The organism is Nitrobacter sp. (genome assembly GCF_051535235.1).
In the GTDB taxonomy this organism is placed as follows: domain Bacteria; phylum Pseudomonadota; class Alphaproteobacteria; order Rhizobiales; family Xanthobacteraceae; genus Nitrobacter.
Genome location: NZ_JBPPLZ010000003.1, coordinates 343,423 through 386,924, shown reverse-complemented (window position 1 = coordinate 386,924; position 43,502 = coordinate 343,423). Strand labels below are relative to the sequence as shown.

At 62.6% G+C, this 43,502-nt stretch carries 26 protein-coding genes, 2 tRNA genes and 1 pseudogene (1 of these 29 running past the window's edge); 10 read left to right on the top strand and 19 right to left on the bottom strand.

Annotated features, from left to right (window positions below; all coding sequences use genetic code 11):
- The 3 genes and pseudogenes from ACS3WA_RS06390 to ACS3WA_RS06380 all read left to right on the top strand — a co-directional run.
- A pseudogene (locus ACS3WA_RS06390) lies at window positions 1-204 on the top strand (ABC transporter substrate-binding protein); the annotation flags it as partial.
- 4 nt (window positions 205-208) lie between these two features.
- Complete coding sequence (locus tag ACS3WA_RS06385) at window positions 209-1,717, top strand: AMP-binding protein (protein WP_438277700.1); 1,509 nt, start codon at window positions 209-211, stop codon at window positions 1,715-1,717.
- An 85-nt stretch (window positions 1,718-1,802) separates the two neighbouring features.
- Window positions 1,803-3,038 (top strand): GGDEF domain-containing protein, encoded by a 1,236-nt coding sequence (locus ACS3WA_RS06380; RefSeq protein WP_438277699.1) that lies wholly within the window; start codon window positions 1,803-1,805, stop codon window positions 3,036-3,038.
- Between the two features lie 5 nt (window positions 3,039-3,043).
- Here ACS3WA_RS06380 and mfd read toward each other — a convergent pair whose 3' ends face one another.
- Window positions 3,044-6,571, bottom strand: a complete 3,528-nt coding sequence (gene mfd / locus ACS3WA_RS06375; protein ID WP_438277698.1) for a transcription-repair coupling factor — start codon at window positions 6,569-6,571, stop codon at window positions 3,044-3,046.
- The gene (locus ACS3WA_RS06370; protein WP_438277697.1) at window positions 6,568-6,858 is read right to left on the bottom strand and encodes a succinate dehydrogenase assembly factor 2; all 291 of its coding nucleotides are present in this window, start codon (window positions 6,856-6,858) and stop codon (window positions 6,568-6,570) included. Before ACS3WA_RS06370 ends, mfd begins: the two co-directional genes overlap by 4 nt.
- Window positions 6,859-7,018: 160 nt before the next feature.
- Between ACS3WA_RS06370 and recG the strand changes: the two genes are divergently transcribed.
- On the top strand, window positions 7,019-9,118 hold the full coding sequence (gene recG, locus ACS3WA_RS06365; protein ID WP_438277696.1) for an ATP-dependent DNA helicase RecG: 2,100 nt from the start codon (window positions 7,019-7,021) through the stop codon (window positions 9,116-9,118).
- Window positions 9,119-9,121: 3 nt separating this feature from the next.
- Here recG and ACS3WA_RS06360 read toward each other — a convergent pair whose 3' ends face one another.
- Window positions 9,122-9,892, bottom strand: a complete 771-nt coding sequence (locus ACS3WA_RS06360) for a DUF502 domain-containing protein (protein ID WP_438277695.1) — start codon at window positions 9,890-9,892, stop codon at window positions 9,122-9,124.
- A 103-nt stretch (window positions 9,893-9,995) separates the two neighbouring features.
- Entirely contained in the window at window positions 9,996-11,822 is a 1,827-nt protein-coding gene (gene glmS / locus ACS3WA_RS06355; protein ID WP_438277694.1) for a glutamine--fructose-6-phosphate transaminase (isomerizing), read from the bottom strand.
- 410 nt (window positions 11,823-12,232) lie between these two features.
- Between glmS and ACS3WA_RS06350 the strand changes: the two genes are divergently transcribed.
- A complete protein-coding gene (locus ACS3WA_RS06350; protein ID WP_438277693.1) occupies window positions 12,233-12,427 on the top strand; it encodes a hypothetical protein in 195 nt (64 codons plus the stop codon).
- A gap of 83 nt (window positions 12,428-12,510) precedes the next feature.
- Here the strand turns inward: ACS3WA_RS06350 and ACS3WA_RS06345 are convergent.
- From ACS3WA_RS06345 to ACS3WA_RS06320, 6 genes are all read right to left on the bottom strand, one after another.
- Window positions 12,511-12,584, bottom strand: a tRNA-Cys gene (locus tag ACS3WA_RS06345).
- 104 nt (window positions 12,585-12,688) lie between these two features.
- Window positions 12,689-13,426, bottom strand: a complete 738-nt coding sequence (locus ACS3WA_RS06340) for a tRNA-uridine aminocarboxypropyltransferase (RefSeq protein ID WP_438277692.1) — start codon at window positions 13,424-13,426, stop codon at window positions 12,689-12,691.
- Between the two features lie 52 nt (window positions 13,427-13,478).
- Complete coding sequence (locus ACS3WA_RS06335; protein ID WP_438277691.1) at window positions 13,479-16,577, bottom strand: efflux RND transporter permease subunit; 3,099 nt, start codon at window positions 16,575-16,577, stop codon at window positions 13,479-13,481.
- Window positions 16,577-19,705 carry an efflux RND transporter permease subunit gene (locus tag ACS3WA_RS06330; protein WP_438277690.1) on the bottom strand — a complete coding sequence of 1,043 codons (3,129 nt, stop codon included), beginning with the start codon at window positions 19,703-19,705 and terminating at the stop codon, window positions 16,577-16,579. The genes ACS3WA_RS06335 and ACS3WA_RS06330 overlap by 1 nt, the downstream gene beginning before the upstream one ends.
- 63 nt (window positions 19,706-19,768) lie before the next feature.
- Window positions 19,769-21,142 carry an efflux RND transporter periplasmic adaptor subunit gene (locus ACS3WA_RS06325; RefSeq protein WP_438277689.1) on the bottom strand — a complete coding sequence of 458 codons (1,374 nt, stop codon included), beginning with the start codon at window positions 21,140-21,142 and terminating at the stop codon, window positions 19,769-19,771.
- Entirely contained in the window at window positions 21,132-22,547 is a 1,416-nt protein-coding gene (locus ACS3WA_RS06320; protein WP_438277710.1) for an efflux transporter outer membrane subunit, read from the bottom strand. The genes ACS3WA_RS06325 and ACS3WA_RS06320 overlap by 11 nt, the downstream gene beginning before the upstream one ends.
- A 631-nt stretch (window positions 22,548-23,178) precedes the next feature.
- Between ACS3WA_RS06320 and ACS3WA_RS06315 the strand changes: the two genes are divergently transcribed.
- Window positions 23,179-24,219, top strand: a complete 1,041-nt coding sequence (locus tag ACS3WA_RS06315) for a cysteine synthase A (RefSeq protein WP_438277688.1) — start codon at window positions 23,179-23,181, stop codon at window positions 24,217-24,219.
- Window positions 24,220-24,235: 16 nt separating this feature from the next.
- Here the strand turns inward: ACS3WA_RS06315 and ACS3WA_RS06310 are convergent, their stop codons facing one another.
- The 4 genes from ACS3WA_RS06310 to ACS3WA_RS06295 are packed head-to-tail and all read right to left on the bottom strand — an operon-like array spanning window position 24,236 to window position 28,771.
- Window positions 24,236-24,979 (bottom strand): amino acid ABC transporter ATP-binding protein, encoded by a 744-nt coding sequence (locus ACS3WA_RS06310; RefSeq protein ID WP_438277687.1) that lies wholly within the window; start codon window positions 24,977-24,979, stop codon window positions 24,236-24,238.
- Between the two features lie 14 nt (window positions 24,980-24,993).
- Window positions 24,994-26,514 carry an amino acid ABC transporter permease gene (locus ACS3WA_RS06305; protein ID WP_438277686.1) on the bottom strand — a complete coding sequence of 507 codons (1,521 nt, stop codon included), beginning with the start codon at window positions 26,512-26,514 and terminating at the stop codon, window positions 24,994-24,996.
- Window positions 26,511-27,716 (bottom strand): amino acid ABC transporter permease, encoded by a 1,206-nt coding sequence (locus ACS3WA_RS06300; protein ID WP_438277685.1) that lies wholly within the window; start codon window positions 27,714-27,716, stop codon window positions 26,511-26,513. The genes ACS3WA_RS06305 and ACS3WA_RS06300 overlap by 4 nt, the downstream gene beginning before the upstream one ends.
- A 20-nt stretch (window positions 27,717-27,736) precedes the next feature.
- Window positions 27,737-28,771: an amino acid ABC transporter substrate-binding protein gene (locus ACS3WA_RS06295; RefSeq protein WP_438277684.1), complete on the bottom strand. Its 1,035-nt coding sequence runs from the start codon at window positions 28,769-28,771 to the stop codon at window positions 27,737-27,739.
- 350 nt (window positions 28,772-29,121) lie between these two features.
- Here ACS3WA_RS06295 and metC point away from each other — a divergent pair, with 350 nt between their 5' ends.
- Together metC and ACS3WA_RS06285 are read left to right on the top strand one after the other, a co-directional pair.
- Window positions 29,122-30,318 (top strand): cystathionine beta-lyase, encoded by a 1,197-nt coding sequence (gene metC / locus ACS3WA_RS06290; protein ID WP_438277683.1) that lies wholly within the window; start codon window positions 29,122-29,124, stop codon window positions 30,316-30,318.
- A gap of 125 nt (window positions 30,319-30,443) precedes the next feature.
- Entirely contained in the window at window positions 30,444-32,135 is a 1,692-nt protein-coding gene (locus tag ACS3WA_RS06285) for a Na/Pi cotransporter family protein (protein WP_438277682.1), read from the top strand.
- 87 nt (window positions 32,136-32,222) lie between these two features.
- Here ACS3WA_RS06285 and ACS3WA_RS06280 read toward each other — a convergent pair whose 3' ends face one another.
- The 5 genes from ACS3WA_RS06280 to ACS3WA_RS06260 form a co-directional block, all read right to left on the bottom strand.
- Window positions 32,223-32,546 carry a lipid-A-disaccharide synthase N-terminal domain-containing protein gene (locus tag ACS3WA_RS06280; RefSeq protein WP_292610008.1) on the bottom strand — a complete coding sequence of 108 codons (324 nt, stop codon included), beginning with the start codon at window positions 32,544-32,546 and terminating at the stop codon, window positions 32,223-32,225.
- Window positions 32,539-33,288: a glycosyltransferase family 2 protein gene (locus ACS3WA_RS06275; protein WP_438277681.1), complete on the bottom strand. Its 750-nt coding sequence runs from the start codon at window positions 33,286-33,288 to the stop codon at window positions 32,539-32,541. The genes ACS3WA_RS06280 and ACS3WA_RS06275 overlap by 8 nt, the downstream gene beginning before the upstream one ends.
- 224 nt (window positions 33,289-33,512) lie before the next feature.
- The gene (locus tag ACS3WA_RS06270) at window positions 33,513-35,255 is read right to left on the bottom strand and encodes an ArnT family glycosyltransferase (protein WP_438277680.1); all 1,743 of its coding nucleotides are present in this window, start codon (window positions 35,253-35,255) and stop codon (window positions 33,513-33,515) included.
- A gap of 52 nt (window positions 35,256-35,307) precedes the next feature.
- Window positions 35,308-37,431: a penicillin-binding protein 1C gene (pbpC, locus tag ACS3WA_RS06265; RefSeq protein WP_438277679.1), complete on the bottom strand. Its 2,124-nt coding sequence runs from the start codon at window positions 37,429-37,431 to the stop codon at window positions 35,308-35,310.
- Window positions 37,428-42,647, bottom strand: a complete 5,220-nt coding sequence (locus ACS3WA_RS06260) for an alpha-2-macroglobulin family protein (RefSeq protein WP_438277678.1) — start codon at window positions 42,645-42,647, stop codon at window positions 37,428-37,430. Before ACS3WA_RS06260 ends, pbpC begins: the two co-directional genes overlap by 4 nt.
- Before the next feature lie 322 nt (window positions 42,648-42,969).
- Between ACS3WA_RS06260 and ACS3WA_RS06255 the strand changes: the two genes are divergently transcribed.
- Both ACS3WA_RS06255 and ACS3WA_RS06250 read left to right on the top strand, forming a co-directional pair.
- Window positions 42,970-43,046: transfer RNA gene (locus ACS3WA_RS06255), tRNA-Arg, on the top strand.
- 265 nt (window positions 43,047-43,311) lie between these two features.
- Window positions 43,312-43,502 carry the 5' portion of a helix-turn-helix domain-containing protein gene (locus tag ACS3WA_RS06250; RefSeq protein WP_438277677.1) on the top strand. It continues 124 nt past the right edge of the window, so only the first 191 of its 315 coding nucleotides appear in the window; the start codon lies at window positions 43,312-43,314; the stop codon falls past the right edge of the window.

Sequence of the window (43,502 nt, the reverse complement as noted above, 5' to 3'; positions counted from 1 at the left end):
GAGGCCCGGAGCCGGTCCGATTTCGTGGATGCGGTTCGCGCGCTCGACCGGGCCCTGATGTCCGGCTTCTACGTAATTCCGGTCTACAACGTCCAAGAGCAATGGATTGCACGCTGGAATCGGATAGAACGACCGGCAGCGACCGCGTTGACCGGATACCTCCCTGAAACATGGTGGCAAAGGCCGCCGAAGCCGAGCCAGTGACGCCGTGCTCCAGAACAACACATCGCCCACGCTGGATGAACTCTTCGGCCGCATCCTCGCTCGGCAGCCGGATCAACCGGCCCTGATCGATCCGCCCGACAAGTTGCGGGTGACCGGACAGCCGCCGCGGCGCCTGAGCTTTGCACAGGCCGACCGGGCCGTCTCGGCACTGGCGGGCCATTTTATCGAAGCTGGCCTGCCGCCCAATTCGGTGATCGCGGTTCAACTGCCCAACACCGTCGAACTGGCGTTGACCATGCTCGCCGCATTTCGCGCGGGGCTGATCGTCGCGTTGCTGCCCCAGCTTTGGCGGCAGGCTGAACTGACCGTCGCACTCAATCGAACCGGTGCGCGCGCGATCGTCGCCATGGGTCGCATCGACGGCGTCGATCATGCCGACCTCGCGATGAACGCCGCTGCGGAAGCCTTCTCCATTCGCCATGTCTGTGGCTTCGGCAGCGATCTGCCGGAAGGCATGATTCCGCTGGATAACGTCGTCAGCAGTTTGAGCGCCGACAGTTCGCGGCTCGCGATCCAGGATTCGCGCCGTCCCGCGCTGCTGACGTTCGAAGCCTCCGGCTCGGGCTTCCTCGCCGTGCCGCGGACCCACGTCAACCTGATCGCCGGCGGACTCGCGATATTTCTCGAAAGCGGATTGCCTCAGGGAGCAACCATTCTTTCGGCTCTCGCACCTTCGTCATTCGCCGGTCTGGCCTCCTCGTTCGTGATGTGGCTGCTCAGCGGCGGCACATTGGCGATGCATCATCCCTTCGACGAGACCATGATGATGCGGCAGATCGAGACCGAACGTTGCGACACGCTGGTTGCGCCGGCGTCGCTGGCGTTGCGGATGGCGGAAGCCGACGTCCTGTCATCGGCGCGGAGCCTGCGTCACGTCGTCGGTCTGTGGCGGACTCCGGAGCAGGTCGGCTCAAGTCCGCTCTGGCCTCAAAACGGGATCCGGATGACGGATGTCTACCTGTTCGGCGAAGCCGGCCTTTTCGGTGTCCGGCGCGCGGACGATGGGTCGCCTGCTCCGGTGATGCCCGGACCTTATCGGGCGCCGCCCGAGGTCCCTGTCTCATCCACGGCGGGTGAGGTCATTTTGACCCCAAAGGGAACGCTCGGGCTGCGGGGACCCATGGTGCCGGTCGCGGCTTACCCTGTCACGGACCGGCCGGTCGATCCGTTCGCCGCGCTGACGCCGCCGCCGGACTATGTCGACACCGGCTACGCCGCGCGGATCGATCGCGCCACGGGCGGTATAGCCATAACGGCCCCGCCCTCCGGCGTTCTCGCCGTCGGCGGCTACCGGTTTCTTGCGGATGACCTGCAGGAATGGGCGCGGCGGCTGGGGCAGAACGCTATGCTGACCGCGCTTCCCGACCGCCTGAGCGGCCATCGCCTCGCCGGACGCACCGACGACAATGCGCGCGCCCGCGAGGCATTGACAGAACTGGGGCTGAACCCCTTGATGGTAGAGGCCTTTCGCGATCGATCGGTTCCCGGCTGATCGAAATCAGTTCCATTCATTGACGCGGCATTAAGAGCGACAAACTAGGATCGCGGGCATCGGCGCGTATTCGAGCTTCGCAGGAATGTCCCACCAAGGCCCGCTCATCATCGTCTCTTCCGGGAGTCATCAGCCGTCCGCAGCGTTCTTTTCCGGCGTGAACATCCTTCCCGTTGTTGAAACCGATTGGTCCGAGGCGTCGAGCGCAGTTGCGCGGCTACATCCCGCGGCGGTCGTTATCACCACGACAGAAAACGCGGCTCCGGCCTTCGACCGCCTCGCGAACCAGGTGGGTGCGATGCAGCCCTACGTTCCGCTGATCGTCGTCGATCCCGTTGCGCCCTCCCCGGGCAACGCACTTCCGTACTCATGCGCGAGCGGCGATTTCGACCGGCTCGGCGCGCGTCTTACCGCCGCCATGCGGGTACGAACACTGCACGCGACCGTGCTCCGGCGGCTCGCGAGCAATCCGGCCGCACCGGTACGCCAACCAGCCGATGATCCCATCCATGACGCGACCGTTCTCTTGATCGGACGCGGCGCCACCTACCCCGCGCTTTCTGTTGTTTTTGGCGAACAAGTCGGCGTGGTCGGCGCGCTCAGCATCGAAGCGGCGGCGAAGCATCTCAATGCGCGCAGCATGGACGGCATCGTTATCGGAGAAGGATTCACCGGGCGTGTCGTCGAGGCGCTTCTCACCGTACTGGCGGAAGACACGCGCTTTCGTAATCTGCCGATCACCGTCACGTCCGGAAATCTCGCAGCCGCGTATGACCTTCCCAACCTCGAACTGATGTCCGGTGAGCCGGCTCATATTGCAAGCACATTCCTGCCGCTGGTTCGACAACATGCCCTCGAGGCGCGCCTCTGCCGCACGCTGAAATCGCTCGATGCGGGGGGCTTGCTGGATCCGCGAACCGGCCTTCTCACCGTCGATGCCTTTCACCGCGAACTCGACACGGCAATCGATCAGACCCGATCCGATGGAGGGCGGCTTTCGGTCGCGCGGTTCTCGCTCGACCGGACGCTGGAGCGCCAGCTTTTCGATGCAGCGCGTATCCTCAGCCGGCTGATGCGGCGGATGGATTTCGGCACGCTCGAAGACGACGGATCGATCATTGTGGCTTTCTCCGACGTCGATCCGCGTAACGCCCATACCATCGCGCGGCGGCTTTCCAGTGTGATGAAGCATACGGCGCACAGCAGCAAACGAGCCCTGCGGGTCGATCCCCATGTCGCCTTGACGGCGTCCCGGCCCCACGATTCCGCAAAATCGCTTCTCGCCCGATTGAACGATGCGGCGCATCGCGCGGCGTCGTAACGACGTTACGCCGCCTTGCGGTCTTCCGCGAGATTGGCGAGTTGGCGCATGATTTCGGTGGTGCCTGTCAGGCGTTCCTCCGGCGTTTCCCAGTTCTGGAAGAACACCACCTTCATATCGGGACGAACCCTCGCCGCCTGCCCGTGCTGGCGGATGAAATAGACCAGCCGATCGGGTTGCGCGAACTTGTTGTCGCGGAAGGAAATCACGGCGCCCTTCGGCCCGGTGTCCACCTTCTCGACATTGGCGCGACGGCAATAGGCCTTGATCGCCGCGACCTTGAACAGGTAACGGACTTCATCCGGCAGCGGACCGAACCGGTCACGCAACTCTGCGGCGAAATTGTCGATCTCGTCATCGGTGTCGAGGTCGGCCAGCCGGCGATACAGCGACAGCCTCACCGCAAGATCGGCGACGTAGTCTTCCGGGATCAGGACCGGCATGCCGATTGTGATCTGCGGCGACCACCGCTCGTCGTCGACAGACTCCGTCATGCCGGACTTCAGGTTCTGGATCGCCTCTTCCAGCATCGACTGGTAGAGCTCGAAGCCGACCTCCTTGATGTGGCCTGATTGCTCCTCGCCGAGCAGGTTTCCAGCCCCACGAATGTCGAGATCGTGCGATGCAAGCTGGAAGCCTGCTCCGAGCGTTTCAAGCGATTGCAGAACCTTGAGGCGGCGTTCGGCCTGCGCCGTGATCTTGTGCGTCGAAGGCAGCGTGAACAGCGCGTAGGCGCGCAGCTTCGATCGACCGACACGACCGCGCAACTGATAGAGCTGCGCCAGTCCGAACATGTCGGCGCGATGCACGATCAGGGTATTGGCGGACGGAATGTCGAGACCCGACTCCACGATGGTGGTGGAGAGCAGTACGTCATATTTGCCGTCGTAGAAGGCCGACATGATGTCCTCGATCACCGTCGGCGGCATCTGCCCGTGCGCGACCGCGACTTTCATCTCCGGCACGTGCTTGTCGAGAAACTCCTTGACCTCCGCCAGATCGTCGATGCGCGGCACCACGTAGAAGGCCTGACCGCCGCGATAGCGTTCGCGCAACAGCGCCTCGCGGATCATCAAGGGATCGTGCGGCGCCACGAAGGTGCGCACCGCGAGCCGATCGACCGGCGGCGAGGCAATGATCGAAAGGTCGCGCACGCCGGTCAGCGCCAGTTGCAGGGTGCGCGGAATCGGGGTCGCGCTCAGCGTCAGCACGTGAACCTGCGCGCGCAACTGCTTCAACCGCTCCTTGTGGCTGACGCCAAAGTGCTGTTCCTCGTCCACGACAAGAAGTCCGAGATCCCTGAACTTGATCGACTTGCCGAGCAGTGCGTGGGTGCCAACCACGATATCGACCGAGCCGTCGGCAATTCCTTTCTTGACCTGCGTCAGCTCCTTCGGCGACACCAGCCGTGATGCCTGCGCGACGTTGACTGGAAACCCGCGGAACCGCTCGGTAAATGTTTTGGCGTGCTGGCGCGCCAGCAACGTCGTCGGTACCACGACGGCGACCTGCTTGCCGTCCAGCGCGACGGCGAAGGCCGCCCGCAACGCCACCTCGGTCTTGCCAAAGCCGACGTCGCCGCACACCAGCCGATCCATCGGCCGGCCGCTCTCCAGATCTTTCAGCGACGCTTCGATCGCACTGAGTTGATCTTCGGTTTCCTCGTAAGGGAAGCGCGCGCAGAACTCGTCATAAAGACCGGATTGCACCGGCAGCTTCGGCGCTTCGTGCAATTGCCGAGCCGCTGCAACCTTGATCAATTCGCCGGCGATCTCGCGAATACGATTTTTCAGCTTGGCCTTGCGGGCCTGCCAGCCACCGCCTCCGAGGCGATCAAGTTCGACATTGGCCTGATCGGACCCGTAACGCGACAACAGTTCAATGTTCTCGACCGGAAGGAACAGCTTGGTCTCGTTGGCGTAGCGCAGTTCAAGACAATCGTGCGGCGCGCCGCTCACTTCAAGCGTCTGCAAGCCGACGAAACGCCCGATGCCGTGCTCGACGTGGACGACGAGATCGCCGGCCGCGAGACTGGTCGCTTCCGAGATGAAATTCTCAAGCTTGCGGCTCGCCTTGCGCGGCCGCACCAGACGATCGCCGAGAATGTCCTGTTCGCTGATGACGGCGACGGTCTCCGTCTCGAATCCCGATTCCATGCCGACGACAGCGAGCATCACCTCATTGCGGGGCGTGGCCTGAACCGTGCGCCACACATTGACGCTCGTCAGGTTGAGCAGCTTGTGGTCCCGCAGCATGCTCGCCATGCGATCGCGCGAACCCTCGCTCCACAACGCGACGACGACTTTCTTTCGCGCGGCCTGCAACGCCTGAATGTGGGATACGACGGATTCGAAAACGTTGACGGTGGCATCCGCTCGCTCGGGCGCGAAACTCCGCCCCTGCCGCGCGCCTGCATCGATGACATCGACGGCTTCGTCGGGCACCGCGAAAGGCGTCAGCTGCACCAGCGCGGTTTCGCTGATGCGCTCCGTCCACTCATCCGGCGTCAGATAAAGCCGGTCGGGCGGAAGCGGTTTGTAGACGGCACCGCCGCCGGAATGCTCAACGGCCTCGCGCCGCGCCTCGTAGTAGTCCGCGATCTGCTTGAAACGCTCGTTCGCCGCGTCCTCGCCCTGTGGCTCAACGGCGATGGTCGCGCCATCGAGATAATCGAACAGCGTGTCCATGCGTTCGTGAAACAGCGGCAGCCAATGCTCCATGCCGGGATACCGCCGCCCCTCGCTGACGGCCTCGTACAACAGGTCGTCCGGTCCGGGCGCCCCGAACGCGGCGACATATCCCATCCGGAAACGCCGGATGGTTTCTGTGACGAACTGGAATTCGGAAATCGGAACCAGATCGAGCGAACGCACGTCGAGCAGCGTGCGCTGGGTTTCCGCGTCGAACGAGCGGATCGATTCCAGGGCGTCGCCGAAGAAATCGAACCGGACGGGCTGGTCGAGACTGGAAGGAAACAGATCGAGGATGCCGCCGCGCACGGCATATTCGCCGGGCTCGCGAACCGTCGAGGAGCGGTTGTAGCCGTTGTGCTCAAGCCATGCGACGATTGAGTCCATCGGCACCACGTGGCCCGGCGCGACCGACAGGGCCTGGGACGCGACGATCTCGCGCGCGGGCACGCGTTGCACAATGGCGTTGACGGTCGTGAGCAGGATCAGAGGCGCTTCGCTGCCCGCCAGACGGGACAGCCGCGCCAGCGTCGTGAGCCGCTGCGCAAGGACGCCGCCGTGCGGCGAAACCCGATCGTAGGGCTGACAGTCCCATGCCGGAAACTGCATCACCGAAATATCGGGCGCGAAAAATTCCAGCGCGCGCGCCAGTTGCTGCATGCGCGGACCATCCCGGCAGATCACTGCGAGGCTGACGGCCGAAGCCTGCCGTCCTGCCTTGGCCTTGATGGCGCGCGCGAGGTCCGAAGCGACAAGGCCCTCCGCGCCTTCCGCGACGTTGGCGAGCGTCAGCGGGCGACCGGGCGACAGCGAGTCTGCGGGCGATCGTACGGTCGTCTTCATGCGTCCGGACCTGTCGGCGAAAACGACCTGATACGATCAAACAGAGCCGTGCGGTATTGGGGAGCCAGCGGAAGGCCGCCGCTCAACGCGGCATACAGGTCCGGGTCTGGGACCTCGATCAGGCTCTCGAGATCGATCAACTCCGCATCGGTGAGCGAACCGATTTCCGCATCGGCAAATCGACCCAGGATCAGGTCCATCTCGCGCATGCCGCGATGCCAGCAGCGGAACAAAAGCCGTTTGCGGCGGTCGTCAAGGCCGCCGCTCGATCGTGTCGATCCCGTCATCAATCCCATCCGAACGCCGAAAGCCCGGACGAGCCGGGCCGGCATCATATAGCGCCGGCGAATGGGGATGTCAGCACCCGTTCACGCATTGCATAATCCGAAAATTGCATTCAAGGCTTCCAGCGTACCGGTCCCACCTCGCCATTCGTCGAGTCGCGCGATGCGCCCTGCACTGCTCAATCCTCTCTTTGCACCGGTGACCAGCCTGACGGGCGTCGGCCCGAAGCAGGACAAGCTGTTTCGGTATCTGCTCGGGCGCGACCAGACCCCGCGCCTGATCGATCTGCTGTTTCACCTGCCTGCAAGCGTCATCGACCGCAGGGCGCGACCCAAGATCCGCGATGCCGTTCCCGGCACCGTGGTGACGCTTGAAGTGACAGTCGACCGGCATCGCCCCGCGCCGCCCGGACGCTCGCGCGCGCCGCATCTCGTCCACGCCAGCGACGAGACCGGAGACGTCGTGCTGACCTACTTCCGCGCCCAGCCGGACTACGTGGAAAAGCTGCTTCCCGTCGGAGCCAAGCGCTACGTGTCCGGCACCGCTCAGATGTTCGACGGTACCTTGCAGATCGTTCATCCCGACCGCGTTGTCGATGAGGCAGGACTGGCAAAGCTCTCCGGCATCGATCCGGTCTATCCTCTCACCGAGGGCCTGGCGCTGGGCACATTGCGGCGCGCGGTCGCGATGGCCCTGCAAAGGCTCCCGGCGCTGCCCGAATGGATCAGCCCGGAAATCCTGCGCCGCTGCGGCTTTCCGTCGATGGCGGAAGCGCTGCATCGCGTTCACGCGCCATTGGAATTGACCGATATCCTGCCGGAAGGACCGTTCTGGTCACGCCTTGCCTTCGACGAGTTGCTCGCCGGACAACTCGCGCTGGCGCTGGTGCGCGCGCGGCTCCGCCGGCCGGCCGGAAGCCGACACGCCGGCGACGGGCACCTGCGCAACAGGATCATCGATGCGCTGCCCTATGCCCTGACGACGTCTCAACAACAGGCGGTCGCCGCAATCAGCGACGACCTGCGGCAACCCGTGCGGATGCTGCGGCTGCTTCAGGGCGACGTCGGCTCCGGCAAGACAGTCGTCGCGCTGCTCGCCGCCGCCGCGGTGGCTGAAGCCGGCAAGCAGACCGCGCTGATGGCGCCGACCGAAATCCTTGCACGCCAGCATATCAAGACCATCGCGCCGCTGGCCGAACAGGCGGGCTTGCGCGTCGCCATCCTGACCGGACGCGAGAAAGGCAGGGAGCGGCGCGAGATTACCGCACGCCTCGGCAACGGCGACATCGACCTGCTCGTCGGCACCCACGCGCTGATCCAGGACGACGTCGCATTCAAGGCGCTGGCGCTGGCGGTCGTCGACGAACAGCACCGTTTCGGCGTGCGCGAGCGGCTTGCATTGACTGCCAAGGGCGAGGCCGTGGATGTGCTGGTGCTGAGCGCGACACCGATTCCGCGCACGCTGGTTCTCACCTATTTCGGCGATATGGACGTCTCCGAACTGCGCGAAAAGCCCGCCGGCCGGCAGCCGATCGATACCCGCGCAGTCTCCGACAGCCGGCTGGACGAGGTGATCGATGCGGTCGGCCGTGCGGTGAAGGCCGGCAAGCTGGTCTACTGGATCTGTCCGCTGGTCGAGGAATCCGAGACCGTGAATCTCACCGATGCCGAGCAACGGTTCGACAGCCTCAAGGCGCGCTTCGGCGACAAGGTCGGTCTCGTCCACGGCAAGATGCGCGGGTCCGAAAAAGACCGCATGATGGCGCAGTTCGCAGCGGCCGAAATCAATCTGCTGGTCGCGACGACGGTTGTCGAGGTCGGCGTTGACGTTCCGGCGGCGACCATCATGGTCATCGAGAACGCCGAGCGTTTCGGCCTTGCGCAACTCCACCAGCTACGAGGACGGATCGGCCGCGGCTCCGAGCCTTCAACCTGCCTGCTGCTCTACCGCGAGCCATTGGGCGAGATGTCCGATGCGCGGCTGCGGGTGATCCGGGAAACCACCGACGGCTTCCGCATCGCCGAGGAAGATCTGAAGCTGCGCGGCGAAGGCGATGTGCTCGGCACCCGCCAGAGCGGCCTGCCCGGCTATCGCATTGCGCGCTCCGATGTTCACGCGCAGCTCATCGCGCAGGCCCGCGACGAAGCCTTGCGCATCATGAAGCAGAACCCGATGCTGTCCGGCGCACAAGGTGAAGCGTTGCGATGCCTGCTGTATCTGTTTGAGCGCGACGAAGCCCTGCCCCTGATTGGCGCGGGCTGAAAATCAGTCGACCTTTGCAGTCTCGGGGGTAAAGGCGGGATCATTCGCCGCGCGGGCGGTGTTGGCCATGTCCGCAAGAGCCGCGAGCTTCTTCTGCTGATCGGAGTTCGGTTGAACGACGCCCGCAGACATGATGAGGGTTGCCGCATCCTCAGTGCTCATGTCGACCTCGACGACCTTGCTCTTCGGTACGTAAAAGAAGAAGCCCGTGGTCGGGTTGGGCGCACAAGGCAGGAAGACCGAAATGTGCTCCTCCTGACCTGGAAGCCGCGCGGCGACATTCGCGCTCGGGACCTGCGAAATGAGAACGATCGACCACATCCCGGGCGACGGAAATTCAACCAGACCGACCTTGCGCAGGCTCGATCCGGATCCGGAAAAAAGCGTCTCAAAAACCTGCTTGAGGCCGCGGTAGATCGCCCGCACCACCGGCATCCGGCCGAGGATCTTTTCGCCAAAATCGACCAGCGTCCGGCCGATCAGGTTGGCCGTGAGGAAGCCGAGCATCGTCAGCGCGAATACCGCGACGATCAAACCCGATCCCGGCACTCCGAAAGGCAGGTACGTTTCCGGCCGATACGTAATGGGGACGAACGGTCGCACCAGGTTGTCGACCCAGTTCACAAACCACCAGGTCAGGTAAAGCGTTATCGCGACCGGGCCTGCGACAATCAGACCGGTCAGAAAGTAATTCCGGAATCGCGCGATGACGCCGCGGGGCACCTCCGGGTGAGGGTCGCCTGGCGGGCCGCTCGAAGAACTGTTACGGGTCATCGTGGTTCCAGATCAAGATGTCCAAATTAGGCAGTATCTGGTCATATAGGCATTCCAGCAGACTTTGCATGCGGCGCGTTGGACCGCCGCTGCCGACCCTGTCTTATTCGACCGTGACGGATTTTGCCAGATTGCGCGGCTGGTCGACGTCGGTGCCCATGACGACAGCGGTATGGTAGGCCAGCAACTGTACCGGAACCGCATAAATCAACGGGGCAAACGTCGCCGCCATGTCGGGCAGGATTATCGTCACCAGCGACCTGACGGCCGCCTCGGCGGCCCCCTTTGCGTCGGTCATGAGAATGATGTTGCCGCCGCGCGCCGCCACCTCCTGCATGTTGGAGACGGTCTTTTCGAAAACGCGATCGTAGGGTGCGATCACCACCACCGGCATGTTCTCGTCGATCAGCGCGATCGGTCCATGCTTGAGTTCGCCGGCGGCGTAGCCTTCCGCATGGATATAGGAAATTTCCTTGAGCTTGAGCGCGCCCTCCAGGGCAAGAGGATAGCTGGTGCCCCGTCCGAGATACAGGACGTCCTTCGATTTGGCGATGTCGCGCGCGAGCTTGTCGATCTGCGGTTCTGTGGCCAGCGCTTCCGACATCAGCCGCGGAACCTCGATCAGGCCGTGCACGAGCTTGGCCTCGTCTTTTTCGGATAACTCGCCCCGCGCCTTGCCCGCGGCGATCGCGAGCGCCGCAAGCACCATCAACTGGCAGGTGAAAGCCTTGGTCGAAGCGACGCCGATCTCCGGCCCCGCCAGGGTCTGCAACATCGTCTCGCTCTCTCGCGCGATTGTCGACGTCGTGACGTTGACGACCGAGAGCGTATGCAGTCCCTGCTCCTTCGCATAACGAAGCGCGGCGAGCGTGTCGGCGGTCTCGCCGGATTGCGAAATGAAGATGGCGAGATCGCCCTTGCCGAGCGGCGCCTCACGGTAGCGAAACTCAGACGCGATATCGATGTCGACGGACAGCCGGGCTAGACGCTCGAGCCAGTATTTGCCGATGTAACCGGCGTAGTTCGCGGTTCCGCAAGCCACGATCGAGACCCGCCTGATATCGCGAAAATCGAACGGGAGATCCTTCGGAAGCAACACGCGCTCCGTCGCCATGTCGACGTAACGGGCCAGCGTATGTCCGACGACTTCGGGCTGTTCGTGGATTTCCTTGGCCATGAAGTGACGAAAGTTGGCCTTGTCCACCAGGGAAGTCGAGGCGCTGTGCTTGACGCGCTCGCGCTGAACGATGGCGCCCCGGTGGTCGTAGACGGTTGCGCCGTTGCGGGTCAAAATCGCCCAGTCGCCGTCTTCGAGATAGCTGATCGTGTCGGTGAGCGGCCCGAGCGCGATGGCATCCGATCCCAGATACATTTCGCCGTCGCCATAGCCGATAGCCAGCGGCGGTCCGTTACGCGCGCCGATCAGAATGTTGTCGTCGGACGCGAAGATGAAGCCGAGGGCGAAGGCGCCGCGAAGCTGCGACAGCGTGGCCTTGACCGCTTCGACGGGATCGACGCCAGCGGCGAGATAGCCGTCGACGAGATGCAGGACCGTCTCGGTATCGGTTTCGGTCTGGAAGACCGCTCCTTTTTTCTGAAGCTCGTCGCGAAGCTCGCGGAAATTTTCGATGATTCCGTTGTGGACGACCGCCACGCGCTCGGTCGCGTGCGGATGAGCGTTGTTCTCCGTCGGCTTGCCGTGCGTTGCCCAGCGCGTATGTCCGATCCCGACGCGTCCCGCCAGCGGTTCAGCCCGCAGGCGCACTTCCAGATTCCGCAGCTTGCCCTCGGCGCGACGGCGCGCCAGGAGCGTTCCCTCCAGTGTCGCGATGCCGGCGGAATCGTAGCCGCGATATTCGAGGCGCTTCAACGAATCGACCAACTGATCCGCGACGGGACCGCGTCCCAGAATTCCGACAATGCCGCACAATCAATTTCTCCAATCGCAGAAAAACTACAAAAAATTATCCGCGTCCTCTTAACGAATACCCCGGAGCGCAAGGAAACAATAATTATTGCCGATTGCGACAGGGTTAAATCGATCCGATCGCAAATCGTCGCGCAGCCTTTTCAGCGTTCACGCCACGGCAGTCGTCACCGCGATCAAGCCTCGCAATGTACCGGGCTGGTGGCCTGCTCCCTGATTAACAGTGCGGTAACCTTGGGCGTCCGGGTTCGATAATCCGCGCCGAGCGCAACGCCTTGAGTTCCCGATATGCCGGTGCTCGAGGCCGCTTTGAATTTTCACGAGCGATCGAAACAATTTTAGCGATTCCTGCAACGGGAGCCCAAGCCCTTTTTGGCACTGTGCGCGCAAGAAACAAGAAAAGTGAGGCGCACATGAGTGAAGCCGAATTTGAACGGTTGCTGAGCGCAGTGAGCACCGCGATCGCTCCGCGCATCGAAGAAGCCGTGGTGAACGACCTGTCGGATTTCGACGACCTGCATTTTGGCGAGCCGCCGCAAGCTGCCAATGACAACGAGGTCGTCTGGCCGTTCTTCCCTTTCCCCGATGGATGGAACGGCGCCTGCTGAACGATTCGACGAGCGACATGGACGCTCTCGGGCCTGTTTTGGGATTCCATCAAATAATCAATCTAAGTTATTGATTATGTTGATGGAGGCCACGTCCGGAATTGAACCGGAGTACACGGTTTTGCAGACCGTTGCGTAACCACTCCGCCACGTGGCCCCTTGGGCCGGGGTTATTATAGAGTGTCAGCCAGTTAGGCAACCTCGCTCAAGCCGGATCGATATGAATTCTGAAACCGCGCTCCGCCGGAGCGAAACGGCCGGTCAGGCCCGCTTGCGGCGCCGATAATCCCTCTTCGATTTCGGCCTTGGCGCAAGTTCGGGCATGGTCGCCTGGACCTCGCGATATTTCGCCAGCATCCGCTCGAAACTCGCGAGCAAGGTCGTCTCGATGTCCGGTCGATTTTCCAGACCGGCGAGCGTCATCGCCGCGGCCTCGATCGTGGCGAGTCCGTCCCGGCGAGGCTCCTTGCGAAGCTTGCCGTAGCGCGAGGGCTGGCGCGGTCCCAGAATGATGCGCTGGCACTTGAGCATCCATGCATTGCGCCACCACAGCGCCTTGGCCTGACTCCAGGTGCCGTCCAGCAGCACCAAACCCTCGATGTTGGCGAGAATGCCGGATTGATCGTCTTCCATCTCGCCCTTGCGGTCGATCGCCACGATGGCGCGGTCGGTGCCGAAGGAATCGGCCTTGGCCGAACCGAGATAAAGCACCGCCCAACGCGAGGGATCGTCCACCCGCTGGCCGAGCGCCTTCGACAGGCTCGGCCACGACAACCCGATCTTCAGGACGGCATCGTCGAAATGTAAAGCTGTCAGCGTGGCGGTGCCGAGAGCCCTGTCCTGCTCTTGCGGATGCTGGAGGATCAGGAGCGAGGTCCTGTTTCTGATCGGCTCGATGCTGTCGCAAATACAGAGCGCCAACGGCTTGCGGCACCGCGGACAATCCTCCGCGACATCTGGCTTTTTACCTGCGGCGGCTTCGTGGGCGTTCTTGGACATGGCCCGCTATACGCTGCGTCCATCCTGCCGGCAAGAAACCGATTGCGTCTTCCTACTCGGCCGGCGCGACAACCGGAGCGACCTCGCCTCGCCGCCGCAACCTGTCGATCAGAAGATAGATCACGGGCGTCGTGTAAAGCGTCAGGACCTGCGAAACCAGCAGCCCGCCAATGATGGTGATGCCGAGCGGTCGGCGCAGTTCCGTGCCCGGACCGGTCGCGAGCACCAACGGTATGGCAGCGAAAATCGCGGCCATGGTGGTCATGAGAATGGGCCGAAAGCGCACGCTGCACGCCTCGAAGATGGCGTCCGCGGACGACAGACCGCGATGGCGTTCGGCATCAAGCGCAAAATCGACAATCATAATGCCGTTTTTCTTGACGATGCCAATGAGAAGAATGATTCCGACGAATGCGATGATCGTCAACGACGTGTTGGTGATCTGCAACGCCAGCAGCGCCCCAAGGCCGGCGGAAGGCAGGGTCGAGATGATGGTGAGCGGGTGAGCGAGGCTTTCATAAAGCACGCCAAGAACAATATAGACCGCGACGAATGCGCCCAGGATCAGCAGCGGCTGCCGTCCCGACGTCTTGCGGAAATCGGCCGCGTTGCCCTGGAAACTCCCGCGGATGCCCTCGGGCATGTGCAACTCATCGACCGCGCGTTGAATATTGGCCGTCGCATCGTCCAGCTCCACTCCCGGCAGCGTATTGAAGGACACTGTCGTCGATGGGAACGACTGCGAATGATAGACGGCCAGCGGAGAGAGATCGCGTCGATAATGGACGACGGCCGACAGCGGTATCTGCACTCCGTTGGCTCCCGCAACGAAAATACGTTCAAGGTTGGACGGGTCCTGCTGGAATTGCGGATTGATTTCCAGAATGACCTGATACTGATTGCGCTGGGTGTAGACGGTCGAAATCTGCCGTTGCGAAAATGCGTTGTTGAGCGCGTTATCGATGTCCTGAACCTTGACGCCAAGGCTCGACGCCTTCTGCCGGTCGATCGACAAGGTCAGTTGCAGACCGCCTGACTCCCGGTCGCTGGAAACATCCGTGATGCCTTCCACCGTCTCCATGCGCTTGGCGACCAGAGGGGCCCACTTCTGCAGCAAGTCGAGATCGGTGCTGGAGAGCGTGTACTGGTAGTTGGAATCGCTCTGGCGGCCGCCGCTGCGAATGTCCTGCGCGGCGAACATGAAGAGCTTGATGCCCGGCACATCGTCGAGATTTCGACGCATCCGGTCGATAACCTGCGCGGTCGAGAGCCCACCTCGTTCGGCCGGCGGCTTCAGCGTGATAAACATGAACCCGCGATTTGCACCTCCGCGTCCGCTACCGCCGCCGATCGAGGAGCCGATACCCTGCACGCCGGGATCCGCCATCACGATATCCATCACGCGCTGTTGAAGCCCCAGCATGGACTGAAAGGAAACGTCTGCAGACGCGCGCGTCGAACCGATCACGAAGCCGCTGTCATCGATCGGGAAGTAGCCCTTCGGCATCTTGATATACAGCGTCACCGTCAGGGCGATCGTCGCAAAAAACACCAGCAACGTCAGGAAGGGAAAGCGGAGCACGACGCGTAGCGTCCGCGTGTAGAAAGTCACGATCCGCGACAACAGACCTTCGACGAACCGATCGAAGCGGGTCGCATCAGACGACATCCCCTGTTTGATGTAGTGGGCGCAGATCATGGGCGTCACCGTCAACGACACGATGGTCGACACCACGATCGCGAAGGTGAGGGTCAGGGAAAATTCCCGCAGCAAGCGGCCGACGATGCCGTCCATGAAGATCAAAGGCGTGAATGCAGCGACCAGCGACAGGCTGATCGACAGCACCGTGAAGCCAATTTGCCGCGCTCCTTCGAGCGCAGCCTGGTAAGGCGGCAGGCCGTGCTCGAGGTTGCGGTACATGTTCTCGATCATGACGATGGCATCGTCGACCACGAAGCCGACGGAAATGGCTAACGCCATCAACGACAGGTTGTCGATGGAGAAGCCTGCCAGCCACATGCCCGCGCATGTCCCCGCCAGCGCCAGCGGAACCGACACGCCGGCCGCGACCGTCGGCGTGAGGCGGCGGAGAAACGCATAGACCACCACCATCACCAGAAAGGCAGTCGCCAACAGCGTCCACTGCATGTCGTCGACACTTGCCCGGATCGAACCGGTGCGGTCGACGATGGTCGAGATCTCAACGCCAGCGGGAATCCACTGCTTGAGTCCGGGGAGCATCGCCTTCACCCGATCGACCGTGTCGATGACGTTGGCGTCGCCCTGTTTGGTGATCTGGATCAGCACCGCCGGTTGCTTGTTGAACCACGCGATCGAGCGGCTGTTGCGCGTAGCGTCCTTGACGTCGGCCACGTCCGACAGCCGGACAAAATTCCCTCCCGAGCTTTTGATGACGATGTCGCGAAATTCGGCCGCAGTCCGCATCTGCCGGTTGGTCGACAGCGTCTCGCTCTGGCGGCCACCGTTGAATATGCCGACCGGGCCGAGCGGGTTGGCGTTCACGATCGCGGTCCGGACATCGTCGGTCGCGATGCCCGCGTTCGAGAGCGCCACCGGGTTGAGCGCAATACGGACGGCCGGCTGGTCCGCGCCGCTCACGGAAACTTCACCGACGCCCGGCACCTGCGAGATGCGCTGCACGATCACCGTGTCGGCGACATCGTAGATCGCGCTGGTCGACATCGTCTTTGAGGTCAGCGCCAGAACGAAGACCGGCGCGGCAGCGGGATTGGCCTTGCGGAATGTCGGCAGCGTCGGCAGATCGCTTGGCAAATCTGCGAGCGAGGCGTTGATGGCCGCCTGCACGTCGCGCGCGGCGTGGTCGATGTCCCGCCCGATGGCGAACTGCAACTGGATACTGGTTGAGCCGAGCGTGCTTGAGGACGTGATCTGATCGATGCCCGCAATCTCGCCGAGCCGGCGCTCCAGCGGCGCGGCGACGGTCGCCGCCATGACCGAAGGGTCCGCTCCCGGCCGGCTGGCCGCGACCCTGATCATCGGAAAGTCGACGTTCGGCACCGAAGCTACGGGGAGGAATCCGTAAGCGACCAGGCCGGTCAGAAACAGGCCGATCGCCAGAAGGGTGGTACCGACCGGCCTTCGGATGAACGGCTCGGAAATGGAGGCCACTACTGCATTCCCTCGCTCATGCCCGCGATCGGCGGCGGCTTGGGCCCGCCGGTCGGCACGGCCTGTTCGATGCGTTTGTTCAGCCGGTCCAGCGCCAGGTAGATCACCGGCGTGGTGTAGAGCGTGAGCAACTGGCTGAGCAGCAGGCCTCCGATGATCGAGATACCGAGAGGAAATCTCAGCTCCGCGCCGGTGCCGCTTTCGACAGCCAGCGGCAATGCGCCGAACAGCGCAGCCAGCGTTGTCATCATGATCGGTCTGAACCGGAGCAGACATGCCTGCACGATCGCTTCGGTCGCAGACATGCCCTGATGGCGCTCAGCCTCGAGCGCGAAGTCGATCATCATGATGGCGTTCTTCTTCACGATGCCCATCAGAAGAATGATGCCGATCAGGCCGATGACGGACAGATCCTGCCCGAACAGCATCAGCGCGAGGATGGCGCCGACGCCCGCCGAAGGCAGCGTCGAAAGAATCGTGATCGGATGAATGTAGCTCTCGTACAAGACTCCCAGCACGATGTAGATCGTAACCAGCGCGGCCAGGATCAGCCAGGGCTGCCCGGCCAGCGACTTCGAGAACTCCGCCGCGTCGCCGGAGAACACGCCGACGATACTTGTCGGCATGCCGATGCGGCTTTCGATGGTCTTGACCCGATCCACGGCATCGCCAAGCGATTCTCCCGGAGCAAGATTGAAACTCAGCGATGCCGCCGGGAATTGCGCGCGATGCGAGATCGCCAGCGGCGCCGTCGTTCGGGTCAACGTCGCAACGGCGGATAGCGGCACCTGCGCGCCGGCGAGCCCGGGTAGATACAGCTTGGAAAGGATCGAGGGATCGCGCTGATACTGGGGCAAGGCCTCCAGCACGACGCGATACTGATTGGCCTGCCCGTAAACGGTCGATATCTGGCGCTGCGCGAACGCGTCGTTCAAGGTGTCGTTGACGCCCTGGATGCTGACGCCGAGCTGACCCGCGCGCGCCCGATCGATATTCAGCGCGGCTCGCAGACCTCCCTCCTGTACTTCCGACGATACGTCCTGAAACAGCGGATCGCGACGCAGTTCGGCAACGAGCTTGCGGGTCCACTCCGAAACGTCCGCAGCATCGGTCCCCGTCAGCGTGTACTGATATTGCGAGCGGCTCGACTGCGTACTGATCTGGACGTCCTGCACCGGTTGAAAATAAACCGTCATGCCCGGGATGGCGGCCACGCGCTCCTTCAGGCGCGCAACGACGGCGGCAACGTCGTCGCGGCGGTCGCCCCGCGGTTTCAGCGTCATCACCAGGCGTCCGACATTCGTCGTCGGATTCACGGAACCGGCGCCGATGACGGATACGAGGCCCGTCACATCAGGATCTTCCCTTATTGCGTTGGCCGCCTCGGTCTGCCGGCTTTGCATTTCGGCGAACGATACCTGCGGTCCGGCCTCGGTGACCGCCGTGATGGACGCCGTATCCTGCAGGGGCAGAAATCCCTTCGGTACGACCGCGTAGAGGATCAGCGTCGCGGCGATGGTTGCGAAGGTCACGACCAGCGTCGCGGGCTGGTGCGCAAGCACCCACAGCAGGCTCCGATGGTAGAGCTCGACCAACCGATCGATATTGCCGCTGACCCACGCCAATCCCGGAAGGCCGCGCTTGTCGTCGGAGTGTTTCAGAAGACGCGAGCACATCATGGGCGTCAAAGTCAGCGATACGACTGCTGATGTGACGACCGCGGTGGTCAGCGTCAGGGCAAATTCGCGGAACATCCTCCCGACCAGTCCAGACATGAACAGGAGCGGGATGAATACCGCGATCAGCGAGACCGTCAGCGAAATTACGGTAAAGCCGATCTCGCTCGCGCCTCGCAGCGAGGCTTCCATGACGCTCTCGCCGTTCTCGATGTGACGGACGATGTTTTCGATCATGACGATTGCATCGTCGACCACGAATCCGGTGCCGATCGTCAGCGCCATCAGCGACAGGTTGTCGAGGCTGAACCCGGCGAAATACATGATGCCGAAGCTGGTGATCAGCGATAACGGGAGCGCCACGCCTGCGATCAGCGTCGCCCGCAGCGAGCGCAGGAACAGCAGGACGACAAGCGTGACGAGCACGGCGCTGAGGATCAGCGTGAACTGCACGTCGTGAACGGAGGCGCGGATGGTCACGGTGCGGTCGCTGACCACCGTCAGTTTGACGCCGGCCGGAATCGTGCGCTGGAGGGCCGGAATCGCCTCCCGGATCTGCCGGACGACCTCGATCACGTTGGCGCCGGGCTGACGCTGGATGTCGATGATGACGGCCGGCGTTCCGTTATACCAGCCGCCGGTGCGATCATTTTCCAGTCCGTCGACGATCCGGGCGACATCGCCGATCGTGACCGGAGAGCCGTTGCGATAGGCGATGATGATCGGCTTGTACGCATCCGCCGCCGCGATCTGATCATTGGCTGCGATGGTGTAGGCCTGCTGCGCGCCGTCCAGCGACCCCTTCGGGCCTGATACATTGGCGCCCGCAATCGCGGTCCGCAGGTCTTCCATCGAAATGCCGTAAGCGGCCAGCCGCGCGAGATCGGCCTGCACTCGCACCGCCGGCTTCAGACCGCCGAGCACGGACACGCGGCCTACACCCGAAATCTGACTGAGGCGCTGCGTCAGGATGGTATCCGCAAGATCGCTCATGGCGCGCAGCGAGACGGTGTCAGACGTCAGCGCGAGCGTCATCACCGGCGCGGCGGCAGGATTCACCTTGGCGTAAGTCGGCGGATACGGAAGGTTCTTCGGCAAAATCCCGGCGGCGGCGTTGATGGCGGCCTGCACATCCTGGGTCGCGCCGTCGATATCGCGGTTCAGATCGAATTGCAGGGAAATCTGACTGACGCCAAATGAGCTTGTCGATGTCATCGACGACAGCGAGGGAATCTGTCCGAGTTGCCGTTCCAGTGGCGCGGTCAGCAGCGACGCCACCACGTCGGGACTTGCGCCAGGCAACTGCGTGCTCACCTGCACGGTCGGAAAGTCGACCTGCGGCAGCGCGGAGATCGGCAACGCCCAATAGCCGAGCGCGCCTCCGATCATCAGCGCGATCCCGAGCAAGGAGGTTGCGATCGGCCGACGAATAAACGGTTCGGAGACGCCCATGTCTGTCAACTCGTCTGTCAGCCCGCTACCGCGGGCTCGATATTCGGCGCCCTGCCTCGCGGCTCACGGTTGAGCCTTTGTGCTGCCGCTCGACTGCCCGTTATCCTGTGCGCCGCCGCCCGACCGCCTTTGATTCCCTTCGCCCCGCTTGCCCCGCTGTTCGCCGTTTCCGCCCTCCTGGCGATTGCCGCGTCTGCCCTGCCGTTTCTGTGGCGCGAGATCAGCCGTCGGCGGCTGATTGTTCTCGCTGACCTTCACCTTCGCGCCGTCGGACAGATTGGCAAAACCCGTGGTGACTACCCGATCCGCAGGAGCGATGCCCTTGGCGATCACCGCATCCTGTTCGTTCTGCTGCGTCACCGGCACCGGCTTTGCGGTTACGGTATCGTCGTCGCTTCCGATCACATAGGCGAAGGTTCCGAGCGGACCGCGCTGCACCGCCGACGTCGGTATCACCGTCGCCTGCGACAGCGTTTCCACCTTGAGGCGGACATTGACGAACTGGCCCGGCCATAGCTGGAAGTTTCCATTGGGAAACTCGGCCTTCAGCTTCAATGTGCCGGTCGTTGGATCGACCTGATTGTCGATGCCGACCAGCCTGCCGATGTCGGCAACCGTCGTTCCGTCGTTTCCGAAGACGTCGACTTCGAGAACTCCCTTCGCCACTGCCGCGTTCACGCGCGTAATCTGCTGCTGCGGAAGGCTGAACTGTACGGCGATAGGCTGAAGCTGCGTTATGATGACAAGTCCGGTCGCATCGGACGCATGGATGATGTTGCCCTGATCGACCTGACGGAGCCCCGCCCGGCCCGAAATCGGCGCGATGATCTTGGTGTAACCGAGCGTCGCCTGGGCGTTGTCGATCGCCGCCTGATCGGCCTTGATGAGCGCCTCCTGCTGCGCAACGACCGCCGTCTGCGTATCGGCCTGCTGCTTCGATCCGGCATTGGAGGCAGCCAGTTGCTGATAGCGCTTCAGGTCGAGGCGCATGTTGGCGAGTTGCGCTTCGTCCTGAGCCTTCTTCGCGACCGCCTGGTCATACTGCGCCTGATAGATCACGGGATCGATTTCGCCCAGCACGTCGCCTTTCCTGACATCCTGTCCTTCGGTGAAATTGACGGCTATCAGCTTGCCGTCGACCTGCGAGCGCACGGTGACCGTGTTCAGGGCGCGGACGGCTCCGACGCCATCGAGGTAGACCGGCACGTCCTGGACGCGCGGCGTTGCGGCAAGCACCGGAATTGCAAGATCAGGCCGCGTCCTTCCCTCGCGCTTCTTCTGCTCGAACGCGCTCCAGCCGAGATAGGCGAGGCCCGCGGCGATCAGAAGCGCGATCACGATCCAGGCCCTGCGTCGCCGGCCGCGAGCCGGCACGTTGCCGGGCGTCCCGCCACCGGCCGTTTCGGCACTCTGGTCGATACCCGGCTTAAAGAGCATTGCCCGGCCTCTCTATCCTCGGTTCCCAGCCGCCCCCCAGCGCCTGATAAAGGCTCACGATTGCCAAAAGCCGCGCAAGCTGTGCCTGCGACAATGCATCCTCCGCCTGAAACAACGTCAGTTGTGTGTTCAGCACCGTCACGATATCGGCGGTGCCGGCCCGAAGCTGCTGTTCGGACAGTTCGAACGCCCTGCGCGAGGCGGCCAGAACCTCCCGCTGAAGGCGCAGCTTCTCTGTGGTCTGACGGATCGCGATCAACGCGTTATCCACGTCGGCGAACGCCGAAACCACTGTCTTGCGGTAAGTCTGCAGCAGTTCGTCCTGTTTCGCTCTTGTGTATTCGAAGTTGCCGAGAATCCTGCCGCCGTCGAAAATCGGCTGCGTCAGTCCACCGGCAAGGCTGAAAAACGCAGCATGAGGCTGGAACAGCGCAACCAGGGCCGAACTCTGATAACCGCCCTGCCCGGTCAATTGAATGCTCGGGAAGAATTGCGCACGCGCGCTGCCCACATTGGCAGTTGCCGATGCGAGTTGCGCCTCCTGACGGCGGATATCCGGACGCTGCGTCAGCAATTCCGACGGCAGACCCGGTGTCACCCGCGGGACGGCGACCCGGTTGAGCGAACCGCCCTTGACCTTCACGCTTTCCGGCGGCCGAGCCACCAGCGTCGCAAGCGCGTTGATGTTTTGCCCCAGCGTCTCGCGAAGCGGCGGAACGGCGGCTCGCTGATTTGCCAGCACGCTCTCCTGTTGCGCCACGTCGAGATCGCTTCCCGTGCCAGCATTCAGCCGCTGCTTGATCGCCTCGAGAACGCGCGCGGCGCTGGCGATGTTGCGCTCGGCCGTGCGAATTCGGTCCTGCGCCGCGAGAACCTGAAAATAGGCATTCGCGACGCTGGTGAGCGTCGTCAGCGCGACGACGTCCCGGTCAAAGCGGTTCGCATTGGCAGTTTCCTCCGCGGCCAGGGTGGCGTCGCGGTTTTTGCCCCAGAAATCGATCTCATAGCTGGCGGCGCTCAGCGTGGACGAATAGTTCACCACCTCGCGGCCGCCGATGCTGAGGCCGCTGGAACTCGAGCCTGAGGTGCGGGAATAGTTTTCCTGCCCCCCGATGCTGATGCTCGGCAACAGCGCCGCGCCCGCGATCCGGGCTTGCTGATCGGCCTGAATGATCCGCGCCGTCGCCGCGGCGATGTCCAGGTTGACGGTCTGGGCTTCCTCCATCAGGTCGGTCAGTTCCGAGGAGCGAAAGCCACGCCACCAGTCGAGCGTCGGCGAAGCATCGGCCGCGCCTGGCCGCGCGGCCTTGTATCCGGCCGGAATGTCCAGCGCCGGATCGGGAAGATCTCCGGTCAGAATGCATCCAGCCGAGGTTGCAACCGCCGCCAAAGCTGCGAACAGCATGACCGGACGCCAAGTCCAGATCGCAGCCCGTCGAGGATCGCTCAAGGCCTTCGCAGGAAAATCACTCACGCCGACCCCCGCAGGGGGACCGGAAACGACGGATATTGTGAGGGCGGAGCACCCACATACCAACCTTTTTCGATATAAAAAACGACCCAGCCACCGGTAATCATGCTTTCTCTTGGAACCGTCCTATTCTAGCGGGCCGATGAGTGGACGGACAGTCCCGCCCCGCCAAGAACCTTAGATACGTTCCATGGGCTTCGCGCCATTGCAGATGACCTGATTCATCAAAAAGCCCCGTTTTGAAAGGCTTTCTGGACGTCGGGTCACGGGCGGACCCGGCAATCTTACCAAGATTTCATGCGCCGTTTCGGCTCCGGACGACACGCGGCGCCAGATTTTGGCCCGGGCACAGCGGACGAATCGAAACGCGCGCGCACTTAATTTGCGCCGGACAGTTCGTGAAAGACACAGGATGCCTCTGACGGCTTCTTCGCAACAAGGCGAACCGCGCCGCCTCATCCTGCCGCCTGTGCGATCGACCGCCTTGCTCCCTCCCTTGTAGCGCCCCCGCCTCTCAACTAGGGTTGCCGTATTCCTCCAACGGACTGACAAGATTAAGCATCTCATGAGAATCAACAACGACGTCGTCGAAGCGATCGGCAATACGCCGCTTATCAAATTGAAGCACGCATCGGAAACGACGGGATGCACCATCCTCGGCAAGGCCGAGTTCATGAATCCGGGTCAGTCGGTCAAGGATCGCGCCGGCAAACAGATGATCCTTGAAGCCGAAAAGCGGGGCGATCTCAAGCCCGGCGGCCTCGTGGTCGAAGGCACCGCCGGCAATACCGGCATCGGCCTCGCCGTCGTCGCCAGCGCGCGCGGTTATCGCACCATGATCGTGATCCCGGAGACGCAGAGCCAGGAAAAGAAGGACATGCTGCGGCTATGCGGGGCCGAACTGGTCGAGGTCCCGGCGCTCCCCTACAGCAATCCGAATAATTACCAGCACATCGCGAAGCGTCTCGCTGACGAACTGCGCCAATCCGAGCCGAACGGCGTGCTGTTTGCCGATCAGTGGAACAACCTCGACAATCCCAAGGCTCATTACGTTTCGACCGGCCCCGAAATCTGGGAGCAGACCGGCGGCAAGATCGACGGATTCATCTGTTCGATCGGGACCGGCGGCACGCTGGCCGGCACCGGTGCTTTCCTGCGGGAAAAAAAGAAGGACATCATCATCGGCGTCGCTGACCCGCGCGGGGCCGCCATGTATGAACTGTTCAGGAACGGCGTGGCCAAGGCAACTCCGGGCGGATCGATCACCGAGGGAATCGGACTTGGACGGGTGACGCCGGTTATCGCCAATGCCAAGGTCGACGAAGCCTACCTCATTCCCGACGAGGAAGCCGTGCCGGTGATCTACGATCTGCTTGAACACGAGGGGCTCTGCCTCGGCGGCTCGACCGGCATCAATGTCGCCGGCGCAATTCGTCTCGCGCGCCAGTTGGGGCCCGGCCACACGATCGTGACGATCCTGTGCGACTCCGGCAACCGCTATCAGTCGAAGCTGTTCAATCCCGACTTCATGCGCTCCAAAAACCTTCCCGTGCCGCAATGGCTGGAGAAACGAACCACGGTGAAGATTCCGCTCGCGCCGGGTTAGGCTGCCTTTAGCGCTCTCAACGCAGGATCTGGCTGAGGAAAAGCTGGGTCCGCGGATGCTTCGGATTGGCGAAAAAATTCGCCGGCGTGTCGGATTCGATGATCTGCCCATCGTCCATAAACACCATCCGGTTCGCCACTTCCTTGGCGAATCCCATTTCGTGCGTGACCACGAGCATGGTCATGCCTTCCCTGGCGAGGTCGACCATCGTGTCGAGCACCTCCTTGACCATCTCGGGGTCGAGCGCCGAGGTCGGCTCGTCGAACAGCATGACCTTCGGATTCATCGTGAGCGCGCGCGCGATCGCCACGCGTTGCTGCTGGCCTCCCGACAGCTGGCCGGGATATTTATTGGCCTGTTGAGGAATCTTGACGCGTTCAAGAAATTTCATCGCCGTCGCCTCGGCGTCTTTCTTCGGGATATTGCGGACCCAGATCGGAGCAAGCGTGCAGTTTTCAAGCACCGTCAGGTGCGGAAACAGATTGAAGTTCTGAAAAACCATTCCGACCTCGCGCCGGACTTCCTCGACGCGCCGCAGATTGGGCCCCAGTTCGATTCCATCGACGATGATCCGGCCTTCCTGAAATTCCTCGAGCGCGTTGATGCAGCGGATCAGCGTCGATTTTCCCGAGCCTGACGGACCGCAGATGACGATACGCTCGCTCCGCGCCACATCGAGATCGATGTCCCGCAGCACATGGAAGCTGCCGAACCACTTATTGAGGCCGGTGATGGAAACGATGGCATTTTCGTCTGTCATGGCCTCATCCAAGCTCAGCTTCGCCTGTCCGGATTCAGCCGATGTTCGACGAACAGTGAATATCGGGACATGCCGAAGCAGAACACGAAGTAAATGATGCCGGTGAAGGCAAACCCGGTGAACAGCGTGGTTGGCGTCGCCCATGTCGGATCTGCGAACGAGGCTCGCAAGCTCCCGAGCAGATCGAACAGCGCGATGATCGAGACCAGCGAGGTGTCCTTGAACAATGCGATAAAGCTGTTCACCAGTCCGGGAATGACGTGCCGCAACGCTTGTGGCATCACGATCAGTCCCGTCGTCTTCCAGTACGACAGGCCAAGCGCATTGGCGGCTTCCGCCTGCCCGCGCGGAATCGCGGCCAAACCGCCGCGAATAACTTCAGCGTTATAGGCGCCGGCGAACAGCGCGATGCCGATCAGAACCCGGACCAGACCATCGACAGTAAAGTTGCCGGGAAGAAAAAGCGGAAGCATGTAGGTCGCGAAAAACAGAACCGTAATGAGCGGAACGCCGCGCCAGAACTCGATGAAGGCGACCGAGAACACCCGAATCAGTGGAATGGTGGCGCGCCGTCCCAGCGCCAGCGCGATCCCGACCGGTATCGACGATACGATGCCGGTCACCGACACCACCAGCGTCACGAGCAGACCGCCCCAGAGACGGGTATCGACGATCGGAAGTCCGCCGCGATCGAGGTGCATCATCGCCATCACCACGCCAGCACCGAGGAATACCGTCAGGCTCGTGAACAGCGCGCGCCAGCCCGTCCGGAAGGCGCCGTTCAAAAGAAAAAACAGCAGCGAGACGATCACGGCAGTGCATGCAAAGTCGTACCAGACCGGCTGATCGGAATTTCGCAGCCAGTCGTGAAGCCGGACCAGCGGCCACGCCAGCAAGTTCACTGCGTCGCCGATCCACACAACGGCATGTCCTGCAAGCTGCAAAACCGGGCCGATGCCGCCCGCCTCTCCTGACGCGGCGAGTTGCCGTCCGACGCTGCTGACGCCGTCGGCGAAGCTCGACAGAAAATTGACGGTCCACTTCACGCCGAACCCGCTCACGCCTCCGCCATGCAGCAGGAAAAAAGCCACGATGGGAAACGCCACAAAGAATACACCGGCGTTGAGACTTTTCGCGGGTAACCGCGGCACCAGAAGCGGCAGCAGCAAAACGGCGGCCAGCAGGAACGTCAGATTCACCCGCCACCGCTCAGGCTCGGGATAGAAGCCATAGATGAATTGCGTGATCTTCGCCTGGACGAACGGCCAGCAGGCCCCGACCGACTGTCCTGCATCCGCAGCCAGACACGATGTTCGATCCGCGCCTTCCCAGACCGCGTCCACGAGAAGAAACCGGATCGTCGGGACGATGATGAACCACAGCAGTACGACACCGACGGCCGTCAGCAGCACGTTGCCCGGAGAATTGAGCAGACGGGTCCGCAGGAAGGCGAAAAAGCCCGTCATTTTGATCGGAGCCGACCGCTCCGGGACCAGATCGGCGCGAACGAATGACCGTGCGGGATGATCGGTCATCCGCCCATGCTCCTCGCGATACGCCAGCCGTAGAAACTCATGATCGCGCTGGTGACCAGCGAGATCAGCAGATAAACGCCCATCGTGATCGCGATGATTTCGATGGCTTGGCCGGTCTGGCTCAGCGTCGTGCCGGCAAACACCGAAAACAGGTCCGGATATCCGATGCCGACGGCCAGCGACGAATTCTTGATGAGGTTGAGATACTGATTGGTCAGCGGCGGCAGGATGACGCGCATCGCTTGCGGCACCACGATCAATCGCAGCGTCAAGCCGCGCGAGAGCCCGAGCGAGGCTCCCGCCTCCATCTGTCCCTTATGAACCGAGAGAATTCCGGCGCGCACGACTTCCGCGATGAATGCCGCCGTATATGTCGAAAGCGCGACCGCGAGCGCGACGAATTCCGGGGTCACGCGCGTCCCACCGGAGAAATTGAATCCCCTGAGAGCAGGGATCTCGAATGTGACGGGAACGCCGAAGATGAGCATCGCGACCAGCGGAACGCCGATCAGCAGCGCAAGAACGTAGGGCCACACGACAACGACTCGTCCGCTTTGGAAAAGCGCCCGGCGCGAATAACTGCGGAGCCACAGACAGCCGATGACGGAAGCCGCAATCGAAACGCTAAAGGCAACCAGCCCCTCCTGCGCAATCGGCTTCGGAATGACGAGGCCGCGATTGCTGAGAAAGAATGCATCGAAGACCGAAACGCTTTCTCTCGGACTCGGCAGCGCCCTCAGCACTGCAAGATACCAGAACAGAATCTGGAACAGCAGCGGCAGGTTCCGAACCAATTCCACATAGCCGCCGGAAATGCGCGATATCAGCCAGTTCGGCGACAGTCGGCCGAGCGCCACGACGAAGCCGATGATCGTTGCGAAGACGATGCCGACGACGGACACCAGCAGCGTATTGAGAAGGCCGACCAGAAACACGCGGGTGTAACTGTCGGTCTCGGAATACGGAATCAGGGTCTGGCTGACGCCGAAGCCGGCGGTTTGTGACATGAAGCCGAAGCCGGACGCGACGTGCTGCGCGGCGAGGTTTCCCCTCGCATTGTCGATGATCTCGTAGGCGATCCAGACCAGGACAGCGACGAACAGCACTTGCAGCGCAAGCCCGCCCCAGCCCGCTTTTCCGCCGAGCGCGCGTCGCAGTTTCAGGAAGAACTGCAGCGGCGGTTTTCGAGGCTCGGCGGCCATCGCCGTTTCCGGCGGCGCCGCTAGCGGATCGGCGGCGCGTACTGAATGCCGCCCTGGTTCCAGAGCTTGTTGAGACCTCGCGCGATTCCAAGCCGAGAGCCTGCACCGACGTTGCGATCGAACGACTCGCCGTAATTGCCGACGGCCTTGATGATGCGTGTCACCCAGTCCTTGGTGAGGCCGAGCTGTTCGCCGAAATTGCCATCGGTCCCGAAGACGCGCTTCAGTTCCGGCCGGTCCGATTTCGCCATCTCGTCGACGTTCTTCTGCGTGATGCCAAGTTCTTCGGCGTTGATCATCGCAAACAGCGTCCACTTGACGAGATCGAACCACTGATCGTCACCGTGACGCACCATCGGCCCGAGCGGCTCCTTCGAGATCACCTCCGGCAGGACCGCATGATCGGCGGGATTGGAGAGTTTCAGCCGTTCGGCATAGAGCTGCGAAATATCGGATGTAAACACATCGCACCGGCCTGATTCATAAGCCTTGATGGTTTCGTCGGCCGTGCTGAAAGCGATGACCTCGTACTTCATCTTGTTGCTCTTGAAGTAGTCGGCGAGATTCTGTTCGTTCGTGGTACCGGTCTGGACGCAGACGGACGCGCTGTTCAATTCCAGCGCCGAATTGACCTTGAGCGATTTCCTGACCAGAAATCCCTGCCCATCGTAATAAGTCACGCCGGTGAAGTTCCCGCCTAGCGAAGTGTCGCGCGAGAGCGTCCACGTCGTATTGCGCGATAGGAGATCTATTTCGCCGGATTGCAGGGCGATAAACCGGTCTTTGGCGGACAACGGAACGAACTTGACCTTGCTCGGGTCGTTGAATACGGCGGCCGCGATCGCGCGGCAGACATCCACATCGAGCCCGGTCCAGTTGCCTTTGTCGTCAGGGGCGGAGAATCCGGGCAATCCCTGGCTCACGCCGCAGGACAGCATGCCTCGCGCCTTGACTGCGTCGAGCGTAGTCTTCGCCTTCGCGGATTCCTGCGCGGATGCCGATTGCAGCGAAAGACCGGCGGTGAAAGCGAAAATGACAGCAAGTACGCATTTCATGGCAATGCCTTTCAAGGACATCAATGGATTGTCAATTTGTCGCCGTTCAGACGCCAGGTCGAATCCGATCGGTCGATTTGTTTCCTCCGCCAATCGGGCCAAAGATGGACCTCGTCGATCAACCGAGAGAGAGAACGGGTCGAAACGCGGTGAGCCTCTCAACACCCGGTCAACAGCGGGTTCGGGGATACCGGGCGGATCGGATGTCAAATTCACTCCACTGGCGGGCAGGGTCAAGGGGTTGACGAGGGTCTTCCCCTTCCTGTTACTAAAGCAATCACTCCGAAAACACGATTAAACAGAGGCAGCCCGCGTCAGCGGCAAAACGCCTCCTTTGCAGCGGCAGGCAGATGACCTTTTCAAAGGGCGACAAACCCACGGATTCGCTTCGAGCGGAAACCAGACTGGTTGTCTCAGGTCGAGACACCGAGGCTCAAAAGGGGTTCGTCAATCCTCCCATCGTTCGCGGCTCGACCGTGCTCTATCCGACTGCGGACGACCTGCACGCCCATCGCGGAGAATTCCATTATGGACGGTACGGGACACCCACCACCCGTGCCTTGCAGGAGGCGTTGGTTGCGCTGGAAGGTCCGCAATGCGCGGGCGTCGGCCTCGTTCCATCGGGCGTGTCCGCGATTTCCACTGCGCTGCTGTCGATATTGAAGGCCGGCGATCACATCCTCGTCTGCGATAACGTCTATCGTCCCACGCGGAATTTCTGCGACGGAATCCTGGCGCGCTACGGAATCGAGACCAGCTATTTCGACCCGCTGATTGGCTCGGACATCGCGGCGCTGTTCCGGCCCAACACCCGCGCTGTCATGGTCGAGGCTCCCGGCTCCCAGTCCCTGGAAATGCCGGACGTTCCGGCGATCGCCGCCGTCGCACATGCGCGCGGAGCTTTCGTGGTCGACGACAATACATGGGCGACACCGCTGTTCCGTCGTGCGCTCGAACAGGGTGTCGACATCAGCATCCAGGCGGCGACCAAATACATCGGCGGGCATTCCGACATCATGTTCGGAACCATATCCGCCAACGCCAAGGCCTGGCCTGCGGTCGCGGAAGCCATCCGGCTGCTCGGCCTCTGCGCTGGCCCCGACGATGTGTTTCTGGCGTTGCGTGGATTGCGCACGCTCGCCGTAAGGCTGCAGCATCACCAGCAAGCCGCGATCGCGATCGCACAGTGGCTCGCGAAACGGCCTGAAGTTGCGAGGATTCTGCATCCTGCCTTTCCGGACGATCCCGGCCACGCGATCTGGAAGCGCGACTTCACCGGCGCGTCGGGACTGTTCAGCATCGTCCTCTGGCCCGCGCCGCCACAGGCCGTCGATGCGCTGCTCGACTCCGTGAAACTGTTTGGCATGGGCTACTCCTGGGGCGGCTACGAGAGCCTCATCATTCCTTTCGATTGCGCTGCGTATCGTACCGTGACGCGTTGGGCGCCGGATGGGCCGACGCTGCGGCTGCACATCGGGCTGGAGAATGTCGACGATCTCAAGGCCGATCTCGAGCGGGGATTTGAGGCGTTCAACGCCCGACAATAAATGTCGCCTTGAGCCAAACTTTTGGCCTGCCAAATTTACTCCGGTCGGCTGAAATAAAAGAATTTGATCCACCGCCAATTGCCGATAGCCTGACCCTTCGACCCAAATTTGTTGACGGGGAACCGATGGGAAGCCTTGTTCTTCTCGATCTGATGGGCGGCATCGCGCTTCTGCTCTGGGGCCTGCATATGGTCCGGAGCGGAATCCTGCGCGCCTTCGGTCCGGACCTCCGCCGGTTTCTGGGCAAGGCGCTTCGCAATCGTTTTGCCGCCTTCGGCGCGGGCCTCGGTCTCACCGCCCTGCTCCAGAGCAGCACCGCCACTGGCCTGCTCACCAGTTCGTTCGCAGCCGAAGGTCTTGTAAGCCTCGTACCGGCACTCGCGATCATGCTCGGCGCAAATGTCGGAACCACGCTGATCGTTCAGGTGCTGTCGTTCAATATCTCCGCGGCAGCGCCGATCTTGTTCGTGATCGGACTGGTGGCTTTCCGCAGCGGCGCCCGCTCCCGCGTCAAGGATGTCGGCCGCGTCTTCATCGGTCTTGGCCTGATGCTGCTGGCGCTCCATATTCTGCTGACAACGCTTGCGCCGGCTGAAAACGCACCGGGCGCGCGGGTTTTTCTTAACGCCATCACCGGCGATCCCGTCCTGTGCATTATTATCGGGGCCGTTACAACGTGGGCCGTACATTCCAGCGTCGCCAGCGTGCTTCTGGTCATGTCGCTCGCCTATTCCCAGTTCGTTTCGCCATATGCGGCCTTCGCGCTGGTGCTCGGCGCCAATATCGGCAGCGCTGTCAACCCGGTCTTCGAAGGTGTCCGGCGCGATAATCCCGCGAGCTATCGGCTGCCGCTCGGCAACATGCTCAACCGACTCGTCGGAGTGCTGCTGGTCGCGCCATTTCTGCACCCAATCGTGGATGTCATGCTGGCGTTGCAGCCCAACCTCGCCAAGGCGACCGCTGCGTTTCACATCGCGTTCAATGTCATGACCGCGATCCTTTTTATCGGCCTGCTCGATGGCGTGGCGCGCATGCTCGTGCGGCTCCTTCCTGACAAAGTGCCTGAAGCCGACCCGTCGCGGCCTCGTTATCTCGACGAAAGCGCGCTGGAAACACCTTCACTCGCGCTCGCCGATGCGGCGCGCGAAACGCTGCGCATGGGCGACCTCGTGGAAGCCATGTTGCGAAAGGTGATGGGCGCGATGATGACCAACGACAAATCGCTGGTCGATCAGGTCTCGCGGATGGATGACGGCGTCGACGGTCTCGATGAAGCGATCAAGCTGTATGTGACCAAGCTGACACGCGGCAGCCTTGATGAACGAGAGGGTCATCGCGCAATGGAGATCATCGCGTTCGCCATCAACCTCGAACATATCGGCGACATCGTCGACAAGAACCTGAGCGAACTCGCCACCAAGAAAATCAGGCGCCACTTTCAGTTCTCACCCGAAGGCGCCGACGAACTTTTGGCGTTTCACAAGCGGGTCATGGATTCGCTTCGTATTGCCTTCGGTATCTTCATGTCCGGTAATGTCGATGAAGCTCGCTGGCTGATCGCAGAGAAAGTTGCCCTGCGCAACTTCGAACTCGCGGCGACCGAGCGGCATCTCGATCGATTGCGCGAGGGACGCCTCGAAACGATTGAGACGACGTCGCTGCACCTCGACGTGCTGCGCGATCTGCGGCGGATCCATTCACACATCTGCTCGGTTGCTTATCCGGTCCTCGATGCGGCAGGTCAGCTTCCCGCTTTACGGCAGAACGAAACCGATCTGTTGGGGATTTCCACGCCGGCGGATATGTCCCCGCGCTAGAGTCTGTTTTCACGCGTTTTCTTCACGCGAACCGGATTTCATCCTCGAGTCAAGCCTGAGGACATGCTTCGCTATAACAGACACGGTTCAGGTCGATGACTGACGTCCGTTGAGGATGATGAAGTAGACGTTACGGAAATACACCACAAGTCCGAGAGCCTGGCCAGCGATGAACACCGGATCGCGTCGGTACAGCGCGTAAGCCAGAAGAAGCGTACCGCCTCCGATCGAGAAAAACCAGAACGCGACCGGGATCACGCTTTTTCGCGCGCGTTCGGAGGCGATCCACTGCACGACGAACCGCATCGTGAAGAGCGCCTGCGCCACGAATCCGAGCACGACCCAGCCGTCGAACTTGGTGACGAACACATCGTAGAGATAGCTGGACAGCATACCGACCGTATCAGTCATGTCTCATGATCTCGGTTGCAACGGGCGTGGATTTTTTCCGGCGGATCAGCCACCACACACCGGCGAGGTCCATGATTCCGATCCACAGGCGATCGAAGAAGCCGTAATTCGATACGCCCGAACGTCGTGGCCGATCGGTCACGTCGACATAGGCGATGTCATAGCCTTCCCGCCGCACCAGCGCCGGCAGAAACCGGTGCAGGCCATCGAAGTAAGGCAGTGACAGGAACACCTCGCGCCGCAAGGCTTTCAATCCGCAGCCGGTGTCGCGCGTGCCGTCGCTCAGAACGCGGCTTCGTACTCCGTTGGCGATCCGCGACTGGAATTTCTTGAATCCGGTATCCTTGCGTCCGACGCGCTGGCCGGCGGCAAGACCAATACGTATGCCGCCGTTCTCGATGGCGGTTATCAGCTCGGGCAGGAACGCCGGATTGTTCTGGCCGTCGCCATCCAGCGTCGCAACGATCGTGCCGCGCGCCGCGCGCACCCCGGTGCGGATCGCCGCCGATTGTCCTGACGATTTTTCGTGGCGGATCTGACGAACGCTGCCGCGCCGCGCCATGATCTCCGACAGACGTTCACCGGTCGCGTCGGTCGAGCCGTCATTGACGTAGACGATTTCGTAATTCCATCGTCCGTCGAGCGCGGCGGCGATCTCCTCCACAAGGGGCGCGACATTGTCCGCCTCGTTGCGCACGGGCACAACAATGGACACAGTCGGCGCAGGCGTGCTGTTGGGCATGTCGTCGTTCACTGTTCCGATTGGTCCGCCGGTCAGAACCCCGCGCCAAAGTGGTCTGGCCGCGTCCGCTTCTTATGGCGCGCAAGCGCCGGGGGCAACTCTTTTGGGCCTTTCGCGAAATATCTTAGTGTCTGTTTCAACTGCGTTGAATCAGACTCGTCGTTTATTTTTTGTTTGAGCATGATCTTTTCCGAGAACCGGTTTCCACTTTTCGGGATCATGCTCTAACGCGTTCCCTCGGAGCGGAAGATGGCGATCGAAATCGTCTTGCCCTGCGAGAAGTTATAGCCGTCGATGCGCGTCGCGACGTTGTAGCGCAAGCCGATCGCTTCGGCGCGCTGCGCGAATGCTCGTTCGGAACGGGATTCGACGAGCGCGAACCGGCAGCTTCCGTGACCGAGGAAATCGGCCGCACCGGGGCCATCGGTCAATAACGTCGACGTTCCGGTCATGAAGACGAGGCTTGGCTCGTGGTAACCCGCAGCCGCCACTTTCGGCCCTATGCACTCGACATTTCGCAGCGCGCGTGCGACTTCGGGACTCGGAAACAGCGGCGTCAGCGCCGCGACAATAATTCCGTAGACCGATGCGCTGAGAAAAAGCGCCGCCAAGACCGCATTCAGCAAGGAACGTTCCGCATTGCCGTCGTCATAAAGCCACCATGCGAACAATCCGGAGATCAGGGCCGCGGCGGCAAAGGGCCACGCCAGAAACACGGGTTGACGCGTCAGGGTAATGGTCGCGATGACCGCGAGCACCAGGGTGATCGCCGGGATGGCGAACCACCACGCGGTGCCCTTCCTGAGCCAGGATATGGACAGCACGCGGCGCTCCAGCGCCCAGACCGACAGGATCGCGATGGCCGGATAAAGCGGCAGCACGTAGTGCGGCAGTTTGGTCAGGACCAGTTCGAACACGATCCATGATGGAATCAGCCACGCCAGCAGAAACCGCACTTCCGGCTCGCGGCGCATGCGCCAGACGGCGGGCGCAGCCAACCCCGCCAGAGGGGCGCCGGGCCAGAACGTAATCCAGAACAGCAGGAAGTAGGTTCCGGGGGGCGCTCCATGTGATTCCTGCGCCGCCAGTTTGCTCAGCATGTCGCCGCCGATCGAGTCCGCAAAAAACGTATCGCCGGCGCGCAGGAAAATCGCGACGAACCACGGCATGACGAGGACCAGCATCCACATCAGCCCCCAGACAGGCTGCAAACGCCTCAGCCACGCCGCCGAGCGATCGAGAATGACGACGGTTCCGACCGTCAGTCCGACAAACATCAGGATCAACGGACCCTTGAGCAGAATTCCGCCGGCGAGCGCCGTCCAGAAGATCGCCGGATGTGTCCAGGACGGCCGTTCGAGGTTTCCGCTCCTCTGCCACGACAGATAAACCCGCGCGAGCGCACCCATCGCGGCAACGACGGTCAGCAGCAGCATGGCGTCGGTCTTTGCGAGCCGCGCTTCCACTCCGAGTAATACCGAACTGCACATCATCAGGCCGGCCAGGACCGCGCCCCGACGCGACGCGAAGGCGAGTGCCGTCCAGTACGTCAGAAGCACCGCGCCGATCGCGCCGATCAGGGATGGGACGCGGTACAGCCAGATACGGATCTGCGCGCGCGGCAATCCGAGCGACGACGCCGTTTCGACGGCGGCGGCCTGCAGCCAGTAAATGCCGACCGGCTTCTTGTAACGCACCTCGTCCTGGAAACGGATGTCGACGAAATCGCCGGTCTCGACCATCTGTTTGGTCGCCTGCGCGAAACGGGGCTCGTCGCGGTCGATCGGCGGAATGTTGAAGAAGCCGGGCAGAAAGAACAGCAGGCCGACGATGGTCAGAAAGAGCACCGACCTGACGTGTCGGGCGGCTACGAAGTCGATCACGAATGCCAGCCCACGCCCCGGATTCACCGGGGTTTTCGGTTCGCGCGCTTGTCCAAATCGGGGACGGGAAAGGGTCTCAGCCATGGAGGCTCCGCATACGCTGAACCCAACGCAGGGACAACCGCTTAGCCCGTCACTATTGAATTCTGATCGTAACTGTGTCCGCCGCGCCAGCAGCGTCCATAACGGTCAGCCGGACAAAGCCGGGTCCGGGCGGTTCGATCATCCCCCGACGCCGGTTTCTTTCGATTTCTCCGACTGATTTCCCGTTGACCAGCATGGTCATCGGAAAGACGCCGCCGGCGACCTTCACCGGCAGCGCGGACAATTTTGTGCCGTCCCCGCCTCCGGCATCGATCCGCGAGCCGTTCAGCGGAAACTGGATGCGGAGCGTGTGCTCGTTACTGGTCCGGATCAGTTCACCCGCGGGGCGAAATCGCCGCAACGGCAGAGGCAGCTTTGCATTGGCGGCGATCAGGGTTCCACGTGGAGCTTTCGGCAATGGCGCCAGCAGCTTGCCGGTACGAGCAAAAGCATCGAACAAGACTGGCGCGGCTGCCACGCGCCCGATCAGACCGGATACCGGCGCGCCGTCCGGACGCCCGACCCAGACGCCGACTGTCATGCGGCCGTCGAAGCCGACGGACCACGCATCGCGATAGCTGTAACTGGTGCCGGTCTTGAAGGCGATCCGGTTCCTAACCGCGTTTTCCGGCGGCGGCGTCCCCAACAGGACGTTGCCGACCTGCCATGCCGCGACCGCATCCATCAGCCGCAAAGGCTCCCGATCGCCGCCGTCGTCGCGCACGATTTCACGCAAGGACAACACGCTGCCCAGCCTCGGAATGCCGGAATAGGCCTGCACCAGGTCATGCAGCGTCACCCCGACGCCGCCGAGTCCCATCGCCAGCCCCGGAACCTCGTCCTTCGGCAGCACCAGGCCCGTGCCGGCCTGTTTCAGCCGTGACGACAACCGGCTGGCGCCGACCCGGTCGAGCAGTTCGATCGCCGGAACGTTGAGCGACAATTGCAGGGCGCGGCGTACCGCGACCGTGCCCTGAAACGTCATGTCGAAGTTTTCCGGCGCGTAGCTGCCGAACCGGACCGGGCGGTCGTCGATCAGGCTATCCGGGTGAACGAATCCGTCTTCGAACGCCAGCCCATAGATAAACGGCTTCAGCGTCGATCCCGGCGAGCGCACGGCCTGCGTCATATCCACCTGCCCGGCGCGGCGTTCGTCGAAATAGTCGGCGGAGCCGACATGAGCCAGCACGTCGCCGGTGGCGTTGTCGACCGCGATGATCCCGATGGAAATGTCGGGCCCGAGCGCGGCCGCGCGATCCCGCGCCAGCGCTTCGAGCGCTCGCTGCAATCCGGATTCGAGCGTGAGGCGGATGACATTGGAACCCCTGACCGTCGCCAGCGCCCGATCGGTCGAATGCGGCGCCAGCATCGGAAACGGGTTTCGCATGCGCCTGACCGGCACCGTCTTGGCCTGCGCGGCATCTTCCGCCGAGATGCGCGACTCCTCGACCATGCGTTCGAGCACGCGGTCGCGGGCTGCGCGCGCGGCCGTCGGATGCCGGTCGAGACGACGCCTTTCCGGCGATTGCGGCAAGGCCACGAGCAGCGCCGACTCCGCGAGCGACAACCGCTTCGGCTCCTTCCCGAAATAGGCGATGGAGGCCGCGCGAATGCCCTCGAGATTGCCGCCGAACGGCGCAAGCGTCAGATACAGGTTGAGGATTTCATCCTTGGAGAGTTCGTGCTCAAGCTCGAATGCGCGCACGATCTGACGCAGCTTGGCGTGGATCGAACGTCGGCGGCGCGGTTCGATCAGCCGGGCAAGCTGCATGGTGATGGTCGATCCGCCCGAGACGATGTGGCCGCGGGTCAGGAGTTGCAGCGCGGCTCGCCCGAGCGCGAGCGGATCGACGCCTGCGTGCGAATAGAAGCGCTGGTCCTCATAACCCAGCAGCAGGTTGAGATATCCGGGATCGACGTCGGTCCTTGCGTCGACCGGCAACCGCCACCGGCCATCGGCCATGGCGAAGGCGCGCAACAATTTTCCGTTGCGATCGAGCACCGTGGTCGAGACCTCGCGCGCCTCCGCCAGCGGCAGAGGGCCCAGCGAGGCGATCCAGCCCGCCGCCGCGGCCCCAGTCACAACCACCACGACAGCGATAACCAAGGCCGCCAGCTTCACGCGTCGAAAGCTGCGCGGCCGTGTCGTCGTCGCTGTGGTGCCGGATACACTCATTTCGCGGGATGAACCTCGACGCGGCCGGTACCTGTGCGCCCGTAGCGCGAGGGATTGTACATGTCCTCGACATAGGCCTGCGGCAGAACGTACTTGCCCGGCGATACCGCCCGCACGATATAGGCGACGGTGAATACCGCCTTGTCGTTGCCGGCGCGATCGAAGGCCGCGGTGAACCGATCGTCGCGGAATTCGGTGTTGACCGCCTGCTGGCCATCCTCGATCCAGTCGAGCGTGCCGGTGTCGCCGGACGACACCAGGTGGGGATTGTCGATCTCGAAACCTGCCGGAAGATAGTCGGCCACCATGATGTGACCGTAGGCGGGCTTGGCCTCCGTGATCTTGAGAACAACGGCGAACCGGTCGTTCTGTCTGGCCTGAGCCGGATCCGCAGGCGTCCCGTCGAGAGTGAAATAGTTTCGCTCGATCGCAAAGCCGTTCGATGTCGCCGGTTCCGGAGTCGCCGGCGCGCCGGCAACGGAAACCACCGCCTGTACCGGGGCATCGCCGGTGTTGGTGATCCTGATCGGCTTGCCCGTCATCTCATCCGCCTTGTAGCTGCGATAGAGCGCGGTCTTGACCGGAGCACCGGCGACGTCGAGCGACATGGTTTCCTTCGCAAGCGCCCTCGCCGCCAGAACCAGCCAGGCATTCTCCTGCGTCGAGGTTGAGGGCGTCAGTCCGCGCGCCGCCTCGACGCGCTGCACCGCCTGCGTCACCGTGGCACGCGGTGCGTTGCCTTCGCCTGCGAGCGACACCAGCGCCGCAGCATCGCGCAGCGCCGAACCGTAATCCGTGCGGCCGAACTCGATGGCGGGTTTCGGCGCGAGGCTTTCGGCCGCCGCCGCGTAGACGCGCTCCGCTCGCGCCCGGTCGCCCACAAGTGCTAGCGCCGCAGCCAGTTGCGCCTTGGCGATCGGCGTCGCCAGATTATCCAGCTTGGTATCGGCGAGATAGCGGAGGTCTCCGACCGGCGCGGTCCCGTTCCTGGCGAGAACGTAAAGTCCGTAAGCCAGATCACGGCCGCCGTCCTTCTCCGGCTCTGATGCATTCACCACAGAATTGCGAACGCGATCCAGCGCGCTCTTGAACACGGAATCTGGGACCGCAAATCCCTTTTCGCGGGCACGGGTCAGGAAGTCGGTGACATAGGCGTCGAGCCACGGATCGTCGCCGCCTGATGACCACAAGCCGAACGAGCCGTTCGAGCCTTGCCGCGCCAACAGGCGGTCGATCGAACTCTTGATACGGTCGTCGACGCTCGTGTCCATCGCGAGGTGCGCGCCGGCCGCAAGGTCGTTGACATACAGCAGCGGCATCGCGCGGCTGGCGATCTGCTCGGAACAGCCGAACGGATAACGATCGAGGGCTTTGAGGACGGTCGCCGCGTCCAGCGCCGACGACAGGCCGACGGACATCGATACGCCCCCCGTTCCCGGCACGAGGTCGGAGAACATGTCTGAGGTCAGCGTCAGGCTCTCGCCTTTCGCCAACGTGCGGACCGAGCGGCGCGCCAGGATCTGCGTCGCGGGCTTGACGTCGAGATCGTAGTGCCGCGCCAGCGTCAGGCCGTTCGGTCCCTTGATGTCGACGTCGAATTGCGCGGTGCCGGCGGCCCCGCCGGCATTGAGCGCCAGCGCCATCGAGCCGCGCTGCTTCGCCGCGAGCTTGATGGTAGTCGCGGGATTGCCCGCCATTTTGACGGGGCCGGAGGTTTTTACGTTCACGGTGTAGTCGCCCGGCGCGCCCTCGACGTTGTCCAGGTCGAAACTCATGGTCCCCTGGTCGCCGGTGAGCAGGAAGCGCGGCAAGGTCGCCGTCAGCACGACCGGATCGCGCACGGTGACGTCGACGGTCGCTCGCCCCAGTTTGGTCGCGCTCCAGGCGACCGCCATCACGCGCGCGGTGCCGGCGAATTCCGGAATATCGAAGCTGATCTCGGCGGTGCCGTCCGCCGCCACCGTCACGATGCCGGAATAAAGCGCGAGCGGCTTTTGCGTCGGCGGGCTGCCCTGCAACTCAGCTCCCGCCGAATCGCCACCGGTCCGGAGCTGGCCGCGCGTCCCCTGCATGCCATCGATCAACTGTCCGTAGAGATCGCGAATTTCCGAGGTCATGCGGCGCTGGCCGAGATAATAGTCGTCCGGCGCGGGCGGCTTGTAGCCGGTGAGATTGAGAATGCCGACATCGACGGCGGCTACCACGATCTTGGCATCCTCGCCGGGGTTTAGACCGCCGATCCTCACAGGCAGCTTCAGCGTCGTCGACGGCCGCACCAGTGTCGGCGGCGACAGGCTGACCGACAGCGTACGCGCCGTCTTGTCGATGCCGAACCATTTGATGCCGATCGCGCGGCCCGGCATCCGCCGGGCTTCAACGTCGAGCGGCCGGCGCAGCGTCGCCACCACATAGGCACCTGTACCCCAATCCTTGCCGATCGGGATTTTGACCTGCGAGGTGCCTTCCTTGACGTCCGTGGTCCGGGTGGTCAGCAGCCGATCGCCGAGAACGTTGATCGTGAGTTTACCGGCGGTCCGGGCGTTGACTGACACGGTCATGGTATCACCGGACTGGTAGTCCGGTTTGTCGATCGAGGTTTCCAAAAGATCGGGCGTGTCGGCGCTGCCGTCGGAATACCAGCCGACATCGAACTGAACCGACGTCAGCGGACCGTTTGGATCGGTCGATTTGACATCCAGCCGGTAGCGTCCGGGCTGGGGAGAAAATTCGATCCGCGCGGGCTTGTTCGAGACAATCGAGAGGTCGCCGTCAGCGACGCGCCTGGTCGATTTCACAGGCTCGTATTCCCACGCCGAATCCTGGCGATACCACTGATATCTGCTTTCGAGCTTGAGCAGTTCATAACGCAGGCCATCGCGTGCGAGCGAGGTGCCGTCCGGCGCGACGAACGCGACATCGAATCCGGCCTTGTCGCCTTCGGCGACGTTCCTGTCGGCGAACAGGGGCTTCACGCCGATCATGGCTGCGGCCGGGGCGACCGGAAGCACGAGCTTCCGCTCGACCGCGCGCCCGCCCGCTTCCGCCATGCGAATGAAAATCTGCGCTTCCTGTGGGCGGGTCGATGACGGTGGCGCGGCAAGACTGACCGGGAATGTGGCGACGCCGTTTGCATCGGCTTCGGGCAGGTTCTCGATCGGCGTGCGCTCGTTGCTGGCGCTCTCCTCGTCATCGGCGACGCCGAACTGATAGCCGGCATAACCCGGGCGGCTCTCGGCAGGAGCCACCAGCATATCGCCTTCGAGTTGCAACCCGGATGCCGGCGCACCGTAGAGGAAATGGCCATTGACCTTGAGTTCGACCGGAGCCTCAGCAGTGATCTGCTTTGCCTTGGTTGTTAAGTCGAATTCGATCCTGTCCGGCACATAATCTTCCACCATGAAGGTGGTTTCGCCGACGGATCGCCCCTTCGGGTCGGTAAAGGCGCGAACCCGCCATGTCCCGGTGGGCACGGCCGAGTTGAGCGGCAGGCTCAGGCTTCGCCCGCCGGCGCCCTGATCGGGCAGTACGGCACGGCGGAATTCCACCCCGTCGGGCCGTTCGACCACGAGCGTCAGCGGCCCGCCGGTCACGGCATTGCCCTGCCCGTCGCGCAACAGCGCCGTGAGGAAGACCGTTTCCCCGGAACGATACACCCCCCGCTCCGCATAAACGAAAGCGTCGGCGCCCTCGGGCACCGTTCGACCAGAAACGCCGCGGTCAGTCAGGTCGAACGCGTTCGATTTCAGACTGAGGAATGCATAATCGGCCTTGTCGGTGCTCACCGTCAGCAGCGCCGGTGACAGCCCGCCCTCGCCTCGGGCGAGACCCGGCTCGAACAGCGCATGACCGGACTCATCGGTCTTTCGTGTCGCAAGGATCTCGTTGTTGCGTGCGATCAGGCGTACGTCCGCCTTGCTCACCGCATCGGTCGTCGCCAGCGAATTGACGAAGACGTGGATGCCGTCATTGCCGGAATAGGCGGTCAGGCCCAGATCGGAGACGATGAACCACTGGGTCGCCAGCGAGCCGGACTCCTCGTCGCTCGCCGAACCCGGACCCTTGGGCGCGGCCGTCATCACATAGACGCCGGGCTGCAGGTTTCCGAGTGCCTCGTCGACCGGGAACGCGGTCGTCACATCGGCGTTCAGCGTGACGGCTGTCGCAATCTCGCCCGACCAGACCTTGACCCCGCGCTCGTTGCCGAGGTCCGACAATTGATAGCCGCTGAGGGTCTTCTGGAAGTCGCTGTCGACGACGGTGTTGATAAGGTTGCGGTCGCCGATCCGGAACACCTGCACCGACACGGCTTGCGTGTTGACGCTGACCAGCGGAATGCCGCGCTGGCCGGTGCGCGGCAGCACATAGGCACGGCCGGTGAAGCGGACGAACGGCTTGCGGTCCCGCACATAGACATTGAATTCCGCGGATTTGGGCAGGCTTTCCTTGACCGTCGAGGGCAGGCCGGCGCGCAGATTGATATTGTAGCGCTCGCCGTGCTTGAGACCCTCGACGCAAAGCTGCTTGTCCTCCGACGACAGCGCCGGACGGTCGGTGCCGGCAAGCGCCACAAACGGTGAAAAGTCGGTCCGCTTGGCAAGATCCTCCGAGAACTGGAAGCAGATCCGCGGCGAGGCCGAGTCCGAATCCACGGTGTAATCAAGCAGCCGGAAGCCGTGGTCATCGCGCATCTTTTCGTACTGCTCGCGAACGCCCGCGACCTCGCGCAGATCGAGCGACAGCCGCAGCGTGTCGAGCGCCGGACGCCACAGCTTGCGTTCCGAAAAAGTGCGGCCGAGAACGGCCAGCGCGTCGGCCTCGGCACCCGGATCATGCGCACGCTGATAGGCGATGTAGGCGGCTGTGGAAGCCCGCTCCAGCAGGAAGGTCTGCTCCTGGCTCGTGGCCGGTTTGATCTGGAAAATCGTCCGTGCCAGCCGCAGCCAGTTGCCGCTGTCGTTGGGCGCGACGACCGCGATCTGGCCGAGAATCTGAAGGCCGCTGCGGAAATCGGATCGCTTGAAGGCGGCGTCGGCGTCGGTCCGCAGCGTCGGGGCCGATTTGGCAATGGTGCCGGCTTCGCTCTTGATCTGGGCCTCGAGCTTGATTGCCGCGTCGGCGAGATCGTCGCGCTTGAACGCCTTATCCGCCGCCTGCGCCGAAACCAGCCCAATCGCCAGCACCGCACAAAGGACGATGGCACGAACCATCCCGGTCATGAAAAGCTCCCTGCGCGGACGAGTGCGCCCTGCATTTCTCCGAAGTCCGCCTCATGCTGCCGCGTCTGGTAGCGAAATCCGGACTCGAACAGATACTGGCAAACTTGTGATTTTCGTGTGGCTTAGGTTCGAAATTTCGCTTGAAGGATACTCAAGGACATTACTGCGAACCCTCCTCATTCGCTACCCGACGAAGCCGAACGGGGGGGGACAAGCAGCAGGTCTCGCCCGCAGGTTCGTCGCCCGATCGTTCAGAGTGGTTCGGATCGGGGCTTGGCGCGAGGTCGGATTTTTCATATTGCGGTGATGTGAGCGGTCTTAAGGTCCCGTAGCTCAACTGGATAGAGTAGCGGATTTCTACTCCGCGGGTTGCAGGTTCGAATCCTGCCGGGATCGCCATCATAAGTAATTGTAAAATATACGTTTTTTGTCATTTCGGCTTTGTTCTCCGGATCAGGTTCGTGTTGCGGCCTGTTTTCGGCGAATGCCAATAGAATCAATGTTTTTCCAGTTCCTACAATTCACTCCACGCAACACGAGCGCAACACTCAGGTTCAATATCTGTTCGCCAATCACCGCATTCCGATAGTCCAACGATGTGGATGATCCGGCTACCTTCCGGACAGGCCAGCCGAATCGCTCGAACGTCGGTAATAGTGGTCGCATGACCACAGGACCCCCTGCCCCGTTGTTGACCCCGAAGGAAGCAGCTGCATGGCTCGCGGTAACGGTGAACCAGCTTCACCAGTTGGTCAGCGACGGCGAGATGGCCTGCATTGCTGTGAGTCGCGGCCAAAAGAGGCCCAGGCGCCGGTTTACCGAGACTGACATCCAAGATTTCATCGAACAGCGCCG

Coding starts and splice junctions, on each gene's coding strand:
- ACS3WA_RS06320 (WP_438277710.1), bottom strand. CDS start 22,547: ATGCTGTTCGCAGCTTTGGCGGCGGTTGCAACCTCGGCTGGATGCATT.
- recG (WP_438277696.1), top strand. CDS start 7,019: ATGCGCCCTGCACTGCTCAATCCTCTCTTTGCACCGGTGACCAGCCTG.
- ACS3WA_RS06260 (WP_438277678.1), bottom strand. CDS start 42,647: ATGACCGGGATGGTTCGTGCCATCGTCCTTTGTGCGGTGCTGGCGATT.
- ACS3WA_RS06280 (WP_292610008.1), bottom strand. CDS start 32,546: ATGACTGATACGGTCGGTATGCTGTCCAGCTATCTCTACGATGTGTTC.
- ACS3WA_RS06270 (WP_438277680.1), bottom strand. CDS start 35,255: ATGGCTGAGACCCTTTCCCGTCCCCGATTTGGACAAGCGCGCGAACCG.
- ACS3WA_RS06360 (WP_438277695.1), bottom strand. CDS start 9,892: ATGACCCGTAACAGTTCTTCGAGCGGCCCGCCAGGCGACCCTCACCCG.
- ACS3WA_RS06305 (WP_438277686.1), bottom strand. CDS start 26,514: ATGACCGATCATCCCGCACGGTCATTCGTTCGCGCCGATCTGGTCCCG.
- ACS3WA_RS06340 (WP_438277692.1), bottom strand. CDS start 13,426: ATGTCCAAGAACGCCCACGAAGCCGCCGCAGGTAAAAAGCCAGATGTC.
- mfd (WP_438277698.1), bottom strand. CDS start 6,571: ATGAAGACGACCGTACGATCGCCCGCAGACTCGCTGTCGCCCGGTCGC.
- ACS3WA_RS06350 (WP_438277693.1), top strand. CDS start 12,233: ATGAGTGAAGCCGAATTTGAACGGTTGCTGAGCGCAGTGAGCACCGCG.
- ACS3WA_RS06300 (WP_438277685.1), bottom strand. CDS start 27,716: ATGGCCGCCGAGCCTCGAAAACCGCCGCTGCAGTTCTTCCTGAAACTG.
- pbpC (WP_438277679.1), bottom strand. CDS start 37,431: ATGAGTGTATCCGGCACCACAGCGACGACGACACGGCCGCGCAGCTTT.
- ACS3WA_RS06325 (WP_438277689.1), bottom strand. CDS start 21,142: ATGCTCTTTAAGCCGGGTATCGACCAGAGTGCCGAAACGGCCGGTGGC.
- ACS3WA_RS06285 (WP_438277682.1), top strand. CDS start 30,444: ATGGGAAGCCTTGTTCTTCTCGATCTGATGGGCGGCATCGCGCTTCTG.
- ACS3WA_RS06295 (WP_438277684.1), bottom strand. CDS start 28,771: ATGAAATGCGTACTTGCTGTCATTTTCGCTTTCACCGCCGGTCTTTCG.
- ACS3WA_RS06315 (WP_438277688.1), top strand. CDS start 23,179: ATGAGAATCAACAACGACGTCGTCGAAGCGATCGGCAATACGCCGCTT.
- ACS3WA_RS06330 (WP_438277690.1), bottom strand. CDS start 19,705: ATGGGCGTCTCCGAACCGTTTATTCGTCGGCCGATCGCAACCTCCTTG.
- ACS3WA_RS06370 (WP_438277697.1), bottom strand. CDS start 6,858: ATGACGGGATCGACACGATCGAGCGGCGGCCTTGACGACCGCCGCAAA.
- ACS3WA_RS06380 (WP_438277699.1), top strand. CDS start 1,803: ATGTCCCACCAAGGCCCGCTCATCATCGTCTCTTCCGGGAGTCATCAG.
- metC (WP_438277683.1), top strand. CDS start 29,122: ATGACCTTTTCAAAGGGCGACAAACCCACGGATTCGCTTCGAGCGGAA.
- ACS3WA_RS06310 (WP_438277687.1), bottom strand. CDS start 24,979: ATGACAGACGAAAATGCCATCGTTTCCATCACCGGCCTCAATAAGTGG.
- ACS3WA_RS06275 (WP_438277681.1), bottom strand. CDS start 33,288: ATGCCCAACAGCACGCCTGCGCCGACTGTGTCCATTGTTGTGCCCGTG.